Source organism: Streptomyces sp. NPDC107559 (assembly GCF_055657365.1).
In genome coordinates this window covers 475,935-532,436 of record NZ_JBVKBD010000003.1, presented here as the reverse complement: position 1 = coordinate 532,436, position 56,502 = coordinate 475,935, and the positions used below count along the sequence as shown (strand labels likewise).

Below are 56,502 nucleotides of genomic sequence, written 5' to 3'. Positions count from 1 at the left end.
CCGCCACGGCGATGGCGGCCGGGGTGACCCTCGGGGCGCTGGTCCTGGCGGGCTGCGGCGGCCCGGACTCCGGTGCCGCGGGCGCCTCGGGGGCCGAGCTGTCCGTCAGCTCCGCCTACATGCCGCAGCCGGTCTCCGCCTCGATGGCCGCGGGCTTCCTGACCATCGCCAACACGGGCTCCGCGAAGGACGAACTGACCTCCGTCAGCAGTGACATCGCGGGCAGCGTCACCGTCCACGAAACCGTCGGCACCTCGATGCAGGAGGTGACCTCCCTCGACGTACCCGCCCACGGCCGGCTCGTCTTCGAAAGCGGCGGGAACCACCTGATGTTCGAGAAGCTGAAGCGCAGGCCCACGCAGGGCCAAAAGGTGACCGTCGAGCTGCACTTTGCGCAATCCGGCCCTGTCACGGTCGAGATACCGGTGAAGTCGGCTACGTACAACCCCAAGACCGGGCACTGAGGGAGGGACCACCTTGACACAGACCATCGCCCCACGCGTGCGCACCCTGGTGCTGCTGTTCCTGGCCGTCATCGGCGCGAGCCTCGTCGCCGCCGGTCCGGCCTCCGCGCACGCCGCGCTGACCGGCAGCAACCCCGCGCAGGGGGTGGTGGTCGACAAGGCACCGACGCAGATCTCGCTCACCTTCTCCGAGCAGGTCGCCCTGTCCGACGACGCGCTGCGGGTACTCGACCCCAAGGGCAAGCGCGTCGACACCGGCAAGCCGGCCAACACCAGCGGCACCACGTACGCCGTGGGGCTGCACAGCGGACTGCCCGACGGCACCTACACCGTCACCTACCAGGTCGTCTCTGCGGACAGCCACCCCGTCGCCGGCGCCTACACCTTCTCCGTCGGCGCGCCCTCGCGGACCGCCGTCTCCGCGGACGGGCCGACCGTCGGCGGCGGGGTGGTCGGCTGGCTCTACGGCTTCGGGCGGTACCTGTCGTACGCCGGTTTCATCGTGCTGACCGGCGGGGCCGCCTTCGTCCTCGCCTGCTGGCAGCGCGGCAGCGGGGTGCGGGCCGTGCAGCGGCTCGTCATCTCCGGCTGGATCACGCTGACCGCGGCCACCCTCGCCCTGCTGCTCCTGCGCGGCTCCTACACCGGCTCCGGCAAGGTCGGCGACATCTTCGACCTGAACCTGCTCGGCACGGTCCTCCAGACCAAGACCGGCGCCGCGCTGGTCTCCCGGCTGCTGCTGCTCGCCGCGGCCGCGCTGTTCATCGCCGTGCTGTTCGGGGCCTACGACAAGCGCGAGGCCGACGAGAAGCGGGACCTGACCTTCGGGCTCGCGCTCGGCGGAACCGTGGTGGCCGCCGGGCTCGCCGCGAGCTGGGCGATGGCCGAGCACGCCTCGACCGGACTCCAGCCGGGCATCGCCATGCCGGTCGACGTCGTCCACCTGCTGGCCGTCGCCACCTGGCTCGGCGGGCTGGCGACCCTGCTCGTCGCGCTCTACCGGGCCCCCGCGCACACGCCCGTCGACAGCCAGGCCGTACGCCGCTTCTCGGCGGTCGCCTTCGGCAGCGTCCTCGCCCTCGTGGCGACCGGTGTCTACCAGTCGTGGCGTCAGCTGGGCTCCTGGTCGGCCTTCACCGACACCGCCTACGGCCGGCTGCTCCTCGTCAAGATCGGCCTGGTGGCGCTGCTCGTCGGCATCGCCTGGGTCTCGCGCCGGTGGACGGCACGGCTGTCCGACTCGCTGACGGCCCACGCCCTGGTGAAGCCGCGCGAGGACCGGGACGACACCTCGGACGAGGACGACGTCCAGAAGGCCAAGGAGCCCGCGGGGGCGCGGAAGGGTTCCGTGTCCGCGACCACGAAGACGGCCACCGGAGCAAAGGCGGCGAGCGTCCCGGAGGCCGGCGCGAAGGCGGCGACCGCAGGAGCCCCCGAACGCGCCGCCCAGCTCGCCCGGCAGCGTGCCGCGGTCGAGGCCGCCCGGCAGAAGCGGCTGCGCGACGCCGACCCCGAGCGCCACGGGCTGCGCCGGTCGGTGCTCGCCGAAGCGGGCGTCGCCGTCGTCCTGCTGGCCGTCACCACCGTGCTGACCCAGACCGAACCCGGCCGTACCGAGCAGGACGCCAAGGCCGCCACCGGGTCCTCGTCGTCCGCCTCCTCGGACCCGTCCACCTCGGGTGCGGTGACCCTCGACATGCCCTTCGACACCGGCGGCAAGGACGGCAAGGGCGTGGTGAGCGTCGACCTCGACCCCGCGCGGGTCGGCGCCAACGAGATGCATGTCTACGTGGAACGACCCAACGGCCGCGGCTTCGACGTCCCCGAGGTGAAGGTCGCCTTCACCCTCGCCGCCAAGAGCATCGGTCCGCTGCCCGTCGTCCCCGACCACATCACCACCGGACACTGGGCGGCGAGCGGGGTACAGCTCCCCATGGCCGGCGACTGGAAGATCGCCGTGACCGTGCGGACCTCCGACGTCGACCAGGTGACCGTCTCCAAGAACGCGCAGATCGGCTGAACCGCACCATGCCCGACCCGTCCATCCCGCACACCCGTACCCCCGAGGCCGCCCCCGGGGCTGACGGCTCCGCACCGGCTCCCGTCGCCGGGGGCCTCACCCGGCGCACGCTGCTCGGCACCGCCGGCGCCACCGGACTCGTCCTCGGCGCGGCGGGCGCGGCCGCGGGCTACGCCGCAGCGCCCACCGAGGCCACCCCGCTCACCGCACTCGGCACCGGCCGGGCGATGTTTCACGGGAAACATCAGCCCGGCATCACCGAGGGCCTCCAGGCCCGCGGCCATCTCGTCGCCTTCGACCTGACGGCCGGTGCGGGCCGCAGGGAGGCGGCCGCGCTGCTGCGCCGCTGGTCGGTCACCGCCGAGCGGCTGATGTCCGGCGCGGCCGCCGCACACGACGACACCGGCGTGGCCCGGGACGCCGGTCCGTCCTCGCTGACGCTGACCTTCGGGTTCGGCCACAGCTTCTTCACGCGGACCGGGCTGGAGAAGCAGCGCCCGGTCTCCCTCGACCCGCTGCCCGACTTCTCCTCCGACCACCTCGACAAGTCCCGCAGCGACGGCGACCTGTGGGTGCAGATCGGTGCCGACGACGCCCTGGTCGCCTTCCACGCCCTGCGCGCCGTCCAGAAGGACGCGGGCAGCGCGGCGCGGGTCCGCTGGCAGATGAACGGCTTCAACCGCTCGCCCGGCGCCACCGCCCACCCCATGACCGCCCGCAACCTCATGGGCCAGCTGGACGGCACCCGCAACCCCAAGCCCGCCGAGTCCGACTTCGACCGCCGGATCTTCGTGCCCGCGTCCGGCTCGAAGGACCCGGCCTGGATGTCCGGCGGCTCCTACGCCGTCGTACGCCGTATCCGCATGCTCCTCGACGACTGGGAGCGGCTCTCGGTCGCGGCCCAGGAGCAGGTGATCGGACGGCGCAAGGACACCGGTGCGCCATTGTCCGGGGGCGGCGAGACGACCGCGATGGACCTGGAGAAGCGGGACTCCGCGGGCGATCTGGTCGTCCCGCTCGACGCGCACGCCCGGATCACCCGGCCCGACACCAACGGCGGCGCGGCCATGCTCCGGCGCCCCTTCTCGTACCACGACGGCATCGACCCGGACGGCACGCCGGACGCGGGGCTGCTCTTCGTCTGCTGGCAGGCCGACCCGCTGCGCGGCTTCGTACCGGTGCAGCGCAAGCTCGACCGGGGCGACGCGCTGTCGAAGTACATCCGCCACGAGGCCAGCGCGCTGTTCGCGGTGCCGGGCGGCGCGGCCGAGGGGGAGTACGTGGGGCAGCAGCTGCTGGAGGGATGAGCCCCGGCCACCGGTCGAGACGGGAACGCCGGTTGCCTGCACGGGCCACTAGGGTGAGGCCATGCCAGCCAGTTATGCGTATCTCGGCCCCGAAGGCACCTTCACCGAAGTCGCCCTGCGGACCCTCCCGGAAGCGGCGACCCGGGAGCTGATCCCGTACGTGTCCGTGCAGTCCGCGCTGGACGCGGTACGCACCGGCGAGGCCGAGGCCGCGTTCGTGCCGATCGAGAACTCCGTCGAGGGCGGCATCACCACCACCCTGGACGAGCTGGTCGCGGGCGCGCCGCTGATGATCTACCGCGAGGTGCTGCTGTCCATCACCTTCGCGCTGCTGGTCAAGCCCGGCACCCGGTTGTCCGACATCAAGACGGTCACCGCGCATCCGGCCGCCCAGCCGCAGGTGCGCAACTGGCTGCGGGCCAACCTCCCGAACGCGGTCTGGGAGTCGGCCGCCTCGAACGCGGACGGTGCCCGCCTGGTCCAGGAGGGCCGCTACGACGCGGCTTTCGCGGGGGAGTTCGCGGCCGCCCGCTACGGTCTCGAACCGCTGGAGACCGGCATCCACGACGCCGAGAACGCCCAGACCCGGTTCGTGCTGGTCGGCCGGCCCGCCCGGCCCGCGGCTCCCACCGGCGCGGACAAGACGTCCGTCGTGCTCCGGCAGCGCGACGACCACCCGGGCGGACTGCGCGACCTGCTGGGCGAGTTCGCCACCCGGGGCATCAACCTCATGCTGCTCCAGTCCCGTCCGACCGGCGCCGGCATCGGCAACTACTGCTTCTGCGTCGACGCCGAGGGGCACATCTCCGACCGGCGGGTGGCGGAGGCGCTGATGGGGCTGAAGCGGATCTGCCTGGAGGTGCGGTTCCTCGGTTCCTACCCGCGCGCGGACATCGGCGTCGAGGACGTACGAGCGCTGCCCCGGGGGACGTCGGACGCGGAGTTCGTGGAGGCGGCGGACTGGGTGGCGCGTTGCCAGGACGGCCGTTTCTAGTCAGGTCGGTCCGTTCTCTGCCGCATTCTGGTTATCCACAGGCGTTATCCACAGGTCCTCATCTCGACCTGGGGACAAGTCGACAGTGAAACACCATTCAGTCGACAAATCGGCCCACAGGGCCCGAGTGCGCCCTCACCCTGATGGACCACCCTTCGTCCACCCTTTTCCTTCGATCAACCCTTTAGGGCGAACTCTTTCCACTCGAAAGTGTGGGGAAATGGGGTTTACGCCGAGAAACCAGAGCCCCGCCAGGCGAGCCGGAGTGATCAATTCCAACATCCACAGATCATCCTCACAGGCTGTGGATAACTCTTCGGGGGTGTGGACGCCTGTGGACAGCCGCGCTCCAAACTCCCGCCCTCCACAAGGCGATCCGGTCAACCGCACGCCCAGGACGTGCTCCGCCCGGACAGGCGGGTCACTATTTATTGACACGCAAGATATTTCGCCCATGAGTGAACGTAAGCGGCGAATCGCATCTGCCGGAATCTGAGTCGTAACCGGCAACCGCGCACCGGTAGCCTTGAGCGCGTGATTGACCTTCGCCTGCTCCGTGAGGACCCCGACCGTGTGCGCGCCTCCCAGCGTGCCCGTGGAGAGGATGTCGCGCTCGTCGACGCTCTCCTGTCTGCCGACGAGCGGCGCAGGTCGTCCGGCGTCCGCTTCGACGAGCTCCGCTCCGAGCAGAAGGTGCTCGGCAAGCTGATCCCCAAGGCCTCCGGCGACGAGAAGGCCGAGCTGCTGGCCAAGGCCGGCAAGCTGGCCGCCGACGTCAAGGCGGCGGACGCCGAACAGAACGAGGCGGACGAGCAGACCAAGAGCCTTCTGCTCCGGCTCGGCAACCTCGTGCACCCGGACGTCCCGGTCGGCGGCGAGGAGGACTTCGTCGTCCTGGAGACGCACGGCACGATCCGCGACTTCGGCGCCGAGGGCTTCGAGCCCAAGGACCACCTGGAGCTCGGCGAGGCGCTCGGCGCCATCGACGTCGAGCGCGGCGCCAAGGTGTCCGGCTCGCGCTTCTACTACCTGACCGGTGTCGGCGCGCTCCTGGAGCTCGCCCTCGTCAACGCGGCGATCGCGCAGGCCACCGAGGCCGGCTTCACCCCGATGCTGACCCCGGCGCTGGTCCGCCCGCGCGCCATGGAGGGCACCGGCTTCCTCGGCCAGGCCGCGGAGAACGTGTACCACCTGGAGAAGGACGACTACTACCTGGTCGGCACCTCCGAGGTCCCCCTCGCCGCCTACCACATGGACGAGATCCTCGACGCCGAGAAGCTTCCGCTGCGGTACGCGGGCTTCTCGCCGTGCTTCCGCCGCGAGGCCGGCACGTACGGCAAGGACACCCGCGGCATCTTCCGCGTGCACCAGTTCGACAAGGTCGAGATGTTCTCGTACGTGGCCCCCGAGGACGCCGAGAACGAGCACCGGCGGCTCCTGGAGTGGGAGAAGCAGTGGCTGACCGGCCTCGAACTGCCCTTCCAGGTCATCGACGTGGCCTCCGGCGACCTCGGTTCCTCCGCGTCGCGCAAGTTCGACTGCGAGGCGTGGATCCCGACCCAGGGCAAGTACCGCGAGCTGACCTCGGCCTCCAACTGCGACGGCTTCCAGGCCCGCCGGCTGTCCGTCCGCATGCGCGACGGCAAGAAGGTCCAGCCGCTCGCGACGCTCAACGGCACCTTGTGCGCCGTACCGCGCACGATCGTGGCGATCCTGGAGAACCACCAGCTGGCCGACGGCTCGGTGCGCGTGCCCGAGGTGCTCCGGCCCTACCTGGGCGGCCGTGAGGTCCTGGAGCCGGTCGCCAAGTGAGCACCACCCCGGACTTCCCGTACCGGCTGATCGCGACCGACCTCGACGGAACGCTTCTGCGTTCCGGCGAGTCGGTGTCGCCGCGCACGCGTGACGCACTCGCCGCGGCCACCGCGGCGGGTGCCGCGCACATCGTGGTGACCGGACGGGCGGCCCCCTGGACCCGGCACATCCTCGACGACCTCGGCTACCGGGGCCTCGCGGTCTGCGCCCAGGGCGCCCAGGTCTACGACGCCGGCGCGCACCGGCTGCTGACGTCTGTGACCCTGGACCGGCAGCTCGCGGCACTGGCCCTGGCCAAGATCGAGGCCGAGGTTGGCCCGCTGTTCCTGGCGGCGAGCCGCGACGGTCTGGACGGCGAGGTGCTGGTGGGCCCCGGTTACACGGTCACGGGCGCGCTTCCGGCCACCCCGTTCACGGACGTCTCCGACCTCTGGAGCGCCCCGCTGAACAAGATCTACATACAGCACCCGACGCTCACGGACGACGAGCTCGCCGAGGCGTCCCGTCAGGCCGCGGGCGGTTTCGTCACGGTGGCGATGGCGGGGCACGGCATCGTCGAGCTGCTGCCGCTGGGGCTGTCCAAGGCCACCGGCCTGTCCCTGGCGGCCCGCCGCCTGGGACTGAAGGCAGCGGACACGATCGCCTTCGGCGACATGCCCAACGACATCCCGATGTTCGGGTGGTCCGGTCACGGCGTCGCCATGGCCAACGCCCACGAGGAGCTGAAGGCGGTCGCCGACGAGGTGACGTCCTCCAACGAGGAGGACGGGATCGCGGTGGTGCTGGAGCGGTTGCTGGGCTGAGCCCTCGGGCTTCTCGGTTCTGCGGAGGATGCACGGATCGAACGTGCGCGGGGAGTTCCCCGACCTCGGCTTAGCAAGCCGGTGCCTTGCCTCTCGGCCAATCCTCCGGGTGGGCGGCCCACGCGAGTGCGATTCGCGTGCTCGAAGCGGCCGCCCCGGGCAGCTCACCAGCAGGGCGGAATCGACGGAGGTGACTACTCCGGAATCCGCCGCACGCTGCCCTGTCGGGAGCTGGACGTACTGTCGTGCATGGACATCGTCCCGCTCCTCTCCCAGATCGTGGCGCCGGCTCGGGTCCGGCCGCTCGGACATCACCACTGTGCCCGACCGCCGTACCCGACGCCACTGAATATCGGGGGCCGCGCGGCCGCTACCGGCGCCGCCATCTGCGGCGCCGGGCCTTGCTGAAGAACCATCCGGCGGGCGGTTCGTCGGAGCGCCAGGGCTGCGGCTCGGGCTGCTCCGCCCGCCAGCGGGCGGCGAGCATCCGGGCCCGCGCGGACGGCTCGGCCGTCTCGGCGGCCCGTATGAACCCCTCGTCCAGGACGAGATCGTCCCAGCCGTCCCCGTCCGGCGTGCCCGCTTCGCGACCGTCGTCCCGCGGTGTCTCCTCTGCCATGCCCGGCCCTCCCAGCCGTCCATCCGTTCTGCCCAGTGTGCGCCAGCCGGGATGAAGCCGCCGTCAGGGCCGGGGCCCGGCCGCTACTCCTCGCCGGCGAGGGTCAGCGTGCGCAGCTTGCGGCCCGCGTACCAGGTGGCCAGCACGGTGACCGCGACCAGCAGGGCCGTCGCCGTGGTCAGCCCGACGTCGGAGGTGACGAGGTCCCCGCCGGCCACCTTGTGGGCGACGGCCAGCGACCACTGCTGGACGCTGAGCGTGCGCGCGCCGGGCACCAGGGAGCCGAACAGCGCCTCCCAGACCAGGGCGTAGACGAGGCCGAAGACCACCGCGTGCCGGGACACCGTGCCCAGCAGCAGGAAGAGCGCCGCGTAGGCGATGGAGGCGACCAGCGCGGCCACCGTGTAGGCGACGGCGATCTGCTGCCCGTTGCCGTTGAGGATCAGTCCGGCGAGCAGGGTCGGCAGCGCCGAGAAGACCATCGTCACCGCGATCGCCACGATCAGCTTGGTGAAGATGATCGTGGGCCGCTTGAGCGGCTTGGACAGCAGGTACACCACCGAGCCGTCGTCGATCTCCGGGCCGATCGCTCCCGTGCCGGCGATGACGCCGATGATCGGCACCATCGTGGCGAGCGCCAGCCCGCCCAGCACGTCCGCCGCGGTCTGGTCGTCGGCTCCGGTGAGGGCCCGGACGGCAGTGGAGATCACGATCAGCAGCAGCGGCAGCGCGCCGAGGACGAGGGCCCGCTTGCGGCCGAGCAGGGCCCGGTAGGTGAGCCGGGCGACTGTGGGGTCGTACATGTTCGGCCTCCTACGCCGCGACGAGATACGAGAAGACGGACTCGAGGGACTCGTCGGACGGCGAGACCGTGAGCAGCCGGATGCCGTGCTCCCTGGCCACCCGGGGCAGCAGGGCCGTGAACCGGCCGAAGTCGACGGCCTGGACGCGCAGTGCGCCCTCGGCGAGATCGACCTCGATGCCGGACGTCGACGGGTCGGCGATCAGCGCGGCCGCGAGGGCGCGGTCGTCGCTGGAGCGCACCAGATAGCGGTGCGGGCGGTCGGTCATCAGGCGGCGGATGCGGCGGAAGTCGCCGCTCGCCGCGTGCCGGCCGGCCACGATCACCTCGATGTGCCGGGCGAGCTGCTCGACCTCCTCCAGGATGTGGGAGGAGAACAGCACGGTGCGTCCCTCGTCGCCCATGCGCCGCAGCAGGTCCATGAGCTGCATGCGCTGGCGCGGGTCCATGCCGTTGAACGGCTCGTCGAGCAGGAGCAGGGACGGCTCGTGGACCAGCGCGGAGGCCATCTTCACGCGCTGGCGCATGCCCTTGGAGTAGGTGGAGATCTTCCGGTCCTGGGCGTACTCCATCTCGACGGTGGCCAGCGCCTTGCGGGCCGCCTTGTCGCCCAGTCCGTGCAGTTCGGCGTTGGCGACGACGAACTCGCGCCCGGTGAGGAAGTCGTACATCGCCTCGCGTTCGGGGACGATGCCGATCTGCCGGTAGATCTGCTCGTTGCGCCACACCGGCCGGCCGTCGAGGGTGACGGACCCGGTGGAGGGGGCGAGGAAGCCGCCCATCATGTTGATGAGGGTGGACTTCCCGGCGCCGTTGGGGCCGAGCAGACCCGTGACGCCGGGACCGATGGTCATGGTGATGTCGTTGACGGCGACCACGTTGCCGAACCAGCGGGAGACGTGGTCGATGCTGAGCGTGGTCACAGTCCGGCCTTTCGGTAGCGGCGCATCAGAAGGCCGTAGCAGGCGGCGCTCAGGCCCAGGACGGCGAGGACGTACACCACGCCCTGTGCGTGCGAGGGGCCGACGCCGCCGGGGAACGACGAGGTCGCGCCGAGGAAGGCGGACTGCACTCCGTCGATGAGCGTGATGGGCGAGAACAGGCCGACCCAGGGGATGACGTTCGCGCTGTCCTGGACGTCGGCGATCGCCTGGAGCGTGGAGACCGCCCCGTAGGAGATGGTCAGTACGGCGATGACGGCGGCGATGCCGAACCCGCGGCGCGGGGTCAGGGCGGCGATGACCAGGCCGATACCGGCGAACAGCACCGACAGCAGGGCCACGGCGAGGAGTCCCTGCGCGAATCCCTGGGTCTGATCGCCGAAGTCGAGCTTGGCCAGCAGCGCGCCGACGTACAGCACGAGCAGCGGGGCGGCGGTGAGGGCGAACAGCGCCGAGGCCAGGGCCGCGTACTTCGCGAGGACGTAGTCGGAGGTCTCGATCGGCCGCGAGAAATACAGCGGGACGGTCCTGAAGCGCAGGTCGCGCGAGACGGACTGGGGAGCCTGCGAGGCGACGTACAGGCTGATGACGGCCTGCATGACGATCGCGTAGCGCGTGTAGTCCAGCGGCAGGTCCTTGGCCTTGGTGAAGACGGCGACGGCGACCATGATGGCGGCCGGCACGCACATCACCACGAACAGCAGCATCGGCAGCACCTTGGACTTGACCGAGCGGCCCAGTCCGTACGCGCCGCGCAGGGACTGCGAGTACAGGGAGCGGCGGGCGTAGGCGCGGCCCAGGCGCGGGCCGTCGTAGCCGCGGTAGCCGATGTCGTGGATACGGCTCTGGTCACCCGCCGGGACGGGTGCGACGGGGTGCTCAACCGTCATGGCCGACCGCCTCCTTGCGCTGTGTGTCGCTGTCCGTGTCGTTCTTGAAGACCTCGGAGATGTGGTGTCTGCGCTGTTCCATGCGCACCAGGCCGAGACCGAGGTCGGCGACGACGTCGCGGACCAGGTCGTACGTCTCCTCGCCCTGGGCGGTGAGCAGCAGGACGTGGCCCGCGCCGGGCAGTCCGCCGCTGCCGTCGACGACCTCCGCGCCGCGCGCGTGCAGCGCCTCGCGCACCGCGCGGGTGCCGTCGGGGTGCTCGTCGGTGTCGGTGACCTCGATGGCGAGCGTGGTGGTGGTCTGGGTGAAGTCGGTGGTGGAGCTGGAGCGCAGCAGTTTGCCGCCGTCGATGACGACGACGTGGTCGCAGGTGCGTTCCAGTTCGCCGAGGAGGTGCGAGGTGACCAGGACCGAGATGCCGAAGTCCGTGTGGATACGGCGGATCAGGCCGAGCATGTCGTCGCGGCCGACCGGGTCGAGACCGTTGGTCGGCTCGTCGAGGAAGACCAGCTGCGGGTCGTGGACCAGGGCCTGGGCGAGCTTCACCCGCTGCTTCATGCCGGTCGAGTAGCCGCCGATCGGACGGTAGCGCTCCTCGTACAGACCGACGTGGCGCAGGGTGTCCGCGGTGCGCTCGCGCGCGGCGGTGGGCGGCAGGCCGGACATGCGGGCCATGTGCACGACGAACTCGGTGGCCGAGACGTCGGGCGGCAGGCAGTCGTGCTCCGGCATGTACCCGACGCGTTCGCGGATGGCGGCGCCTTCGGTGGCGACGTCGAGGCCGAACACCTCGGCACGGCCCTCGGTCGCGGGGGACAGACCCAGCAGGATCTTGATCAATGTGGACTTGCCGGCTCCATTGGCTCCGACGAGCCCGGTCACACCGGGGCCGACGTCCACGGAGAGCCGGTCAAGCGCGGTCACCCGGGGGAACCGCTTGCTCAGGCTTTCGGTCGCGATCACAGTCACGTCGTCGACGGTAGTGACGCGTACCACGCGGGTCGTCACCCCGCAGAGCTGTCTTGATGTCGGTCTGGAGTCGTACGGGAGTCTCAGGGTCACCCTGAGGTCGCCCCCCGCCCGCCCGGCCGGATCCCTTCCCCGGGCGGGCCGGACCATCCGCCTCCCTCCCTATTGACGATTTCTCTAACAACTGCGAGATTCGCCGGTGCAGCACCTTCCGGCTGGACGACGATCTACCGCGCATGCGGCGCGGGGCGAAGGACAGGTGACGCGGGTGGCTCGGGCGACACGGGTGACGACGCTGAAGGACGCGCGGGAGCGCCGGGTGCGGACCGGCGGGGTCGAGTTGTGCGTGGCCGAGCTGGGCGACGCCGGGCGGCCGACGGTGGTCCTGGTGCACGGCTATCCGGACAGCAAGGAGGTCTGGTCGGAGGTCGCAGTGGGGCTCGCCGACCGCTTCCACGTGGTCCTGTACGACGTCCGGGGCCACGGCCGCTCCACGGCTCCGCGCCCGCTGCGCGGGGGCTTCACCCTGGAGAAGCTGACGGACGACTTCCTGGCGGTCGTGGACGCGGTCAGCCCGGACCGGCCGGTGCACCTGGTCGGGCACGACTGGGGGTCGGTGCAGGCCTGGGAGTTCGCCACGGTCGGCCGCACCGAGGGCCGGATCGCGTCCTTCACCTCGATGTCCGGGCCGTCGCTCGACCACTTCGGGCACTGGATCAGGTCGCGGGTGAAGCGGCCTACACCCCGCCGGCTGGGCCAGCTCCTCGGCCAGGGCGCCAGGTCCTGGTACGTGTACCTGCTGCACACACCCGTGCTGCCGGAGATGGCCTGGCGCGGACCGCTCGGCAGACGCTGGCCGGCGCTCCTGCGCCGCCTGGAGAAGGTCCCGGCGGGCGACTACCCGACCTCGTCACTGCCCTCGGACGCCGCACACGGCGCCTGGCTGTACCGGGACAACGTCCGGGCCAGGCTGCGCAGACCCCGCCCGGACGCCCGCGCGCACGCGCCCGTGCAACTCGTGACGCCGCTCGGGGACGTGTTCCTGTCGCAACGGCTCTACGACGAACTGGAGCAGTGGGCACCACGGCTGACCCGGCGCACCCTCCCCGCGGGGCACTGGATCCCCCGCACCCGGCCCGATCAGCTCGTCGCCTGGATCGCCGAGTTCGCGACCGATGCGGAGAGGGGCGCCCGGGACATTGCGGGTACGGGCCCGGGTCCGGGTGAAGCCGCCGGTCCGACCGCCGCGGGCTGACAGCCTGCGCGCCTGCCTGCGCGCCTGCCTGCCTGCCTGCCTGCCGGGTCCGGACACCTCGGGTCGGGTGGCCTCAAGTCGCCCCGCAGCAGTCGATCTTGACGAAACCGCCTGAATCGACAAGCAGTTGTCCACAGATCGCTCAATTCATCTGTGGATAACTAGAGTTGGCTGTGGACCAAACATCCACGGCAAAACAAAGTGCGTGATCCGCGTCTCTCCCGCCATGCTGTCGGGATGGACGAAAGACGCACCGTGAAGGTGTCCAAGTACCTCTCGAAACACTTGCGCCATCAGCCCGAGCGCATCGGCCTGACCCTCGACGACGGAGGCTGGGTCGAGATCGAGGCGCTGATGGCAGCGGCCTCCGCCCACGGATTCCGCTTCACCCGGGACGAGCTGGACCATGTGGTCGCCGAGAACGACAAGAAGCGCTTCGCGGTCGAGGGCACCCGGATCCGGGCCAGCCAGGGCCACAGCGTCGAGGTCGACCTCGGACTGCCGCCGACACCCCCGCCGCCGTACCTCTTCCACGGAACCGTGGCCGGCCGTCTGGACGCGATCCGCACCGAGGGTCTGCGGCCCATGAACCGGCACGACGTGCACCTCTCCGCCGACCGCGAGACGGCGACCCGCGTCGGCGCCCGCCACGGACGGCCCGTCGTGCTCTCCGTGGACGCCGCCGCGATGCACCGCGACGGCCATGTCTTCCAGGTCAGTGCGAACGGAGTGTGGCTCACGAAAGCCGTACCCCCGCAGTATCTGCGGTTTCCCCAGCCGCACTGAAGACGTGACCGCGCGCCAACGGCCCGGATGCGTGCGGTGACCGTTTCACGTGAAACGCAGACAGACGCTTACGCTCCATCCATGAGTCTGCGCCTGAGCACCGTGATCCTTCCGTACCTCCGCTGGCACGAAGGCGGCCGTACGGCATGGACCCGCGCCGAGGACCTCGGTTTCCACACCGCGTACACCTACGACCACCTGTCCTGGCGCACCTTCCGGGACGGCCCCTGGTTCGGTGCGATCCCGACGCTGACCGCTGCCGCGGCCGTGACCGAACGACTGCGTCTGGGCACCCTGGTGACCTCGCCGAACTTCCGGCACCCGGTGACCCTCGCGAAGGACCTCATCTCCCTGGACGACGTCTCCGGCGGCCGGGTCACCCTCGGCATCGGCGCGGGCGGCACCGGCTTCGACGCCACCGCCCTCGGGCAGGAGCCCTGGACCCCGCGTGAGCGTGCCGACCGGCTGGCCGAGTTCGTCCCCCTGCTCGACCGGCTCCTGACCGAGGACTCGGTGTCGTACGAGGGCGACTTCTACTCGGCGCACGAAGCGCGCAACATCCCCGGATGCGTACAGCGCCCGCGGCTGCCCTTCGCCGTGGCCGCCACGGGCCCGCGCGGACTGAAGCTCGCCGCGCAGTACGGGCAGGCGTGGGTGACCACCGGCGACCCCAAGCTGTACGAGAACGGCACCCCCGAGGAGTCGCTTCGCGCCCTCGGCGGCCAGGCCGGGAAGCTGGCCGACGCCTGCGCCGAGCTCGGCCGGGACGTGAACGAGCTGGACAAGATCCTGCTCACCGGCTTCACCCCGGACCGCGGCCGTCCGCTGGAGTCGCTCGACGCGTTCGTGGACTTCGCCGGCCGGCATCAGGAGCTGGGCTTCACCGAGCTGGTCTTCCACTGGCCCATCCCCGAATCGGACTTCGCCGCGGACATGAAGGTCTTCGAACGGATCGCCATGGAAGCCCCGGCTCAGTTGGGCTGACCTCCGGCACCGGGTCGTCCATGTCTCACCGGTACACACCGGCATGCCTGCGTGGGCATGCGCGAGAATGACCGGGTGACCTCAGCGACCAGAGCATCCGCGACCCAGGCCGCCGCCGTTCCCCCACGGCTGATCGCCACCGATCTCGACGGCACCCTGCTGCGCGACGACAAGTCGGTGTCGCCGCGCACGGTCGCCGCCCTCGCCGCCGCCGAGGAGGCGGGGATCGAGGTCTTCTTCGTCACCGGCCGCCCGGCCCGCTGGATGGACGTCGTCAGCGCCCACGTCCACGGGCACGGCCTGGCGATCTGCGGAAACGGCGCCGCCGTGGTCGACCTGCACGGCGGCCCCGGCGCGCACCGGTTCGTGAAGGTGCGGGAGCTGGCCCGGCAGAACGCGCTGGACGCCGTACAGCTCCTGCGCGACGCGGCCCCCGGCACGGTGGTCGCCGTCGAGCAGACCTACGGCTTCTTCCAGGAGCCCGCCTATCCGAAGCTGCACATGGAGATCCCCGACCATCTCGCCCCGGCCGAGGACCTGCTGGCGCCCGACGGCCCCTGTGCCGGCGAGCCGGTGCTGAAGATCCTCGCCTACCACCCCGACCTCGACCCCGACGACTTCCTCGACGTCGGCCGTCTCGCGATCGGCACCCGCGCCAGCGTCACCCGCTCCAGCCCGAGCGCCCTGCTGGAGATCAGCGGCCACGGCGTCTCCAAGGCCAGCACCCTCGCGTTGTGCTGTGCCGAGCGCGGTATCTCCCCCGAGGAGGTCGTCGCCTTCGGGGACATGCCCAACGACGTCGAGATGCTGACCTGGGCGGGCCGGTCGTACGCCATGGGCAACGCCCACCCGGACGTGGTCGCCGCGGCCTCCGGACGGACGGTCGCCAACAACGAAGACGGAGTGGCGGTCGTGATCGAACGGATTCTGGCGGAACGGTTCTAGGGCCGGTCCTCCGGCTGTCCCACCGGTACCCCGAGGCCAGCGAGCCAGGGCACGGGGTCCAGTGCCGAGTCCGGCTCCGCACCGGCCCGCACCTCGAAGTGCAGGTGCGGGCCGGTGGAGTTGCCGGTGGTGCCCGACTGACCGATCCACCGGCCGGCCGTCACCCGGTCGCCCGGTTCGACACAGACAGCGGCCAGATGGGCGTACAAGGTGCGGTAGCCGCCGTCGTGGCGGACGACGACCTGGATGCCGAAGGCACCCCCGCAGGCGACCTTCACCACCCGGCCCGCGCCGACGGCCCGGACCGGGGTGCCGATCGGCACGGCGAAGTCCTGCCCGGTGTGCCGGTGCGCCCATCGCTCGCCCCGGCTGCCGAAGCCCGCGGACAGCCCGTACTCCTCCACGGGCGCCACCCACGCGCTCGTGACGCTCTTCGACGGCCGGCCGAGCCGGACAGTGGCGCCACAGCTGCCCGCGGCGACCGAGGCGGCGGCCTGCGCCTGCAACCGCTCCCGGGCCTCGTCCAGCTTCGCCCCGATGCTCCTGCGCACCTCGGCCAGCACGCGGTTGCGCTTCTGCGCCAGCCGCCAGCGCGCGGTGGCCTTCGCCTGCTCGGCCACCAGCCGTGCCTCGGCCCGGCGGCTCCTTGCGATCCCGTCGTCGACGGCCCGCTCCGCCCCTGCGAGCCGCGCGGCCGCTCCCGGGACTGCGGCGCCCCGGGGGATTCCGCCGTCCCGGGAGCGGGCGGTCCGGCCCCGGTCCTGACGCAGGGCGGCACCTGACCGGCGTTCGCGGTCCAGGAGCCGCCCGGCCCGCCGCACCCCGGCCAGCAGCTCCTCGGCCTCGTGCCGCCCCGCCTCGTACTGCCGCGCCACCACCGCGTCCGCCTGGTACAGCCGCACCACCTCCGCGCCTGCACCCGAACCCTGGACGCCCTGTCCCTCCCCGGCGTCCCCGCCGGCTCCCGTGGAGTGCGCCACGAACACCGCCAGTGCGCACAGCAGCACCGGAACCAGCAGCGGGCGACGGCGAACTGAGTGCATGTCAGTGATCATCACCGGGTCGAGGGTGCCCGGTCCTGTTCAAGTCGTCCGCACGGGGGACCCGTCACCCCGGACGGCCCAGCACGGACGGCCCGGTACGGACAGCCCAGCACGGACAGCCCAGCACGGACGGCCCGGTACGGACAGCCCGGTACGGACAGCCCGGTACGGACGGCCCGGTACGGACGGCCCAGCGGGCTCAGTACGGTGCCTCCCACACCAGCGTCGTGCCACGGCCGCCGGGCCCGATGCCCGGCCCGTACCGGCTGCCGCCGCCGAGCGACTCGGCGCGCCGCGCGAGATTGCGCAGACCGCTGCGCCGGCCTCCCTCGGGGATTCCGACACCGTCGTCCGCGACCGTCAACCGCACGCCGGGCCGGCCGTCCGGCAGGATCGCCGTCGCGTCGACCACGACATCGATCCGGGCGGCCTCCGCGTGCCGGAAGGCGTTGGAGAGCGCCTCCCGCAGCGCGGCGACGAGGTTCGTCGCGGTGAGGTCGCCGACCAGACCGTCGACCTCACCGACGAATCGATGCGCAGGCCTGAAGCCGAGCGGTACGGCGGCCGTGTTGATCTCGCGCAGCATGCGCGTGCGCAGCGACGCGGCCGTGCCGAGGTCCTGCCGGAGCGCGAAGACCACGCTGCGGATCTCCTGGATGGTGACGTCGAGCTCGACGGCGGCCCTGTCGACCCGCTCCCGCACCTCGGGCACGACCGACCCGCGCCGCGCGCGCTCCAGCATCGTCCCCGCCGCGAACAGCCGCTGGACGACGACATCGTGCAGGCCGCGGGCGATGCGCTCACGGTCCTCGTACACCGCGAGCCGCTCCCGGTCGCGCTGTGCCTCCGCCATCATCAGGGCCAGCGCGGCCTGCGCGGCGAACTGCGCCGCGAGGGTGCGCTCGCTCCGCGTGAACGGCCGCTCCCCGCGGGGACGTGGTGTGACGAGGGCGCCCAGAACGCGCCCGTCGCTCTTCAGGGGCAGCATCATCGTCGGCCCGTAGCCGTGCATGAACCCGGTGGACAGACGTGGGTCGGTGGCCGCGTCGTCGGCGAAGACCGGCCGCCCGTCGAGAAGTTCGGCGACGACCCGGTTCTCCGGCGGGACGACCACCCCCAGCAGGGCAGACGGCGGACGGGAGGCCACGGCGACGATCTCCAGGCCGCCTTCGTCGGCGGGCAGCAGCACCGCGCCGACGGCCGATCCGGACAGCCGGCAGGCCTGTTCGGCGACGACCTGGAGGGCGTCGTCGGCGTCACCGCCGGACAGCAGGGCGGTGGTGACGGCGACCGAACCGTCGATCCAGCGCTCACGCTGCTGAGCGGCCTCGTACAGGCGGGCGTTGCCCACCGCGATGCCCGCCTCCATGGCCAGCACCCGGACCACGTCGAGGTCGTGGTCGTGGAAGGGGCCGCCATCGCGCTTCTCGGTCAGATAGAGATTGCCGAAGACGGCGTCGTGAACGCGGATGGGGACCCCGAGGAAGCTGCGCATCGACGGATGGTGCGCGGGAAAACCGCAGGACCGCGGGTCCTTGGCAAGGTCCGCGAGCCGGACCGGCTCCGGGTCGCGGATCAGCGCACCCAGCAGCCCCCTGCGCCCGTCGGGCCGCCGTCCGATCCGGCGGGCGGTCGCCTCGTCGATCCCGTGGTGCACGAAGTCGGAGAGTCCCTCACCGTCCTCGGCGATGACACCGATGGCCGCGTACCGGGCTCCGGTCAGGTCGGCCGCCGTCTCACAGATGCGGTCCAGGGTGGAGTGCAGCTCCAGGCCCCTGCCGACGGACCGCATGGCCTCCAGCAGCCGCAGGACCCGTCCCGCCGGTTCGGCCGACGGCTCCGACCGGGGTTCGCGGGACGAGACCGTGGACATGCCCCGAGCCTAATGAGTCCCGTTTTGCGCCGAAAGTCGAGAGCGTCGGCCGGTCATCGCGCGGCGGCCTGCGGTCAGCCGGTCACCCCGCCGCCACCAGGAGCTCCGACTCCGCCTCCCGCCGCACCATCCTGCGCAGCGGCCCGGCCGTGGCCGCCAGTTCCGCATAGGTCCCGCGCTGCACCACACGCCCCTCGTCCAGTACGAGCACCTCGTCCACGGCTTCGAGACCGGCCAGCCGATGAGTGATCAACAGGGTCGTACGGCCCTCGGTGGCGGCCAGCAGATCGGCGGTGAGCGCGTCGGCCGTCGCCAGGTCGAGGTGCTCGGCGGGCTCGTCGAGCACGAGCACGGGGAAGTCGGCGAGGAGCGCCCGGGCCAGCGCGAGCCGCTGCCGCTGCCCGCCGGACAGCCGGGCCCCGTGTTCGCCGATCAGCGTGTCCAGGCCGTCGGGCAGGCTGTCCGCCCAGTCCCACAGCCGGGCTCGCACGAGCGCGTCCCGCAGGTCGTCCTCGGTCGCATCCTTCTTGGCGAGGAGCAGGTTCTCGCGCACCGAGCTGTCGAAGAGGTGCGCGTCCTGAGCGCACAGTCCGACCTGCCGCCGTACGTCGTCGCCGTCCAGGGCCTGCGCGTCCACACCCGCCAGCGTGTACGAGCCCGCGTCCGCGTCCAGGAAGCGCAGCAGCACCTGCGCGAGCGTCGTCTTGCCGGATCCGGACGGCCCGACCACGGCGATCCGGCGCCCCTGCGCCAGCGTGAGGTCGACCCCGCGGACCGCGTCCCGGTCCTGTCCGGCGTGCCGGGCGCACAGTCCCTTCACGACGACCGGGAACGGCGACGCCGGTGCCTGCCGGGGCCGTTGCGGCTCGCGAACGGGCTCGGGGGCGTCGAGCACCTCGTACACACGCTGTGCGCTCCTGCGGACGCGCTGTCGGGACTGTGCCGCGAGCGGCAGTCCGAGGACGGCCTCGAAGGCGGCCAGCGGTGTCAGGACGACGACGGCCATCGCCACCCCGTCCAGCCGCCCGGCGGCGACGGCCTGGGCGCCCACGGCGGCGCCGGCGGTCACGGTCAGGCCGCAGAGCAGCGCGGTCAGTCCGTCGCCGAGCGCGGTGGCGGCCGCGGCCCGCGAGGCGATCCGGGTGAGTGTCCTGTCGGCCGCGCGGACCTCCTCGGCGCGCACGGGCAGGGCTCCGGCGACGGTGATCTCCGCGGTGCCGGTGAGCAGGTCGGCCACCCGGGTGGCGAGCACGCCGCGGGCGGGGGCGAGGCGGTGTTCCGCACGCCGGGCCACGGCAGCGGTCACCAGCGGCACCCCGGCCCCGGCCGCGAGCAGTCCGGCCGCGAGCACGGCGCCCGCCTCGGGCAGCAGCCAGGCCGTGAACGCGACGCACCCGGCGAAGACGAGCACGGCGGCTCCGGCCGGCAGCAGCCAGCGCAGCCAGTAGTCCTGAAGGGCGTCGACATCGGCCACGAGCCGCGCGAGCAGGTCGCCCCGGCGGGTCCGGCGCAGCCCGGCGGGCGCCAGCCGCTCCAGCCGCCGGTACACGGCGACCCGGGTGTCGGCCAGCATCCGCAGCACGGCATCGTGCGACACCAGCCGCTCGGCATAGCGGAAGACGGCCCGCCCGATCCCGAAAGCCCGGGTCGCCGTCACCGCCACCATCAGATACAGCACGGGCGGCTGCTGCGAGGCCCGCGAGATGAGCCACCCGGAGGTGGCCATCAGCCCGACGGCGCTGCCGAGCGCGAGACCGCCGAGCAACAGCGCCAGGACGAGCCGCCCCCGCCGGGCACCGGCCATGGCACGCACCCGGGCCAGGGTGCCCCGGGTGCTCGTCGTGGTGTGCGCCGAGGCGTCGTCGGCGGCGACGGACGTCTCCCCGGTCACCGTCTCGGCAGGACGGGCCGGAGCGCTCGCGGCCACGGCCGCCTCGGCAACGGCCGCCTCGGCCGGCTCCAGCCGCACCACCCGGTCCGCCACCGCCAGCAGTGCCGGCCGGTGCACCACGAGGAGCACGGTCCGCCCCACCGCCAGCCGCCGCACCGCCTCGACGACCTCGGCCTCCGTGGCGCCGTCGAGCGCCGCCGTCGGCTCGTCGAGCAGCAGCACGGGCCGGTCCGCGAGGAACGCGCGGGCCAGCGCGAGCCGCTGCCGCTGTCCGGCGGACAGACCCGCGCCGTCCTCACCGAGCACGGTGGCGGTCCCGGCCGGAAGGGCGTCGACGAATTCCAGGGCTCCCGCGTCCCGCAGCGCCCGGCGTACCGCCTCGTCGTCCGCTGCGGGGCGGGCCAGCCGTACGTTCTCCGCGATCGTCCCGGCGTACAGATGCGGCCGCTGCGGCACCCAGGCGATCCGGGACCGCCACTGTGCGAGGTCGAGGCCGGCCAGGTCGGCCCCACCGACCAGGATCCGTCCCTCGGCCGGGTCCGCGAAGCCCAGCAGGGCATGGAGCAGCGTCGACTTGCCCGCACCGCTCGGCCCCACGAGTGCGACCGTCTCCCCGGCCTGCACGGCGAAGGAGGCTCCGGTCACGGCGTCCACGGAGCGTCCGGGATACCTGACCGTCACTCCCTCGAAGGCCACACCTCCCGTCGGCACGGCGGCCGTTCCCGTCGCCGGCACAGGAGTCTCCAGCACGGCGAAGATCTCCTCGGCCGCCGCGAGCCCCTCCGCCGCCGCGTGGTACTGCGCCCCCACCTGGCGCAGCGGCAGATACGCCTCGGGGGCGAGCACGAGGATGACCAGACCGATGTACAGGTCCATCTCGCCGTGGACGAGCCGCATACCGATCGTCACGGCGACCAGGGCCACCGAGAGCGTCGAGAGCAGTTCCAGCGCGAACGAGGAGAGGAAGGCGATCCGCAGGGTGCGCATGGTCGCCTGGCGGTATTCGCCGGTGATACGCCGGATCGAGTCGGCCTGCGCCTTGGCACGCCCGAACACCTTCAGCGTCGGCAGCCCCGCGACCACGTCGAGGAAGTGCCCCGAGAGCCGGGACAGCAGCCGCCACTGCCGGTCCATCCGGGACTGGGTGGCCCAGCCGATCAGCATCATGAACAGGGGGATGAGCGGCAGCGTGCCGACGATGATGGCGGCGGAGACCCAGTCCTCGGTGACGATCCGCGCGAGCACGGCCACCGGTACGACGACGGCAAGACCCAGCTGCGGCAGACAGCGGGCGAAGTAGTCGTCGAGGGCGTCGACTCCCCGGGTGGCGAGGGCGACCAGCGATCCGGTGCGCTGACCGCTCAGCCATCCCGGACCGAGTGCTGCCGCCCGCTCCAGCAACCGCATCCGCAGTTCCGACTTCACGGCCGCGCTCGCACGGTGGGCCGCCAGTTCGGTGAGCCAGGCGACCAAGGCACGCCCGCCCGCGACGGCTGCCAACAGCATCAGGGGAGTGCCGAGTTCACCGATCGTCAGCCCGTGCTGGAACGCGCCGACCACCACCTCGGCGATGAGCATCGCCTGGGCGATGACCAGTCCCGCCCCGAGGGCTCCCAGGCCGACGACAGCCATCAGGAAGAGGCGTGTGGCACGGGCGTAACGCAGAAGGCGTGGATCGATCGGTTTCACGTGAAACATGCCCTTCGGACCAGAAGGGTGCGTTTCACGTGAAACACACCCCTGATCGGACTCAGTGCGCGGCTTCGGCGAGGTGCTGCGTGCCGATCCGCTTGCGGAACACCCAGTAGGTCCAACCCTGGTAGAGCAGGACGATCGGCGTGGCGATCGCCGCGCACCACGTCATGATCTTCAGGGTGTACGGGCTCGACGAGGCGTTGGTGACCGTGAGGCTCCAGTCCGCGTTGAGCGAGGACGGCATGACGTCCGGGAAGAGCGACAGGAACAGCATGGCCACGGCGGCCACGACGGTGAGACCGGAGAAGGCGAACGACCAGCCCTCACGCCCCATCTGGTTCGCCGCGAGAGCCGCCACGAGGGCCACCACGGCCACGACCAGGGCCACCAGGCTCTTGCCGTCCCCGCTGTCGACCTGCGTCCACAGCAGGAAGACCAGCGCCAGCACGGCGGTCACCAGACCGACCACGAGCGCGCGCTTCCGCGCCCGCTCCCGGATGTCCCCGACGGTCTTGAGCGCGGTGAACACCGCCCCGTGGAAGGTGAACAGCGTCAGCGTCACCAGGCCGCCGAGGATGGCGTACGGGTTGAGCAGATCCCAGAAGTTGCCGACGTACTCGAAGCTCTGGTCGATCTTCACACCCCGCACGATGTTGCCGAAGGCCACACCCCACAGGAACGCCGGGATCAGGGAGGTCCAGAAGATCGCCGTCTCCCAGTTGCGCTGCCAGTTCTCCTCCGGCCGCTTGGCCCGGTACTCGAAGGCGACACCCCGGACGATGAGACAGACCAGAATGATCAGCAGCGGCAGGTAGAAGCCGGAGAACAACGTGGCGTACCACTCGGGGAACGCGGCGAAGGTCGCGCCGCCCGCCGTCAGCAGCCACACCTCGTTGCCGTCCCAGACGGGCCCGATGGTGTTGATCAGCACCCGCCGCTCCGGGCGGTCCCGGGCGAGCAGCTTGGTGAGGATGCCCACTCCGAAGTCGAAGCCCTCCAGGAAGAAGTAGCCGGTCCACAGGACGGCGATCAGAACGAACCAGACGTCGTGCAGTTCCATGACTGTGCAGCTCCCTCGGCCTAGTAGGAGAAGGCCATCGGCTTGTCGGCGTCACGGGGGTCGCCGCCGATCTTCGTGGGCGGGTTGAGGTCGTCCTCGGTGAGCTCCGGCGGGCCTGCCTTGATGTACTTCACCAGCAACTTGACCTCGACGACGGCGAGGACGGCGTACAGCGCGGTGAAGACGATCATCGAGGTGAGGACCTCACCCTGGGAGACGCCGGGGGAGACCGCCTGCCGGGTCTGGAGCACGCCGTAGACGACCCACGGCTGACGGCCCATCTCGGTGAAGATCCAGCCCCAGGAGTTGGCGATCAGCGGGAAGCCCAGGGTCCAGATCGCCACGAGCCAGTAGAGCTTGCCGAGTTTCGGGCTGAGCGCCTTGTTCTTGAAGAGCACCAGGTGCGGCACCTCGTCCTCGCCGACCCTGAGGTGCTGGGCCAGCATGAACTTCTTGCGGGTCAGCCAGAGTCCGACCAGCCCGATGGCGAAGGACGCCATGCCGAAGCCGATCATCCAGCGGAACGCCCAGAAGGTGACGGGGATGATGGGCCGGTAGTCGCCGGGGCCGTACTTCTGCTGCTCGGCCTTGTTGGTGTCGTTGATGCCGGGGACGTACGAGCTGAAGTCGTCGTCGGCGAGGAAGGACAGTATCCCCGGGACGGACAACTCGACGGTGTTGTGGCCCTTGCTGACGTCGCCGTAGGCGAAGACCGAGAACGGCGCGGAGTCCTGGCCGTCCCAGAGCGCCTCGGCGGCGGCCATCTTCATCGGCTGCTGCTTGAACATGACCTTGCCGAGGGTGTCACCGCTGATCGCGGTGAGCAGGCCGGCGATGACCACGGTGACAAGACCCAGCCGCAGCGAGGTCTTCATCACGGGGATGTGCTTCTTGCGGAACAGGTGGAAGGCGGCGATGCCGACCATGAAAGCGCCGCCGGTCAGGAAGGAGGCGGCGAGCGTGTGGAACGCCTGGGCGAGTGCGGTGTTCTGGGTCAGCACGTGCCAGAAGTCGGTGAGTTCGGCACGTCCCTTCACCTTGTTGATCCGGTAGCCGACGGGGTGCTGCATCCACGAGTTGGCCGCGAGGATGAAGTACGCCGACAGGACCGTGCCGATGGAGACCATCCAGATGCAGGCCAGGTGGATCTTCTTGGGCAGTCTGTCCCAGCCGAAGATCCACAGACCGATGAAGGTGGACTCGAAGAAGAAGGCGATCAGCGCCTCGAAGGCCAGCGGAGCACCGAAGATGTCGCCGACGAAGCGCGAGTAGTCCGACCAGTTCATGCCGAACTGGAACTCCTGCACGATGCCGGTGACGACACCCATCGCGATGTTGATCAGGAAGAGCTTGCCCCAGAACTTCGTCGCCCTGAGGTACTTCTCGTTCTCGGTGCGCACCCAGGCGGTCTGAAGGCCGGCGACGAGGGCGGCGAGCGAGATCGTCAGGGGGACGAACAGGAAGTGGTAGACGGTGGTGATGCCGAACTGCCAGCGCGCCAGTGTCTCTGGCGCCAGAGCCAATTCCACGTCGTCAGTCTCCTTACCTCGCCGCAGCAACAGCGGCAGTTTGCCCCATTTATCACACAGATCAGCGGAGCAATCGGGACACGTTTGTGAACGCGTTCACATTCACAAGCAAGTATGGCGCATACCCGTTCGACGCCTGAGGGCCGGGGGTCCCTTAAGAAGGTTTGACCGGCCAGACCCTCCGGGGCCGTTCGACCCCACCAGGGAGCACTACGACGTGAGGGGCGTCTGTTCCACGTGGAACAGACGCCCCTCACTCAAGGCTGTCGCCGCTGGGCCGCTGGGCCGCTGGGCCGCTGGGCCGCTGGGCCGCTGGGCCGCTGGGCCGAGCCCTACAGGTCCCTGCGGAATCCTTCCGCCACCTTCAGGAAGATGTCGTTCGCCTCGTTCTCCCCGATCGTCACCCGCACGCCCTCGCCGGCGAACGGCCGCACCACGACGCCCGCCTGCTCGCACACCGCCGCGAAGTCGACCGTGCGCTCGCCCAGCCGCAGCCACACGAAGTTGGCCTGGGTCTCGGGCACCGTCCAGCCCTGGGCACGCAGCGCGTCGACCACACGCGTGCGCTCGCACACCAGGGAGCCGACCCGTCCGAGCAATTCGTCCTCGGCGTTCAACGAGGCGACCGCCGCGTCCTGCGCGAGCTGGCTCACCCCGAACGGGACCGCCGTCTTGCGCAGCGCCGCGGCGACCGGCTCATGGGCGATGGCGAAACCGACGCGCAGGCCGGCGAGGCCGTACGCCTTGGAGAACGTACGCAGCACACAGACGTTCGGACGGTCGCGGTACAGCTCCACCCCGTCCGGCACCTCGGTGTCGCGGATGAACTCCCGGTACGCCTCGTCGAGCACCACCAGCACATCGCCGGGCACCCGGTCCAGGAAGCGTTCCAGCTCGGCCCGGCGCACCACCGTGCCCGTCGGGTTGTTGGGGTTGCAGACGAAGATCAGCCGGGTGCGGTCGGTGATCGCGTCCGCCATCGCGTCCAGGTCGTGCACATCGCCCGGCGTCAGCGGGACCTGCACCGACGTGGCACCGCTGACCTGCGTGATGATCGGGTACGCCTCGAAGGACCGCCAGGCGTAGATCACCTCGTCGCCCGGTCCCGAGGTCGCCTGGATCAGCTGCTGGGCGACGCCGACGGAACCGGTACCGGTCGCCAGGTGGGAGACCGGGACGCCGAAGCGGTCGGCCAGCTCGTTCATCAGGGCCGTGCACGCCATGTCCGGGTAGCGGTTGAAGGCGGAGGCCGCGGCCGTCACGCTCTCCATCACACCGGGCAGCGGCGGGTACGGGTTCTCGTTGGAGGACAACTTGTACGCCACCGGGCCGTCGGCCACGGCGGGCTTGCCCGGCTTGTAGGTGGGGATCCCCTCCAGCTCGGCGCGCAGCTTGGGGCTCGTCTCGCTCACCGCAGTCCTCCTTGTGACCACCACCGCTTCCAATACTTCTCACCTTATGAGGATTCGGCGCGGCTGCGCACGGGTGAGGCCCGGCCTCTTCGCCGCCGGGGCTGTCGGACGGGGCGAGCTCCTGCGTCACGGCAGTATCAGAGGCATCACCGGACCGAGGTTCACACTCCAGGGGGGCGTGTCGTACATATATCTACGCGCCGGTGGCTCACGCCGTGGCGCGCATCCCTCGTGAAGGTGAGTTGAGACCTCTTCGAGACATCGGACACTTGGCAGGTCGACGCTCCCCGGCAAGTCACGTACAGGCACTGAATCGATCAACTGACTTGTTTTCTAAGGCAGTTACCTGCTTTTGACCATGCAGAAACGTGCCTGTCAACGCGTGCATATGCGCCCGCCCTACCCCACCGCATGAGCCCTACTATCGGCTCGCCATGACAGCAGCAGGGAAGCACCAGGTGAGCCGCGCGGAAACCTCACGCCGAGGCAGCCGGCCGGGCCGGGCGGGCATCAGGGATGTGGCCGCCGCCGCCGGGGTCTCCATCACGACCGTCTCCGATGCCCTCAACGGCAAGGGCAGGCTCCCCGACGCCACCCGACGCCATGTCCGCGAAGTCGCCGACCGACTGGGCTACCGCCCTTCGGCCGCGGCCCGAACCCTCCGTACCGGCAAGTCGGGTCTCATCGGTCTGACGGTGACGACGTACGGGGATGAACCTTTCACCTTCACGGAGTTCGCGTACTTCGCGGAGATGGCCAGAGCCGCGACCTCCGCCGCGCTCGCCCGCGGCTACGCCCTCGTCATCCTGCCGGCGACCTCGCGCCACGACGTGTGGTCGAACGTCGCCCTGGACGGCACGGTCGTCATCGACCCCTCGGACCAGGATCCGGTGGTCAGCGAACTGGTCCGCCAGGGGCTGCCGGTCGTCTCCGACGGCCGCCCGGCCGGCTCCCTGCCGGTCACCGCCTGGGTCGACAACGACCACGAAGCCGCCGTCCTCGGCATCCTCGACCACCTGGCCGAGGCCGGCGCCCGACGGATCGGCCTGCTCACGGGAACGACGACGGACACCTACACCCGTCTGTCCACCACCGCCTACCTGCGCTGGTGCGAGCGCGTCGGCCAGGACCCGGTGTACGAGGCGTACCCCGCGCACGATCCGTGCGCGGGAGCCGTCGCCGCCGACCGGCTGCTCGCCCGCCCGGACCGCCCCGACGCGGTCTACGGCCTGTTCGACCCCAACGGCACCGACCTGCTGGCCGCCGCCCGCCGCTACGGGCTGCGCGTCCCGGACGACCTGCTGCTGGTCTGTTGCAGCGAGTCCACCGTGTACGCCAACACCGAGCCGCCCATCACCACGCTCTCGCTGAAACCCCGCCGGATCGGCACCGCGGTGGTCCAGCTGCTCATCGACGCCATCGAGGGTGTGGAGTCGGACCTGCCGGTCGAACAGGTGATACCCACCGAGCTGATCGTGCGTACCTCCTCCCAGCGGCGCCCGCCACGCACCACGGTCAGTCCGCCGAGGACTCCCGACCGGAGATAGCGGGCGCCCACGGGGCGGGCCGGGGCCGTCGGGGCGCCCCGGCCGCACGACGCCGCCGTGCGGCCCGCACAGGGGACGGGCCGCGCAGGAGGCGGACCGCGCAGGGGAGCGGCCCGGACCCGGGACCGGCTGCGGCGGCAGGGCCGGCCGCGGTCGCCGCCCGGCCACGGCGCGGCGGGCGAAGGCACCGGCCCGCTCCCCCGGCGCGACGCGTGAACCCGTCCCCGTCCCCGGCCGGGGGAAGCGGAAGAAGAACCTGTTGACGGCTGTGCCCCGGCAACAGTCAGCCGGGAACGACCTCCCCCTGGTCGGCAGAGCCGTCCAGGGGGTGCCCGATCCTGGGACACACCTGTTACATCGGCGCCGGGCCGCCCTCGTGGACCGGCGGACGCTGTCACCGACCGGTGGCCGAATATCGGACGTATCGGTCGAAAAGCCGCCACGGACCGGAGTCCTGTTCTGATTCACCACCCCTGGGTCATCACACGGCACGATCCGCATTCCTATGATGGGCCCACGGCACCGCGGGCCGCTGCGACCAGGCAGTCCGAAACGGTGCAGATGCGGCGCGATGGTGGAGGGGTCTGATGACTCAGGGGGCCGGTCAGGGACCCGAGGTGGAGCGGACGGCGACGTTGCGCGACTTCCGGGTGCCCGCGTACGTGCACGAGACCGGTCCGTACGCCCATGACGTCCACCCCGGCGAGACCGTCGCGCCCATGGAGGAGCCGGTGGAGCATCCGGACGGGTACACGCCCACCCAGCGCGACCTGCCGGTGATCAACCGGGGTGACACCCTTCAGGTCGCCGTCGAACCGGCGTCCGCCACCGTCCCGCAGCCCGCCGTCGGGCCCGGCCCGCTGTACGTCGTGGGCGATGTGCACGGCTATCTCGACGAGCTGGTCGCCGCTCTCCAGGCCCAGGGCCTGATCGACGCGGCCGGCCAGTGGTGCGCGGGCACCACACGGCTGTGGTTCCTCGGTGACTTCACCGACCGCGGCCCGGACGGCATCGGCGTGATCGACCTCGTGATGCGGCTGTCCGCGGAGGCCGCCGCGGCCGGCGGCTACTGCAAGGCCCTCATGGGCAACCACGAACTGCTGCTGCTCGGCGCCAAGCGGTTCAACGACACCCCCGTCAACTCCGGCGCGGGCACGGCCACCTTCCAGGCGGCCTGGCTGCTCAACGGCGGCCAGAAGACCGACATGGACCGTCTCCAGGACCACCACCTCCAGTGGATGGCCCGCCTCGACGCCATCGAGGAGGTCGACGGCCATCTCCTCGTCCACTCCGACACCACCGCCTACCTCGACTACGGCGACTCGATCGAGGCGGTCAACGACACCATCCGCGAGGCCCTCACCCGCAACGACGCGGACGAGGTCTGGGACCTGTTCCGCAAGTTCACCAAGCGCTTCTCCTTCCGCGACGAGGGGGGCGCGGACGCCGTCCGCTCCCTGCTCGACATGTACGGCGGCTCCCGCATCGTCCACGGTCACAGCCCGATCCCCTATCTGCTGGGCGAGGTCGGCTCCGAGGACGACGAGGACGGCAGCCGCCCCGTGGTCGACGGACCTCACGTCTACGCCGAAGGTCTCGCGATCGCGATGGACGGCGGTGTGACCATGGCCGGAAAACTGCTGGTCCAACAACTTCCGCTGTCCGTCTGAGCGTTCACGGGGCTCACCTCCGGCAGACGGCGCCTCTGCAGGACAGCACCCAATTCTGGAAACACCCTGTCACCCCGAGCCGTAGCCGCTCTACTATCGGCTTATCCGTAGCAGGCTCCCCTCCGTTTCTGCCCGACGGCTCGTCGCCATGCGAGCCTCAAGCCCTACGGAGCATCGGGGGATGCACATGAACAGCGTTCCGCAGCACCTGCTGAGCGAGGACCGCCAGGAGTACGAGCGGGTCCTCGGCGAGGCGCTGCGCTCCGCACCACACCGCCCGGAACTGGCCGCTGTCGGACAGCGGCTCAACCCCGAACAACTGCGCACCATGGCACTCAACGCCACCGCGCTCATCACGGCCGCCGCGGCGACCGAATACCAGCACTACGTGAAGGTCCGCGAGGAACTGCGCCAGCCGGCGCCGTCCACCCCGTCGTCACCCATGTCCGCATCCGGTTCCGTGGAGCCGGGGGCAGGTGCGATGGGGCTCGCCACCACCATGGGGGAGGTCGCGGAGACCGCAGGCGCAGGCGCCGTCGCGGTCGTCGCGGTCCTCGCCCCCGTCCTCGCCGGAACCGCCGCGGCGATCTTCCTGCTCGTGGGCTACATACTCAAAATGCTCGACCCCGAGCCGACGATCGCCCAGACCATGATCACTGCCGGATGGGTGTTCGGCGCCATGACGGCGGCCGCGATCCTCGTGGCCACCGTCGGACTGCTGCTCACCGCGCTGCGCAACCGGCCCTCACTCGAAGCGGAGTCGCAGGCCGCGCTGCACGAGGAAGTGACCCGGGCCAGGGAGGCCTGGTGCGAGGCCCTCCTGGAGCGGGGCATCCTGCCGTTCCTGCGAGAGGCACTCGCCGAACCCGGCACGGCGGTCGCGGGACACCGCACCGCCCCGTCGGCACCGACCGGCCGCATGCCCCGCCTCGGCTACGACCGTCCGGGCTTCACCAGCCCCGACGACGGCCCCGCCGCGGGTACGCGCCCGAGCTACACGAGCCCGGACTTCACCAGCCCGGACTTCGGCGGCCCGGAGCACCAGCCGGAATAGCCCCTCGGCTTGCGCCCTCGCAGGGAAGGCGCAGGCCGAGCCACCGACGCAGGCACCGACACCGGCAGTCGGTCGGAGCACGGACGGCGCGTTCGGAGCACGGACGTCGTGTTCGGACCTCAGTCCGCGATCGGCAGGTACACCCGGTTCCCGCTCGCCGCGAACTCCTTCGATTTCTGGAGCATCCCCTCGGCGATCTCCGCGGACGACGCCCCCTCGGCCGCCGCCCCGCCGAACCGCTCCGTGATGCTCTGACTGATCTTCATCGAGCAGAACTTCGGCCCGCACATCGAGCAGAAGTGAGCCGTCTTGGCCGGCTCGGCCGGCAGTGTCTCGTCATGGAACTGCCGTGCCGTGTCCGGGTCGAGAGCGAGGTTGAACTGGTCCTCCCACCGGAACTCGAACCGGGCGTCGGAGAGCGCGTCGTCCCAGTCCTGGGCACCGGGATGGCCCTTGGCGAGATCGGCCGCATGGGCGGCGATCTTGTAGGTGATGACGCCGGTCTTCACGTCGTCACGGTTGGGCAGGCCCAGGTGCTCCTTGGGCGTGACGTAGCAGAGCATCGCCGTGCCCCACCAGGCGATCATCGCGGCGCCGATGCCGGAGGTGATGTGGTCGTACGCCGGTGCGACGTCCGTCGTCAGGGGGCCGAGCGTATAGAACGGAGCTTCATCGCAGATCTCCTGCTGAAGGTCGATGTTCTCCTTGATCTTGTGCATCGGGACATGACCCGGGCCCTCGATCATCGTCTGTACGTGGAAACGCTTCGCGATCCGGTTGAGTTCCCCGAGGGTCCGCAACTCGGCGAACTGCGCCTCGTCGTTGGCGTCGGCGATCGATCCCGGCCGCAGGCCGTCGCCCAGCGAGTACGTGACGTCGTAGGCGGCGAGGATCTCGCACAATTCCTCGAAGTTCTCGTACAGGAACGACTCCTTGTGGTGCGCGAGACACCAGGCCGCCATGATCGAGCCGCCGCGCGAGACGATGCCCGTCTTGCGGTTCGCCGTCAGCGGCACGTACGGCAGCCGGACGCCCGCGTGGACGGTCATGTAGTCCACGCCCTGCTCGGCCTGTTCGATGACGGTGTCCTTGTAGATCTCCCAGGTCAGCTCCTCGGCCCTGCCGTCGACCTTCTCCAGGGCCTGGTAGAGCGGCACCGTGCCGATGGGAACGGGGGAGTTGCGCAGCACCCACTCCCGGGTGGTGTGGATGTTGCGGCCGGTGGACAGGTCCATGACCGTGTCGGCGCCCCAACGGGTCGCCCAGGTCATCTTCTCCACCTCCTCCTCGATGGAGGAAGTGACGGCGGAATTGCCGATGTTGGCGTTGACCTTCACCAGGAATCGCTTGCCGATGATCATCGGCTCGATCTCCGGATGGTTGACGTTCGCGGGCAGCACCGCCCGGCCCGCCGCGATCTCCTCGCGGACCACCTCGGGTTCCACGTTCTCCCGGATGGCCACGAACTCCATCTCGGGCGTGATCTCGCCACGGCGCGCGTAGGCGAGCTGGGTGACCGCCTTGCCGTCGCGGCTGCGGCGGGGCTGGCGCGGCCGCCCGGGGAAGACCGCGTCGAGGTTGCGCAGCCCACCGCGCGGTGAGGTGTGCTTGATTCCGTCGTCCTCGGGACGGACGGGTCGGCCCGCGTACTCCTCGGTGTCTCCGCGTCCGACGATCCAGTTCTCCCGCAGGGGTTGCAGACCCCTGCGGACGTCCGTCGCGTGGAACGGATCGGTGTACGGGCCCGACGTGTCGTACAGCGTGACCGCCTGCCCGTTGGTGAGGTGCACCTGGCGAACCGGCACCCGCAGATCGGGGCGTGAGCCCTCGACATACGCCTTGTGCCAGCCGATCGACGTTCCGGCCTCCTCGGGCTGTTCGCCCTGATCGGAGGCAGGCGTGCGCGCGTCCTTGATGGTCATGAGACCTACTCCCTACGCCGGCATTACCCGGTAACAGGTTCAGCGGTCGACGCAGCGGCTTCCGTCAACGGATGTTTCGTGTGAGACATCGCTCGTTCCACGTGAAACATCGCAAAGACGGAGGTCAGCGCCCTCTCAGCCCGGTGCTCCGAGCTCCCGCGTGTGCAAAGGTGCCTCCACGCTAGCGTCATGTGTGGCGCGGTGAACAGTGGGCCTCCGCCGTTCTTGCGATGATCGGGCGGTGACCACGACCCAAGAGCCTCCGTACCCCTTCCCGGAACCGCCGCGCAGGCCCGGTGCCGGCCATGGCAACGGAAGTGATGGCAGCGTCGATCCAGGGCGCGCCCATGACTTCAGCGAGGGGCAGCACCACGGGCAGGGCCACGGGCACGGGTACGGGCAGAGCCACGGACAGGGGCAGGGTCCGGAACACGGTCCCGGTCACAACCACGGCCACAACCACGGCCACGGCCACGGCCACGGCCACGGCCACGGCGAGCGGAACACGGGTTCAGGCGGCGGCGGACATGGCCATACGCACAGCCATGGGCCGGCCGCCCCCGTCTCCAAGCACCTGCGCAAGGTCATCGCGGCGGTCCTCGTGCCGTTCGCGGCCGCGGTGGTGGTCGGGCTGATGGTGCTGTGGCCCGGTGGCGCCCCGGCGCACGAGCGCACCGGGGTCGGGTTCGACCGGCAGACCCAGCAGGCCACGGTCACCGAAGTGGTGAACGTGAGCTGCGCCTCGGTGAACGCCTCGGGCGGCGCCTCGGCCGGTGACGGTTCGGCCGCCGAGGGCTCGTCCGCCCAGCAGGAGTCGAACAGGACCTGCAAGAAGGCGACGATCCAGGTCGGTACCGGTTCGGACAAGGGCCGTACGTTCACCGAGATCATCCAGCCGGACCAGTCACGGCAGCTGCACGAGGGCGAGAAGGTCGTGGTCGCCTACGAGCCCTCCGCGCCGAAGGACCTCCAGTACTCGGTCACCGACGTCAACCGCCGGATCCCGGTCACACTGCTCGCGGGCGTCTTCGCCCTCGCCGTGGTGGTCGTGGGACGGCTTCGGGGCGTGATGGCGCTGGTGGCGCTGGCCATCAGCTTCCTGATCCTGAACTTCTTCATCCTGCCCGCCATCCTCCAGGGTTCGAACCCGCTGGTCGTGGCAGTGGTGGGGTCCAGCGCCATCATGCTGATCGCCCTGTACCTGTGCCACGGACTGTCGGCTCGTACCTCCGTGGCGGTGCTCGGCACGCTGATCTCGCTGGTTCTGATCGGAGTGCTCGGCTCGCTGTTCGTCGACTGGGCCTCGCTCACCGGCAACACCGACGACAACACCGGCCTGATCCACGGCCTGTATCCGTCGATCGACCTGAGCGGTCTGCTGCTCGCCGGCATCATCATCGGATCGCTCGGCGTCCTCGACGATGTGACGGTGACGCAGACCTCGGCGGTATGGGAGCTGCACGAGGCGAATCCGTCGATGGGCTGGCGGAGCCTGTACCGCGCGGCCATACGCATCGGACGCGATCACATCGCGTCCGTCGTGAACACCCTTGTCCTCGCCTACGCGGGCGCGGCGCTGCCGCTGCTGCTGCTGTTCTCGATCGCGCAGAGCAGCATCGGGACGGTCGCCAACAGCGAACTGGTCGCGGAGGAGATCGTGCGCACGCTGGTGGGCTCGATCGGCCTGGTCGCCTCGGTGCCGGTCACCACGGCGCTCGCGGCCCTGGTGGTCGCCGCGGACAAGCAAGGCTCGGAGACCGCCGCGGCACCGGCTCCGGCGGGTGACCAGCCGGCCGTTGCACGCGGCGGACGGGGGCGTCGGCGCAAGCGGTGACCCAGTCCGGGCTCAGCCGGACGGACGGCGGCCAGAGGCCTCATGAGCGCCCCGGCCCGACGGCATCACCGGCGCACCTCCCCGGACCCCACGGAAGCGTTCCTACGGGCCCTCACGCCCCACAGAAGCGTTCCTGCTGACCCCCCGGGCTCCGCCGAAGCACGTCCGGCGTGCCCCCGGCGCCTCGCGCCTCAGCCCGCGCTCTGCTCCTCCGCCAGGATGCGGTCCAGGGCCTCGTCGAGATGGGCGTCGAAGTCGGCGAGGGCCCCTTCCTGTCCCAACGGCACCAGCTTGTCGGTGCGGTCGAGGAAGGCCACGAGCGGGGCCGTCGACGAGCGGAACAACGCCTGGTCGACTCCGACCTGAAGCCGGATCAGGACCTCGCCCAACGAGTCCGGGTCGACGGGCGCGACCCGGACGTCCCCCTCACCGCAGGCCCGGCCCACTCCGTCGATCAGAAGCTCCCGCCCGAAGGCCCAGGTCACCGGTGCGTCGCCGGGAAGGTGGAAGGTCAACCGCACGGCGTACGGATCACTGGACTCGTAGCGCAGCTCCACCGGAATGCGGAACGAGAGCTCCTCGGACACGAGAAAGCTCATCATGACCTCTGCCTGTACCGACTCGCGCATCGCCTACCCCGTCATATGCCGTCGAATGGCCTGGAATGAACCCCTGCATTTGATGGCATCTTGCTGAACGTGCACGGCAGATCACAAGGAGTGATTTTTCAGATGCTGATAGAGAGCCCCAATGACCCGGTAAGACGCCCGATCTCGGCCTGCAACTGCTGTACGGCGGGGAGCAGCCGGTCGGCCTGATGGGCGGGCAGCGAGATGGCCATCGCCGCGGCGGTGGTACCGAGCGTGATCGGAATGGCCGCGCACACCGCCCCCAGCGCGTACTCCTGGCGCTCTGTCACCGGCCCCAGCCGCCGCAGCCGCTCCAGCCTTCGCAGCAGGGTGCGGTTGTCGTGCACCGTGTACGGGGTGAGGGACTGCACGGGGTAGCGGTCCAGGTGGTCGCGACGGGCCTCGTCGTCCAGCTGGGCCAGCAGGCACTGGCCGATGGCGTGCGCGTGCCCGGTCTCACGGAAGTCCGCCCACTCCTCGACCGCCGGATTGCCGGGGGTGTCGGAGACGCACAGCATCTCGATCTCGCCCCCGCGGTACACGGCGTAGTAGACGGGGGCACCGATGGCATCGCGCCACTGCGCGAGCAGGTCGGCGACCGTGCTGCGACGTTTCTGCGTCGCTCCGCTGCCGCCCAGCCGCTCGGCGGCCTCACCCAGGAAGAACAATCCTTTGTCGCGGCGCAGATAGCCCTCGTGCACGAGGGTGCGCAGCAGGTGGTAGGCCGTGGGAAGGGCGAGGCCGGTCTCACGGGCCAGTTGTTTGGCCGGGGCCCCGTGCTCGTGCGCGGCGACGCACTCCAGCAGACGCATCGCGCGCTGTACCGATCCGATCAGGGTGGTCGTCGCGGAGTGCGGCTGCTCGGGGACCGAGGCGGAGGGCGGGCGCGGCACCAGGGGGATGGTGGAACACGACCGTGTGGGGGGTGAACAGGTGTCTGCCGATGCGGTGTCGACCGTGGCCAAGGGGGCACTCCCGTTGCGCGAGGGGGCGGCCCGTGCGGGGAACACGGGTGGGGATGTACGCCGCTCGCGGGGGTCTTCCCCGCGTCGAGTTCCGGACTTTATCCGTCTGCCACCGCTCGCCGACGGGCTGTCCGGAAAACTTCCCTCGCCCGAGGGAACCGGTGATTCCTGTTACCGGTCACCGGTTGCCCCTCGACCTCACCAGTCGCTGCGCGACGAGGAGCTCGACATGAACTTCCGTACGACGTAGATCAGTCCGCCGACCAGGGCGACGAAGATCAGCACCTTGAACAGCAGGCCGATCACGATGGTGACGACCGTGGCTATGAGACTGCCGAACACGAACAGCGCGATGACCGGCACCGCGATCCACTTCACCCACCACGGCAGTCCCGCGAAGATCTCCTGCATCGCCCTCGTCCTTTGCTGTTCCGCCCGGCCGCCCGGGACCCGATTGTCGTCCTGCTCAGAATGCTAGGGCCGAGACGGGGTCGGATGGGGGCCCCGCATCCCTTGCCCTCCCCTGACCGTTCCCCTAGGGAACCCCGAGACCGCCGCTCAGGCTTCGGGCGGAGAGAAGACCACCAGAACCCTGAGGTCCTCGCTGATGTGATGGAACTTGTGCGCGACCCCGGCCGGCACGTACACCACGCTGCCCCGCGCCACCTGGGTCGTCTCCATGCCGACCGTGATGGAGGCGCGGCCGCTCACCACGAAGTACACCTCGTCCTGGTTGTGCGGACTCTGGCCGTCACGATCACCGGCGTCGAGTGCGTACAGGCCGACCGACATGTTCCGTTCGCGCAGAAACTGCAGGTAGGCGCCGTCGTTGGCGGCGCGCTCCGCCTCCAGTTCATCCAGCCGGAATGCCTTCATCGCTCTTGTCCGCTCCACACCTCTGCTCGAATCCGATCTCTTCTGCCACGATCAGACACATGAAGAATTTCGTAGTCAAGACGATCGCCAACGCGGGAGCCCTGGCGATCGCCGTGCTGCTGCTCGACAAGATCACCCTGACCGGTGACAGCACGGGCAAGAAGGTCGGCACCCTGATCCTGGTCGCCCTGGTCTTCGGCCTGGTGAACTTCCTGGTGAAGCCGATCCTGAAGGTGCTCACCTTCCCGCTGTTCATCCTGACGCTCGGCCTGATCACCCTGGTCGTCAACGCGCTGATGCTGATGCTGACCTCATGGGTGTGCGGGAAGCTCGACCTGAGCTTCCACGTCGACGGCTTCTGGACCGCCGTCCTCGGCGGCCTGATCATCTCGATCGTCTCCTGGGCCCTCAACGTCGTGCTGCCCGACGGCAAGGACTGAGCACTCGATGACCTACCGCGTCTGCTTCGTGTGCACGGGGAACATCTGCCGCTCGCCGATGGCCGAGTCCGTCTTCCGCGCCCACGTGGCGCGGGCCGGGCTCGACGACCGGGTCGAGGTCGACAGCGCCGGCACCGGAGGCTGGCACGAGGGCGCGGGCGCGGACCCGCGCACCGTCGCCGTCCTCGAGGACGGCGGCTACGGCAGCGATCACACGGCCCGCCGGTTCCGGGCCTCCTGGTTCTCCCGCCTCGACCTCGTGATCGCTCTCGACCAGGGCCATCTCCAGGAGCTGCGCCGGCTCGCGCCGACCGAGGAGGACGCACGGAAGGTGCGGCTGCTGCGCTCGTACGACCCCGCCGCAGGGGACGACCTCGACGTTCCGGACCCTTACTACGGGGGCCTGGACGATTTCGAAGCGTGTCTTGAGATGGTGGAGGCGGCTAGCACCGGGCTGCTCGCCGCGGTACGTGAACAGGTGGAAGGACGGGCGGCATGAGCGACTCAGCCGGCAACGACGGAAACGGTACGGCGGTTCCCCCCGTCGCGGGCGACGGAACGCGCGCGGTGCGGGCGGGGCTTCCGGAGCCGGTCAAGCACGAACCGACGCTGCCGGGACCGGTGTTCGCCGCTCACTTCCATCTGCCGGGCGAACCCACCGGCCCGTACGCCTACGGACGGGACGAGAACCCGACCTGGACCCATCTGGAGCGGGCCATCGGCGAGCTGGAGGCGCCCGGTGGGGAGGGCGTGGAGACGCTCGTCTTCGCCTCCGGCATGGCCGCCATCTCGTCGGTGCTCTTCTCCCAGCTGCGCGCGGGCGACGCGGTCGTCCTGCCCAGCGACGGATACCAGGCGCTGCCCCTGGTCCGGGCCCAGCTGGAGGCGTACGGCGTCGAGGTGCGCACCGCCCCCACCGGCGGCGACGCCCAGCTCGACGTCCTCGACGGCGCCAGGCTGCTGTGGATCGAGTCCCCGTCGAACCCGGGCCTCGACGTCTGCGACATCCGGCGGCTCGTCGAGGCGGCACACGCGCGTGGTGCCCTGGTGGCCGTCGACAACACCCTCGCGACGCCGCTCGGGCAGCGCCCCCTCGAACTCGGCGCCGACTTCTCCGTGGCCAGCGGGACCAAGCAGCTCACCGGGCACGGCGATGTCCTCCTGGGCTATGTCGCGGGCCGCGACGCGGAGGCCATGGCGGCCGTACGCCGCTGGCGCAAGATCGTCGGGGCGATCTCCGGGCCCATGGAGGCCTGGCTCGCACACCGCTCGATCGCCACGCTCCAGCTGCGGGTCGACCGGCAGAACGCGTCCGCTCTCACCGTCGCCCAAGCGCTGCGACAGCGGCCCGAGGTGAGCGGACTGCGCTATCCGGGACTGCCCGACGACCCGGCGCACAAGATCGCCTCGGAGCAGATGCAGCGCTTCGGATGCGTGGTCTCCTTCACCCTGCCCACGCGGGCACGGGCCGACCGCTTCCTCGACGCGCTGCGGCTCGTGGACGACGCGACGAGCTTCGGCGGCGTGCGCTCCACCGCCGAACGGCGCGGACGCTGGGGCGGCGACGCGGTGCCGGAAGGCTTCATCCGTCTTTCGGTCGGTGCGGAGGACCCCGCGGACCTGGTCGCGGATCTGCTGCGCGCACTGGACGAGTCGGCGGACTGACCGGCGGGTGGACACCCCGGTGGTGTCCCGCTCCGCACGACGGACGGTCCGAGCCTCCCCCCTCGTGGCTCGGACCGTCCCCGGTTCCGCGCGCTGAGAACCGCGCGACCAAGGCTAGTTGACTGAGTGTCAGTGTCCAATCACAGTAGCGACAGAGACCTATCGACATATTTATAGTTGGGTGCGGCAGGGGGCCGGCCGGAAGGATCTGGAGCGGGGCGGCGAGAGGGGAGGGCACTGCGTGGATCTCGCCTTGCTGCGTACCTTCGTGACGGTGCACCGAGCCGGTTCCTTCACTCGTGCCGCGGCTCTCCTCGGGCTCTCCCAGCCTGCCGTCACCTCCCAGATCCGCACACTGGAGCGGCAGGTGGGCCGCCCCCTGTTCTTACGGCAGGCCCGCGGGGTGACCCCGACGACCATCGGCGACGAACTCGCCCACAAGGCCGCGCCTCATCTGGACGCCCTGGTGGAGATCGCCGAGACCGGCCTGGACGACGACTCCTCGTTGCGCACCCTGCATCTTGCGGGGCCGCCCGAGTTCACCGCCGAACGGGCCCTGCCCGCGCTCACCGAGCTGGCCGGCCACGGCGGCCAGGGGCTCGCCCTGCGCGCCTCCTTCGGCACGGCCGAGGAGGCCCTCGAAGGGCTGGCGGCGGGACACCACGATCTGGCCATCAGCACGGCCCGTCCACGCGGCGCCCTGCTCACTGCGACTCCCCTGTGCGACGAGGAGCATGTCCTGGTGGCCGCCCCCAGCTGGGCCGAGCGGATCGAGCCCTGGAGGCGCCGCAAGGGCGCGCCGGTCCTGGAGAACCTCCCCGTCGTCGAGGTGCACGAGTCGCTGCCGTTCATGTCCCGTTACTGGGCTTCCGTCTTCGACTCCCGGCCTGCCGCCTCGGGTGCCGTCATCGTCCCCGATCTGCGCGCCGTCCTCGCGTGCGCGTGCGCGGGCGCCGGTCTCGCGGTACTGCCGCGCTATCTGTGTGCCTCCGCCCTGGACCGTGGTGACGTGGTCGCGCTGCACGAACCGGCGGTACCGCCGCTGCGGACCTACTTCCTCGTGGTGCGCACCGGCACCCTGGTGATGCCGCACATAGCGCGGGCCCACGAGTGGCTCCAGCGGGCCGCCATCGACTGGTGCTGAGCGGGTTTCCCCGCAATGTCACGGGAAATTCGCCTGCAATGATGTTTCGCAATGTTTCACGTGGAACCAGCCGGGCCACATTTCTCCCATGACCGTCCGACCCGTGGTCAAGCGCACCGCCCGAGCCGTTCTCCTGGACGGCGACCATCTGATCCTGATCAAGCGCACCAAGCCCGGCGTGGATCCCTACTGGGTGACGCCCGGTGGCGGGGTGGAGCCCGAGGACACGACTGTCGTCGATGCCCTGCACCGTGAGGTGTACGAGGAGCTCGGCGCCAAGATCACCGATGTCGTGCCCTGCTTCGTCGACACCGTCGAACACATCGGCGCGGACGGCGGCGCGACCGGGGTGAAGGTGCAGCACTTCTTCGTGTGCCGCCTGGGGTCCATGGACCCGTCCCTGCGGCACGGCCCCGAGATCGACGAGCCTGCCGGCGAGTACGAGATCGTCAGGGTGCCGTTCACCCGGGTCGGCATCGCCTCCGTGCACCTGGTGCCCCTGTCTCTGCGGCACTACCTCGACGGGAACATCGAGGGTGTACGCGCCATGCACGCCCCCGATCTGGGCTGAAAGCCGCAACCGGCGACGAGGAAGCTGCGCCCTGCCTCCAAGCCCAACGGCAGGCTCGCCCCGTGCGGGGCGGGAGCATAGGACGCCTGCCGTTTGCCGGTGTTTCACGTGAAACTCCCTCGTCCTCTGCGCGCCCGGCCGGCCCTGCCGCCGCATGGCCAAAAGCATGTATGTCTCGCTCGAAACGGGTGGACGCCGAGGCCGCCAGTCGGACAGCCTGACCTGCGTGCGCACTCCTTCCCTCGCTGCTCTCCCCGTCCGCTGTCTGACGCTTCGCGATCTCCCCGCCTGCGCCGACCTCTCGGAGGACCGGGGGTGGCCCCGGGAGGAACACAAATGGAGCTTCCTGCTCACGGCAGGAACGGGATACGGCATCGACGATCCTGACGGCGGCCTCGTCGCCGCCTGCACGGTCACCGAGTACGGTCCGCGGGAGCGTCCCGGCCTGGGAGCCATCGGCATGGTCCTGGTCGCCGAGCGGCACGCCCGTCAGGGGGTCGGGCGCCGGCTGATGCGCCGCATCGTGTCCACGATGGGCACCACGCCGCTGACGCTGCACGCGACGCCGAACGGCCTTCCGCTGTACGAGGAACTGGGCTTCAAGGTCACCGCGCGAGCCGAGATGGTGCGCGGGAACTTCACCCCCGACGGGGCGCAGCCCGACATCGCCACCCGCGCGGCCACGGCCGCGGACCTGGCGGAGATCCTTCTGCTCGACGGGGAGGTCTTCGGCCTTGACCGCACCCACATCGTCACGCGCCTGCCCGCTTTCGCCGACCGACTGTGCGTGGCCGTGGAGAACGGCCGGATCATCGGCTACGCGGCCATCTGGCCCAACATGGACACCCATGTGGTGGGCCCGCTGATCGCCCGTGACACGGAGACGGCCAAAGCCCTTGTCACCGCCCTCGCCGCCCACACCGACCGCCCGCTGCGGACCGATGTCGATGTGCGGCACGAAGAACTGCTGACGTGGCTGAAGGAGCGCGGCCTGGTGTCCGTCGCCTTCAACGCGGTCATGACGTACGGCATCCCGGAGCTCCCGGGCGACTGGAGCCGACGGTTCGCTCCCGTGACGGTGGCGGCGGGCTGACCTCAACGAGCAAGCCCCCGCTCACCCACCTCAATTATTGCAGCCGCTGATTATCGGCAACCGCGCACTATTGCATCTGTGCTCTATCCTGGATTCGACTGCCCGGGACGGAGGAAACGCCATGACAGCGACGGACCCCGCACTCACCGCCCTCGCCCAGGGCTGGTGCGCCCTGTCCCTGCTCCACGACCGGATCGAGGCCCGTGTCGAGCGCGCGCTTCAGGCGCGGCACGACCTGAGCGTGCGCGAGTACTCCCTGCTCGACGTGCTGAGCCGACAGCACAACGGCACCGGCGGACATCTGCAGATGAAGCAGGTCGCCGACGCCGTCGTACTCAGTCAGAGCGCCACCACCCGGCTGGTCACCCGACTGGAGGACCGCGGCCTCCTCAAGCGCTATCTGTGCCCCACCGATCGCCGCGGCATCTACGCCGACGTCACCGAGGACGGTCTCGAACTGCTGGCGCAAGCCCGGCCCACCAACGACGCCGCCCTGCGCGAGGCACTCGACGAGGCGTCGAAGAACGCCGAGCTCGCACCGCTGGTCCAGGCCGTGGAGGCGCTCAACGCACCCGCATAGAGTGCGGCCATGGGAGATATCGATATTCGGCCCGCCACGGCAGACGACATACCGGCGATCGTCGCGATGCTCGCCGACGATCCGTTGGGCGCACAGCGCGAGTCACCTGACGACCTGACCCCCTACCGGGCGGCTCTGGAGCGTCTGTCCGCCGATCCGAACCAGCATCTGATGGTGGCGGTGCGCGAGGGTCGAGTGATCGGCACACTCCAGCTGACGATCGTTCCCGGGCTCTCCCACAAGGGCGCCACCCGCTCGATCATCGAGGGCGTACGCATCCACAACGACGAGCGCGGCAGCGGCCTGGGAACCCGATTCATCCAGTGGGCGGTCGACGAGTCCCGGCTTCTGGGCTGCCGGATGGTACAGCTGACCTCCGACTCGTCCCGCACAGACGCACATCGCTTCTACGAGCGGCTCGGTTTCACCGCGTCGCATGTCGGCTTCAAGCTCCACCTCTGACGCAACGAGCGGTCTGTCTAACGAGCGGTCTGTTTCACGTGAAACAGACCGCTCTCCCGTCTTCGGCGGATTCCCGACGCTCTACCGGCGCGGCTTGAGTCCCCGCCATCCGTCCGGGTCCACTCCACCGGGCACCGAAGCCGTCCTGTCGTAGGGCTGACGCGTGAACACGAACGACCCGAGATCCAGGTGGTCCACGGACCCGTCCGGGCGTCGTACGGCCTTCAGGAGCTCTCCGGCGTAGTAGCCCTCCAGCCCCGTCCAGGTGCCGTCCCCGTTCGCCCGGAAGCGTGAGCGTCGGCCGATGCCGGACAGCGGCTCCAGCGAGGCCGCCCCGTCGGCTGTGAGGCGCAACGCAAAGGCCTGGGTCCCCCAGTACCACTGCCCCGTCAACTCCAGCTCCGCCGGAGAGACTTCGGGCAACGGCCGCCAGGGCGCGGGAATCCGCGGCTCTGCCTCCGCGACGATGCGGACGAGATCGGCGCCCACGGCACCCAGCATCGGCCCGGAGGTGCAGTTGGCCAGCACCACCGCGGCGACGTCGTCCTCCACGCTGATGGTCAGGTTCGCGAGAAAGCCGGGCAGCGAACCGGAGTGACCGACGAGGAGCCGTCCATCACGCTGCTGGATCTGCATGCCGAGGCCGTAGCTGACGCCGTCCGCCACGTCCGGGGTCTCGGCAGGAGCAGCCGGCGTCCGCATCTCCCGCACGGAGTCGGCACTCAGCACACGGTCGTCCCCCCGGGCCAGGAAGACGGCGAAACGGGCCAGGTCACCGGTCGTGGACCAGAGCTGTCCGGCCGGCGCCATGATCCCCAGATCCTGCACGGGCTCGGGGAGCAGCGCGTCGGCCCACGGATGCACCGCCCATCCCCCCGCATGGGGCTCCTGAGGCTGGGCACTCGTCCGCTCCAGCCCCAGGGGTTGCAGCACTTCACGCCGAAGGACGTCCTCCCATGGGGCGCCGTGCAGCTTCTCCACCAGCGCTCCCAGCAAGGTGTATCCGGGATTCGAGTAGTGGAACCGGCGGCCGACAGGGTGCAGAAGAGGCTGCTCACCGAGCACATCGGCGAGTTCCGGCCGCAGCGATCCCGGAGTGCGCTCCCACCAGGGAGCAGGCGACTCGGCCGCGAGCCCGCCGGTGTGGGCGAGCAGATCGGCGATGGTGACCTCGCCCACGCCGGTCCCCGGCAGATGCTTCTCCAGCGGATCGCCCAGATCCAGCAGGCCCGCGTCACGCAGTCGCAGGACGAGCACAGCGGTGAAGGTCTTGGTGATCGAGCCGATCCGGTACTGCACATGCTCGTCCGGCCCGTGCCCGTCCACGGAGGTCCGGGCGCCGTGCCAGACGGCCTGCCCGTCCCGTACGACGGTCGCGACCAGCGACGGCGCCCGCCCCTCCGCCTGGGCCACGGCAATGCGGTGGAGCAGCGCACGGCACGTGCCGGGCAGCAGTTGTTCCTGAGAAGACGTCATGGCCCCAGTCCACCCGGCACGGCAACCCACGTCGAATCCATTTCGCCGGAGCCGCCCTGGATCAGGTCTGTGCCATGTCCACGAATCGCGAGTAGTGGCCCTGGAAAGCCACGGTGATCGTCGCCGTCGGGCCGTTACGGTGCTTGCCCACGATGATGTCCGCCTCGCCCGCGCGCGGCGACTCCTTCTCGTAGGCGTCCTCGCGGTGCAGCAGGATCACCATGTCGGCGTCCTGCTCGATGGAGCCGGACTCACGCAGGTCGGACACCATCGGCTTCTTGTCCGTGCGCTGCTCGGGACCACGGTTGAGCTGGGAGAGCGCGATCACCGGCACCTCCAGCTCCTTGGCGAGGAGCTTGAGGTTTCGGGACATGTCCGAGACCTCCTGCTGACGACTCTCGGAGCGCTTGGACCCGCCGGCCTGCATCAGCTGGAGATAGTCGATGATCACCAGCTTGATGTCGTTGCGCTGCTTGAGCCGACGGCACTTCGCGCGGATCTCCATCATCGAGAGGTTCGGGGAGTCGTCGATGAAGAGCGGCGCGGACGACACCTCGGGCATCCGTCGTGCCAGCCGGGTCCAGTCCTCGTCCGTCATGGTGCCGGAGCGCATGTGGTGCAGCGCGACACGGGCTTCCGCGGACAGCAGACGCATCGCGATCTCGTTGCGGCCCATTTCGAGGGAGAAGATGACGCTCGGCAGGTTGTGCTTGATCGACGCGGCTCGGGCGAAGTCCAGGGCGAGGGTCGACTTACCCATGGCGGGCCGGGCGGCGATGACGATCATCTGGCCGGGGTGCAGGCCGTTGGTGAGCGAGTCGAGGTCGGTGAAGCCGGTGGGCACACCGGTCATCTCCCCGCTGCGCGAGCCGATCGCCTCGATCTCGTCGAGCGCGCCCTCCATGATGTCGCCCAGCGGCAGATAGTCCTCGCTGGTGCGCTGCTCGGTGACCGCGTAGATCTCGGCCTGGGCCCGGTTGACGATCTCGTCCACATCGTCGTCGGCCGCGTAGCCCATCTGGGTGATGCGGGTGCCGGCCTCGACGAGACGGCGCAGTACCGCCCGCTCGTGAACGATCTCCGCGTAGTACTCGGCGTTGGCCGCCGTCGGCACGGTCTGGACGAGCGTGTGCAGATACGAGGCGCCGCCGACCTTGTTGATCTCACCGCGCTTGGTGAGCTCCGCGGCGATGGTGATCGGGTCGGCCGGCTCGCCCTTGGCGTAGACGTCGAGGATCGCCTGAAAGATCGTTTCATGGGCGGGCTTGTAGAAGTCGTGGCCCTTGAGGACCTCGACGACGTCGGCGATGGCGTCCTTGGACAGCAGCATGCCGCCGAGGACGGACTGCTCGGCGTCGAGGTCCTGCGGGGGGACGCGCTCGAAGGCGGTGCCCCCGCCCTCCCACACGCCGTCGTCCCGGCCTCGGTCGTGCTGCTCGCCGCGGCCGCGACCGCCGTCGGCGCGGCGGCGGGACGTGGGCAGACGATCACTGGGACCACTGTCGGCCCACGGATCGTCCAAGGGCTCGGAAATGCTCACCGAGCCACCTCCTCCCGTCCGCGGAGCGGACCTCGCCGCGCTACTCATTTCTACGGCACGGCACTGACAGATGAGAGGCCCAGACTCCGGTTCCGGCGCGTCTGTTTTGCGATGGTTTTCTGGCCGACGAGCGGAGCGGGCGCCGGACCACGGTAGGCCTGCGGGCACCGTCAGCCAATCTGGTTATCCACAGGCCATGTGGACGACGGGCCCGATGCTGTGGAGAACTTCGCAAAACCTGTGTACGACCCGGTGGACAGGCCTGTGAACAAGCTCCCATCCTCAACAGAACAGGCGCCTTGACCAGCCACTTTCCCATCCACGGGCTGTGCAGAAGAAAAACTTTCCCGGTCGGGCCAAGATCTCCTCGAACGCTGCGCGAAAGTCCACACCACCTGAAGCATGGTAAGGGTCACTAATGCTTTGCATCTCTTACCTGTGGACGGTTAGATTAGTGCTCATGACACAGGCTCCCGCGCCCGCCAGGGCCGCCCGGCGACAGCACGACCGCGAGATCGTCGCGCTGGCCGTTCCGGCCTTCGGCGCACTCGTCGCCGAGCCTCTCTTCGTCCTGGCCGACAGCGCCATCGTGGGCCATCTCGGCACCTCGCAACTGGCCGGACTCGGCATCGCCTCGGCTCTTCTCACCACAGCCGTCAGCGTCTTCGTCTTCCTCGCCTACGCCACCACGGCAGCCGTGGCACGCCGCGTCGGCGCAGGCGATCTCCAGGCGGCCATCCGTCAGGGCATGGACGGCATCTGGCTGGCGCTGTTGCTCGGGGCCGCCGTCATCGTCACCGTGCTTCCCTCTGCTCCAGCCCTCGTGAACCTCTTCGGCGCATCGAACACGGCGGCTCCGTACGCGACCACCTATCTGCGCATCTCCTCGCTCGGCATCCCGGCCATGCTGGTCGTGCTCGCCGCCACCGGGGTGCTGCGCGGCCTGCAGAACACCAGAACACCGCTCTATGTCGCCATCGGTGGCTTCATCGCCAACGCGGTGCTGAACACGGGTCTCGTCTATGGCGTCGGACTCGGCATCGCCGGTTCGGCCTGGGGCACCGTCATCGCGCAGTACGGCATGGCCGCCGTCTATCTCGTGGTGGTCGTCCGTGGAGCCCACAAGCACGGAGCCTCACTGCGCCCCGATGCCAAGGGGATAAGAGCTTGTGCACAGGCCGGCGTGCCTCTGCTGGTCCGTACTCTCTCGCTGCGGGCGATCCTGATGATCGCCACGGCCGTAGCCGCCCGGCTCGGCGACGCCGACATCGCGGCACACCAGATCATCCTGTCCCTGTGGAGCCTGCTGGCCTTCGCTCTCGACGCCATCGCGATCGCGGGGCAGGCCATCATCGGACGGTACCTCGGCGCCGACGACGCCCTGGGCGCCCGTGAAGCCTGTCGTCGCATGGTGGAGTGGGGCATCGCCGCAGGCTTCGCACTCGGCCTGCTCGTGGTACTCGCCCGCCCTCTGTTCCTGCCCCTGTTCACCAGCGACGCACTGGTGAAGGACACCGCCCTGCCGGCACTGCTCATGGTGGCGCTCTCGCAGCCCGTCTGCGGCATCGTCTTCGTTCTGGACGGTGTCCTGATGGGAGCGGGCGACGGCCCTTATCTGGCCCGGGCGATGGTGGTGACGCTGGCGGTCTTCGCTCCGACAGCGTTGCTGATCCCGCTTCTAGGCGGCGGTCTCACCGCATTGTGGGGAGCCATGACGCTGATGATGACGGTGCGCATGCTGACGCTGTGGCTGCGTACCCGCTCCGGACACTGGATCGTCACGGGCGCTACGCGCTGACTGTTTCACGTGAAACCGACGTTTCGCGTGAAACATGCCCACTGCCGCACCGGCCGCAAAACCGATGCGGTACCCGCAGACTCCCATGCTCCTGCCGACCTCACTCGCTCCAGCCATGCGGAAGGGGCCGCACCCTGACGGGTGCGGCCCCTTCCCGGCTGTTCAAGCCAAGCGCGGAGATCAGGCCGCGACGACCTCGATGTTGACCTTGGCGGCAACCTCGGGGTGCAGACGCACGGACGTCTCGTGGGCGCCCAGCGTCTTGATCGGCGAGCCCAGCTCGATGCGGCGCTTGTCGACCTCGGGGCCACCGGAAGCCTTGATCGCCGAGGCGATGTCGGCCGGGGTGACGGAACCGAAGAGACGACCGGCGTCGCCGGAGCGAACGGCCAGACGGACCTTGACGCCCTCGAGCTGAGCCTTCACGGAGTTGGCCTGCTCGATGGTCTGGATCTCGTGGATCTTGCGAGCGCGACGGATCTGCTCGACGTCCTTCTCGCCACCCTTGGTCCAGCGGATAGCGAACTTCCGCGGGATCAGGTAGTTGCGAGCGTAACCGTCCTTGACGTCCACGACGTCGCCCGCGGCACCGAGGCCGGAGACCTCGTGGGTGAGGATGATCTTCATGAGTCGGTCACCCTTCCCTTATCGCGCGGTGGAGGTGTAGGGCAGCAGCGCCATCTCACGGCTGTTCTTGACGGCCGTGGCGACGTCACGCTGGTGCTGCGTGCAGTTGCCGGTCACGCGGCGGGCACGGATCTTGCCGCGGTCGGAAATGAACTTCCGCAGCATGTTCGTGTCCTTGTAGTCCACGTACGTGACCTTGTCCTTGCAGAAAGCGCAGACCTTCTTCTTAGGCTTGCGCACAGGCGGCTTCGCCATGGTGTTTCTCCTGTGTGATCAAGAAGTGGGGATACGACCCGCCTCCGACCCGGTCCGGACCGAGAGGCCCGGCCCGTGGGCCTAGAAGGGGGGTTCGTCCGAGTAGCCGCCGCCGCTGCCGCCGGAGTTTCCGCCCCAGCCGCCGCCACCCTGGTTGCCGCCGGCGGGAGCGCCGGAAGCCCACGGGTCGGCGGCAGGAGCGCCGCCACCCTGCTGGCCGCCGCCGGAGCTTCCGCCCCAGCCGCCGCCACCCTGGTTGCCACCGCCGCCGTAACCACCCTGGCCGCCCTGGCCACCGCGACCGGTGGTCTTGGCGACCTTGGCCGTGGCGTTGCGCAGGCTGGGGCCGACTTCCTCGACGTCCAGCTCGTAGACCGTGCGATTGACGCCGTCACGGTCCTCGTAGGACCGCTGCTTCAGCCGGCCCTGCACGATGACGCGCATGCCCTTCTGAAGCGACTCGGCGACGTTCTCCGCCGCCTGACGCCAGACCGAGCAGGTCAGAAAGAGGCTTTCGCCGTCCTTCCACTCGTTCGTCTGACGGTCGAAGGTGCGGGGAGTGGACGCGACGCGGAACTTCGCGACCGCCGCACCGGACGGCGTGAAGCGCAGCTCGGGGTCATCGACAAGATTGCCGACGACCGTGATGACGGTCTCGCCTGCCATGGGGGAACCTCTCGGCGGGTTTGCTGCTGGCTGCTGGTGCTGCTACTCGAATCCCGAGATCAGCTGAGCGGGAGAGCTCAGTGGGTCTCGGGGCGGAGGACCTTGGTCCGGAGGACCGACTCGTTCAGGTTCATCTGGCGGTCGAGCTCCTTGACGACCGCAGGCTCGGCCTGCAGGTCGATGACCGAGTAGATGCCCTCGGGCTTCTTCTTGATCTCGTACGAGAGACGACGACGGCCCCAGGTGTCGACCTTCTCGACCTTTCCGTTGCCCTCGCGGACGACGGAGAGGAAGTTCTCGATCAGGGGGGCGACAGCGCGCTCCTCCAGATCGGGGTCGAGGATGACCATCACCTCGTAGTGACGCATGTGTAACCCACCTCCTTTGGACTCAGCGGCCACGGTCGTTCCGTGGCAGGAGGGTTGTGATGCGTACGCAACGGTATCGGCCGCCACTGACAATCGGGGGCCGTCCGAGGACGTCCCCGCTCTCGCCTGGGCGTATCCCTGGCTGAGCCTGGGCAGACACCGGTGCAGACGCTACAGACTACCCGCACACCCGCTTCCGGTTGAAATCCGAGGGTGGAGACCGTCAATCTGTACACATCGGGTGTGTACGGCGCTACGATGCGCCGCCTTCCGCAGGAGGTGCCCTATGGCACAGGCATTGCGACCCAACACCGTCGGCGGTCTCTTCGCCACGGACGGAAAGCCCCACGTTCTCCAGGACACCCTGCTCGCGGTGACCCTGTTGCTGGGCATCACGGCTCTCGTCTCATCCGCTTTCCACGGCCTGCACCTGCTCACCTCCTGGGCCGGTCTGGTGGGAATCATCACCGGCGCCTACGGCCAGTGGATCTCCGAGACGACCCGCGAGCGCTTCGGGCTGATCCTGGGCCTCGGTGCCTCGGCCCTCGGCTTCTATCTCGGCATGGCACACGGCGGACTCTTCGGCGGGCTTTTCTGAGTCCGCCGAACCACACGAAGTCACCACACAAGACACAGTGGGGACTGCCACGGATACCCCGGCCGGTCACCGTGCCGGGGCATCCCCCCATACGCCCATTCGAGCCGCGCGCACGGCGCAGTAGGCTTCGCGCGAGAGCCGGAGCCCCTGTACCCATGGGGACAGCCCAGCCCGAGGAGCCCCCCGAATGAGCCTGACCCTGAGGACCATCAGTCGCGAACAGCATCTGGCGTACATCCAGAGCCTGCCGGCGGCGAGTCACATGCAGGTTCCGGCCTGGGCCGATGTGAAGGCGGAGTGGCGCTCCGAGAGCCTCGGCTGGTTCGACGAGCGCACCGGCGAAATGGTCGGCGCAGGCCTGGTCCTCTACCGTCAGCTGCCCAAGATCAAGCGCTATCTGGCCTATCTGCCCGAGGGCCCGGTCATCAACTGGTACGCGCCGAACCTGGTCGAGTGGCTCGAGCCGATGCTCGCGCACCTCAAGCAGCAGGGCGCCTTCTCCGTGAAGATGGGCCCGCCGGTGATCATCCGGCGCTGGGAGGCCACCTCCATCAAGGCCGGGATCCAGAACCCGGACGTGAAGCGGCTGCGGGACATCGAGGCCGACTTCATCGAGCCGCGCGCGTTCGAGGTGGCCGACAAGCTGCGCCGCATGGGCTGGCAGCAGGGCGAGGACGGCGGCGCCGGCTTCGGCGACGTCCAGCCCCGCTACGTCTACCAGGTGCCGCTGGCCAACCGTTCCCTGGAAGAGGTCCACAAGAACTTCAACCAGCTGTGGCGCCGCAACATCAAGAAGGCCGAGAAGGCCGGTGTCGAGGTCGTCCAGGGCGGTTCCCACGACCTGGAGGAGTGGCAGCGCCTGTACGAGATCACGGCCGTGCGCGACCACTTCAGGCCCCGCCCGCTGTCGTACTTCCAGCGCATGTGGACGGCCCTCAACACCGAGGACCCCAACCGCATGCGGCTGTACTTCGCCCGGCACAACGGCGTGAACCTCTCGGCGGCGACGATGCTGATCGTCGGCGGCCACGTCTGGTACTCCTACGGCGCCTCCGACAACATCGGCCGCGAGTTCCGCCCCTCGAACGCGATGCAGTGGCGGATGCTGCGCGACGCCTACGCGCTCGGCGCCACGGTCTACGACCTGCGTGGAATCTCCGACTCCCTGGACGAGACCGACCACCTCTTCGGCCTGATCCAGTTCAAGGTGGGCACAGGCGGACAGGCCGCCGAATATCTCGGCGAATGGGACTTCCCGCTGAACAAACTGCTCCACAAGGCTCTCGACATCTACATGTCGCGACGCTGACCTCACGTTCAGTGCTTCCATACCTCTGACACACCGCTGCCACCAGAAAGGTTCCAGGTCCGGCCATGGCGCTCACCCTCTACGTCGACACCGCGCGCTGGCGGGCGCACCACAAGCACGTGCAGGAGCAGTTCCCGGGACTCGTCCCGGTCTGCAAGGGCAACGGCTACGGCTTCGGTCACGAGCGGCTGGCGGAGGAGGCCACGCGGCTGGGCACGGACGTGCTGGCCGTCGGCACGACGTACGAGGCCGCACGCATCAAGGACTGGTTCGGCGGCGATCTGCTGGTGCTGACGCCGTACCGGCGCGGGGAAGAGCCCGTGCCGCTGCCGGACCGGGTGATCCGCTCGGTGTCGTCCATCGACGGTGTGTACGGCCTGGTCGGCGCCCGGGTGGTCATCGAGGTGATGTCCTCGATGAAGCGGCACGGCATCAGTGAGCAGGACCTGCCCCTGCTGCACTCCGCCATCGAGAACGTCCGTCTCGAGGGCTTCGCGATCCATCTGCCGCTGGACCGGACCGACGGCTCGGACGCCGTCGAGGAGGTCATCGGCTGGATGGACCGGCTGCGCGCGGCCCGTCTGCCGCTGCACACCATGTTCGTCAGCCACCTCAAGGCGCAGGAACTCGCCAGGCTGCAACAGCAGTTCCCGCAGACCCACTTCCGTGCCCGCATCGGCACGCGGCTGTGGCTGGGGGACCACGAGGCCACCGAGTACCGGGGCGCCGTCCTGGACGTCACGCACGTGGCCAAGGGCGACCGGTTCGGCTACCGGCAGCAGAAGGCGGCCTCCGAGGGCTATCTGGTGGTCGTGGCGGGCGGTACGTCGCACGGGGTGGGGCTGGAGGCCCCCAAGGCCCTGCACGGCGTCATGCCGCGTGCCAAGGGCGTCGCCCGTGCCGGCCTGGCCACGGTGAACCGGAACCTCTCGCCGTTCGTCTGGGACGGCAAGCAGCGCTGGTTCGCCGAGCCGCCGCACATGCAGGTCTCCATCCTGTTCGTCCCCGCGGACTCCGCGGAGCCGAAGGTCGGCGAGGAGCTGGTGGCCCATCTGCGGCACACCACCACCCAGTTCGACCGCATCGTCGACCGCTGAGCGGTACGGGTCCGGCCCCGAGCCGCGCACAGACACCGAAGGCCGTACACGGACTCTCCGTGTACGGCCTTTCGTGTGACCTGCCCGCGCTCTGTTCGCTCAGAGCGAACCGTCGGTCGGCTCCTGCTTGCCCCACTCCACCTGAGGGCCGTCGAACGGGACGGCGTGCCTGGGCGGATGGGCCGCCGAGCCGAGCACGAACACGTCCTCCGCGCCGTCGAGCACCCCGCCCGAGGGGTCGTCGTCGCCCGCCCTGCGGACCACGTCCCGCTCCGGCATGAGGATGTCCCGCACGACGACGGCGCACAGGTACAGCGTCCCCAGCAGGTGCACGCCGATGGCCCAGTGATAGCCGTCGGTCGGCAGACCCTTGTGGGCGTCCCCGCTGGTCGTGTACGCGAGGTACAGCCAGATCCCCAGGAAGTACGCCACCTCGCAGGCCTGCCAGATCAGGAAGTCCCGCCACTTCGGCCGGGCCAGCACGGCCAGCGGCACCAGCCACAGCACGTACTGCGGGGAGTACACCTTGTTGGTGAGGATGAACGCCGCGACGATCAGAAAGGCCAGCTGCGCGAAGCGCGGCCGGCGCGGAGCGGTGAAGGTCAGGGCCGCGATGCCCACGCAGCAGAGCAGCACCAGGATCGTGGCCACGGTGTTGACCGTGTCGGTGCTGAGCGGCTGGGTCGAGTTCTGCGCCATGATCAGCCAGAAGGATCCGAAGTCGACGCCCCGCTCCTGGCTGAACGTGTAGAACTTCGACCAGCCCTCGAAGGCGAAGAGCATCACCGGCAGGTTCACCACGATCCAGGAGACCGCCGCGCCGCCCAGGGCCTTGCCGAAGTCCCGCCACTTGCCCGCACGCCAGCACAGCAGGAACAGCGGGCCGAGCAGGAAGACGGGATAGAGCTTGGCGGCCGTGGCGAGGCCCAGGAGGACGCCGAAGGCGAGGGAACGGCCCCGCGACCACATCAGCATCGCGGCGGCGGTCAGAGCGACCGCCAGGAGGTCCCAGTTGATGGTGGCGGTCAGCGCGAAGGCCGGCGCCAGCGCGACCAGCAGGCCGTCCCAGGGGCGACGGGCGTGCGTGCGGGAGACACAGACGACGATGACGGCCGCACAGGCCATCAGCATCCCCGCGTTGACCATCCAGTACCACTGCTCCTGGTGCTGGATGGTGCCGCTTCCGGGCGTCAGCCAGGCAGCCACCTCCATGAACACACCCGTCAGCACCGGGTATTCGAGGTACTGCATGTCGCCGGGGAGCTTGTCGAAGTACGGCACGAGCCCGTCGGCGAACCCGCGTCCCTGATAGAGGTGCGGGATGTCCGAGTAGCACGCGTGCGTGTACTGGGAGCTGGCACCGAAGAACCAGCCGCTGTCGTAGCACGGCATCTTCTGGACAAGACCGAGGGCGAACATCCCGATCGCCACAAGCGCGACGACCCGTACCGGAGTCCACCAGGACGTCCCCAGCAGGGCACGCCGCCCGATGGGACCGCCGATCAGCTCGCTGGCGGCCGCCGCGACCTCGTCGTCCCTGGTCGGCCGCACCGGACCGGGCTCGTGCACGCTCGTCGATGTCGATTCTGCACTGGGCATGGGGCACATCCTGCCGTACGCACCTAGGAATAGGCCGAGGGCCGCCACACCTGAATCGGTGCGACGGCCCTCGTTTCACGTGAAACATTCGGGCGTTTCACGTGAAACACCCATGCCGGGGGGCGGGAGCGGTTATCCGGACGACCCGAAGATGGTTCCGCTGCCGTTTCCGTTGCCGTTGCCTCTGGAGGTGTCGGCGGTGTCCGTGGCCGTCGGCGAGGATGTCACGCCGCCGTCCGTGGTACCGCCGTCCGTGGTGCCGGCGTCGGTGGTGCCGCCGTTGTTGCCACCGTTGCTGCTGTTGCAGAACCGGGTGAACCGGCAGGTCTCGCTCGCCGAGGGAGACGGGCTGGTCAGCGTCTCCGAAGGCGTCGGGCTCGGGCTCGCCTCTTCGCTCTCGGTGGCCGAGGGCGTCGGGGACGGCGAGGGCGCCGCGTTGACAACCTCACCGATGGGCTCGGGGGTCGGGAACTTCTCCGCCTCCTCGCCCTTCAGGGCCTCCGCCATGTAGTCGTGCCAGATCTGGGCCGGGAACGACGCACCGTGGATCTTCTTCTGGCCGCCCGTTCCGTACATCTCGAGGAACGTGCGGTTCTTCTTGGTCTCGTCGTCGTCGTACCGGAACATCGTGATCGACGTGGACAGCTGCGGGGTGTAGCCGACGAACCAGGCCGACTTGTTGCCGTCGGTGGTACCGGTCTTGCCCGCCACATCACGGCCGGGCAGCTGGGCGTTGGTACCCGTGCCCTTCTCGACCACGGTCTTCAGGACATCGGTGACGTTGTCGGCGACCGCCGGGGTGAAGGCCTCTTCGGACTTGACCTTGTGCGTGTAGACCGGGCCGTCCTTGCTGGTCACCGACTGGACGGAGTACGGGCTCCGCTGCTGGCCGCTGGCCGCGAAGGTGGCGTACGCGCCCGCCATCCGGATGGCGCTGGGGTCGGAGATGCCGATGGAGAAGGACGGGAAGCCGGTGCCGGTCAGGCTGGACTCCAGCAGACCCGCGTCAATGGCCGACTCCTTCACCTTGTCCAGGCCGACATCCATGCCGAGCTGGACGAAGGCGGAGTTGACCGACTCCCGCATCGCCTCACGAAGATCGATCTGGTACTTGGGCGCGGCGCCGTACGAGGCGTTGCCGTCGTTGGTCTGCAGCCACTCCTCGCCCTTCTCGTTCTTCCAGACCTCTCCGTTGTACTCCTTGATCTTGAGCTTGTTCTGACCGCTGAACAGGCTCTTCGGAGAGGCGATGGTGCGCTCGTCCTGTGCCTGCGACGACAGACCCTTGGGATCCTTGACGCCCCACTTCATCGCTGCGGCGAGCACGAACGGCTTGAACGTGGAGCCGACCTGGGCACCGGTGGTGTCGGCGTTGTCGGTGAAGTGCTTGGTCGCGTCCTCACCGCCGTAGATGGCCTTGATGGCACCGGTCGCCGGATCCACGGACGCCCCGCCGAACTGGACGTGGGTGTCGGTCTCCGGGCGCTCCTTGGGCTTGATGTTCGCCTTCTGCACGTTGGAGACGGCAGCTTCGAGTTCCTTGACCTTCTTCTTGTCGAAGGTCGTGCGGATCGTGTAGCCGCCCTGCGTCAGCTTCTTCTGAGTGATCCCGGTCTCGTCGCTGTGGGACACCAGGTATCCGTTGGCAAGGTCGACGAGATAGCCGATCTGGCCGCCGAGCTGGGTGTTCGAGCGCGGATTCTTCCAGTCCGGCATCCTGGTGTACTGGGCCCGGACCGTGGCGTCCAAGTGGCCGTACTCGACCATCTTGTCCAGGGTGTCCTGCATCTGGCGCAGGGCTCGCGCGCTGTTCGCCTCCGGAGTGGCGGTCGTGTCGTAGGTCGTTCCGCCGGCAGGGTCGTAATACGTGGCGCCCTTCAGCATCGCCGCCAGGAAGGCACACTCGCCCGGGTTCAGCTTGATGGCGTCCTTGTTGAAGTACGCACGGGCTGCGGCCTGTATTCCGTAGGCGTTACGACCGTAGTAGGCGGAATTCAGGTAGCCCGCCATGATGTCGTCCTTCTTGACCGTGGCGCCCACCTTTATGGAGATGAAGATCTCCTTGAACTTGCGCGTGACGGTCTGCGACTGGTCGTCGAGGCGCGCGTTCTTCACGTACTGCTGGGTGATGGTGGATCCACCCTGCGTCTGACCGCCGCTCGCCATGTTCAGCACGGCGCGGGCGATGCCCTTGGGGTCGATGCCGCTGTCGGTGTAGAAGGTCTTGTTCTCCTGCGAGATCACGGCGTACTGCATCGCCTTGGGGATCTGCGACAGGTTGATGATCTGGCGGTTGGTCTCACCGCCCGTGGCGACCATCTGGGAGCCGTCGGACCAGTAGTAGACGTTGTTCTGCGCATTCGCGGTGTCCGCGACGTTCGGCACGCTCACCATGGCGTACCCGACGCCCGCGACGACCACCAAGCTGCCCACGAAGCCGATGCACAGGCCGGAGACGAGCTTCCAGGACGGCATCCAACGGCGCCATCCGTCCTTGCCGAAGCGCGGATAGTCGATGAGGCGTTTCCTGCCGGGCGCGGTAGCACGCCCCCTGCCTCGTCCAGGGCCGCCGGGGCCGCCTTGGCGACCTCCGGGACCGTTGTCGGCCACTCTGCGGCG

General features: G+C 69.7%; 49 protein-coding genes, 1 tRNA gene and 1 pseudogene (1 of these 51 cut by a window edge). 26 read left to right on the top strand and 25 right to left on the bottom strand.

Features of this window, described 5'->3' with window-relative positions; all coding sequences use genetic code 11:
* Positions 1 to 11: 11 nt before the first annotated feature.
* From ACZ7OY_RS13810 to ACZ7OY_RS13785, 6 genes are all read left to right on the top strand, one after another.
* Positions 12 to 464, top strand: a complete 453-nt coding sequence (locus ACZ7OY_RS13810) for a copper chaperone PCu(A)C (protein WP_471911685.1) — start codon at positions 12 to 14, stop codon at positions 462 to 464.
* Positions 465 to 477: 13 nt separating this feature from the next.
* Positions 478 to 2,484, top strand: coding sequence for a copper resistance CopC/CopD family protein (locus ACZ7OY_RS13805; protein ID WP_471911572.1), 2,007 nt, complete (start codon positions 478 to 480; stop codon positions 2,482 to 2,484).
* Between the two features lie 8 nt (positions 2,485 to 2,492).
* Positions 2,493 to 3,791, top strand: a complete 1,299-nt coding sequence (gene efeB / locus ACZ7OY_RS13800; RefSeq protein ID WP_471911571.1) for an iron uptake transporter deferrochelatase/peroxidase subunit — start codon at positions 2,493 to 2,495, stop codon at positions 3,789 to 3,791.
* 61 nt (positions 3,792 to 3,852) lie between these two features.
* Positions 3,853 to 4,785, top strand: coding sequence for a prephenate dehydratase (gene pheA, locus ACZ7OY_RS13795; protein WP_471911570.1), 933 nt, complete (start codon positions 3,853 to 3,855; stop codon positions 4,783 to 4,785).
* Positions 4,786 to 5,319: 534 nt separating this feature from the next.
* Positions 5,320 to 6,597, top strand: coding sequence for a serine--tRNA ligase (gene serS / locus ACZ7OY_RS13790; RefSeq protein ID WP_471911569.1), 1,278 nt, complete (start codon positions 5,320 to 5,322; stop codon positions 6,595 to 6,597).
* A complete protein-coding gene (locus ACZ7OY_RS13785; RefSeq protein WP_471911568.1) occupies positions 6,594 to 7,403 on the top strand; it encodes an HAD family hydrolase in 810 nt (269 codons plus the stop codon). The genes serS and ACZ7OY_RS13785 overlap by 4 nt, the downstream gene beginning before the upstream one ends.
* A gap of 22 nt (positions 7,404 to 7,425) precedes the next feature.
* Here the strand turns inward: ACZ7OY_RS13785 and ACZ7OY_RS13780 are convergent.
* The 6 genes from ACZ7OY_RS13780 to ACZ7OY_RS13755 all read right to left on the bottom strand — a co-directional run bounded on the left by ACZ7OY_RS13780 (position 7,426) and on the right by ACZ7OY_RS13755 (position 11,619).
* A tRNA-Ser gene (locus tag ACZ7OY_RS13780) sits at positions 7,426 to 7,510 on the bottom strand.
* 263 nt (positions 7,511 to 7,773) lie between these two features.
* Positions 7,774 to 8,022 carry an SGM_3592 family protein gene (locus tag ACZ7OY_RS13775; RefSeq protein WP_471911567.1) on the bottom strand — a complete coding sequence of 83 codons (249 nt, stop codon included), beginning with the start codon at positions 8,020 to 8,022 and terminating at the stop codon, positions 7,774 to 7,776.
* An 83-nt stretch (positions 8,023 to 8,105) separates the two neighbouring features.
* A complete protein-coding gene (locus ACZ7OY_RS13770) occupies positions 8,106 to 8,825 on the bottom strand; it encodes an ABC transporter permease subunit (RefSeq protein ID WP_471911566.1) in 720 nt (239 codons plus the stop codon).
* Positions 8,826 to 8,835: 10 nt separating this feature from the next.
* Positions 8,836 to 9,747: an ABC transporter ATP-binding protein gene (locus ACZ7OY_RS13765; RefSeq protein ID WP_351604071.1), complete on the bottom strand. Its 912-nt coding sequence runs from the start codon at positions 9,745 to 9,747 to the stop codon at positions 8,836 to 8,838.
* Complete coding sequence (locus tag ACZ7OY_RS13760) at positions 9,744 to 10,655, bottom strand: ABC transporter permease subunit (protein ID WP_384725505.1); 912 nt, start codon at positions 10,653 to 10,655, stop codon at positions 9,744 to 9,746. The genes ACZ7OY_RS13765 and ACZ7OY_RS13760 overlap by 4 nt, the downstream gene beginning before the upstream one ends.
* Positions 10,645 to 11,619 (bottom strand): ABC transporter ATP-binding protein, encoded by a 975-nt coding sequence (locus ACZ7OY_RS13755; RefSeq protein ID WP_471911684.1) that lies wholly within the window; start codon positions 11,617 to 11,619, stop codon positions 10,645 to 10,647. Before ACZ7OY_RS13755 ends, ACZ7OY_RS13760 begins: the two co-directional genes overlap by 11 nt.
* A 292-nt stretch (positions 11,620 to 11,911) precedes the next feature.
* On the opposite strand from ACZ7OY_RS13755, the pseudogene ACZ7OY_RS13750 reads away from it, so the two are divergent.
* The 4 genes and pseudogenes from ACZ7OY_RS13750 to ACZ7OY_RS13735 form a co-directional block, all read left to right on the top strand.
* Positions 11,912 to 12,838 (top strand): annotated as a pseudogene (locus tag ACZ7OY_RS13750) (alpha/beta fold hydrolase); the annotation flags it as partial.
* 279 nt (positions 12,839 to 13,117) lie between these two features.
* Complete coding sequence (locus tag ACZ7OY_RS13745; protein WP_471911565.1) at positions 13,118 to 13,666, top strand: RNA 2'-phosphotransferase; 549 nt, start codon at positions 13,118 to 13,120, stop codon at positions 13,664 to 13,666.
* A gap of 81 nt (positions 13,667 to 13,747) precedes the next feature.
* The gene (locus ACZ7OY_RS13740) at positions 13,748 to 14,650 is read left to right on the top strand and encodes an LLM class flavin-dependent oxidoreductase (protein WP_471911564.1); all 903 of its coding nucleotides are present in this window, start codon (positions 13,748 to 13,750) and stop codon (positions 14,648 to 14,650) included.
* Between the two features lie 57 nt (positions 14,651 to 14,707).
* Positions 14,708 to 15,595 carry an HAD family hydrolase gene (locus tag ACZ7OY_RS13735; protein ID WP_471911563.1) on the top strand — a complete coding sequence of 296 codons (888 nt, stop codon included), beginning with the start codon at positions 14,708 to 14,710 and terminating at the stop codon, positions 15,593 to 15,595.
* Here ACZ7OY_RS13735 and ACZ7OY_RS13730 read toward each other — a convergent pair.
* From ACZ7OY_RS13730 to hisC, 6 genes are all read right to left on the bottom strand, one after another.
* Entirely contained in the window at positions 15,592 to 16,638 is a 1,047-nt protein-coding gene (locus ACZ7OY_RS13730; RefSeq protein ID WP_471911562.1) for a M23 family metallopeptidase, read from the bottom strand. The genes ACZ7OY_RS13735 and ACZ7OY_RS13730 overlap by 4 nt on opposite strands.
* A gap of 199 nt (positions 16,639 to 16,837) precedes the next feature.
* A complete protein-coding gene (locus tag ACZ7OY_RS13725; RefSeq protein ID WP_471911561.1) occupies positions 16,838 to 18,511 on the bottom strand; it encodes a sensor histidine kinase in 1,674 nt (557 codons plus the stop codon).
* An 82-nt stretch (positions 18,512 to 18,593) separates the two neighbouring features.
* Complete coding sequence (cydD, locus tag ACZ7OY_RS13720; protein WP_471911560.1) at positions 18,594 to 22,100, bottom strand: thiol reductant ABC exporter subunit CydD; 3,507 nt, start codon at positions 22,098 to 22,100, stop codon at positions 18,594 to 18,596.
* A gap of 52 nt (positions 22,101 to 22,152) precedes the next feature.
* Positions 22,153 to 23,157 carry a cytochrome d ubiquinol oxidase subunit II gene (gene cydB, locus ACZ7OY_RS13715; protein WP_471911559.1) on the bottom strand — a complete coding sequence of 335 codons (1,005 nt, stop codon included), beginning with the start codon at positions 23,155 to 23,157 and terminating at the stop codon, positions 22,153 to 22,155.
* Between the two features lie 20 nt (positions 23,158 to 23,177).
* On the bottom strand, positions 23,178 to 24,686 hold the full coding sequence (locus ACZ7OY_RS13710) for a cytochrome ubiquinol oxidase subunit I (RefSeq protein ID WP_471911558.1): 1,509 nt from the start codon (positions 24,684 to 24,686) through the stop codon (positions 23,178 to 23,180).
* Between the two features lie 332 nt (positions 24,687 to 25,018).
* Positions 25,019 to 26,098 (bottom strand): histidinol-phosphate transaminase, encoded by a 1,080-nt coding sequence (gene hisC, locus ACZ7OY_RS13705; RefSeq protein ID WP_384727121.1) that lies wholly within the window; start codon positions 26,096 to 26,098, stop codon positions 25,019 to 25,021.
* Positions 26,099 to 26,532: 434 nt separating this feature from the next.
* Here hisC and ACZ7OY_RS13700 point away from each other — a divergent pair, with 434 nt between their 5' ends.
* The 3 genes from ACZ7OY_RS13700 to ACZ7OY_RS13690 all read left to right on the top strand — a co-directional run bounded on the left by ACZ7OY_RS13700 (position 26,533) and on the right by ACZ7OY_RS13690 (position 30,369).
* Complete coding sequence (locus ACZ7OY_RS13700; RefSeq protein WP_351622842.1) at positions 26,533 to 27,645, top strand: LacI family DNA-binding transcriptional regulator; 1,113 nt, start codon at positions 26,533 to 26,535, stop codon at positions 27,643 to 27,645.
* A 587-nt stretch (positions 27,646 to 28,232) separates the two neighbouring features.
* Positions 28,233 to 29,315, top strand: a complete 1,083-nt coding sequence (locus tag ACZ7OY_RS13695) for a metallophosphoesterase (protein WP_471911557.1) — start codon at positions 28,233 to 28,235, stop codon at positions 29,313 to 29,315.
* 181 nt (positions 29,316 to 29,496) lie between these two features.
* On the top strand, positions 29,497 to 30,369 hold the full coding sequence (locus ACZ7OY_RS13690) for a hypothetical protein (RefSeq protein WP_471911556.1): 873 nt from the start codon (positions 29,497 to 29,499) through the stop codon (positions 30,367 to 30,369).
* Positions 30,370 to 30,488: 119 nt separating this feature from the next.
* Here ACZ7OY_RS13690 and thiC read toward each other — a convergent pair whose 3' ends face one another.
* Positions 30,489 to 32,291: a phosphomethylpyrimidine synthase ThiC gene (gene thiC / locus ACZ7OY_RS13685; protein ID WP_471911555.1), complete on the bottom strand. Its 1,803-nt coding sequence runs from the start codon at positions 32,289 to 32,291 to the stop codon at positions 30,489 to 30,491.
* Between the two features lie 241 nt (positions 32,292 to 32,532).
* Between thiC and ACZ7OY_RS13680 the strand changes: the two genes are divergently transcribed.
* Entirely contained in the window at positions 32,533 to 34,125 is a 1,593-nt protein-coding gene (locus ACZ7OY_RS13680) for a YibE/F family protein (protein ID WP_471911554.1), read from the top strand.
* Between the two features lie 191 nt (positions 34,126 to 34,316).
* Here ACZ7OY_RS13680 and ACZ7OY_RS13675 read toward each other — a convergent pair whose 3' ends face one another.
* From ACZ7OY_RS13675 to ACZ7OY_RS13660, 4 genes are all read right to left on the bottom strand, one after another.
* The gene (locus tag ACZ7OY_RS13675; protein ID WP_152888358.1) at positions 34,317 to 34,754 is read right to left on the bottom strand and encodes an SsgA family sporulation/cell division regulator; all 438 of its coding nucleotides are present in this window, start codon (positions 34,752 to 34,754) and stop codon (positions 34,317 to 34,319) included.
* Positions 34,755 to 34,852: 98 nt separating this feature from the next.
* Entirely contained in the window at positions 34,853 to 35,650 is a 798-nt protein-coding gene (locus ACZ7OY_RS13670; protein ID WP_471911683.1) for an IclR family transcriptional regulator, read from the bottom strand.
* A gap of 267 nt (positions 35,651 to 35,917) precedes the next feature.
* Entirely contained in the window at positions 35,918 to 36,130 is a 213-nt protein-coding gene (locus ACZ7OY_RS13665; protein WP_471911553.1) for a DUF5326 family protein, read from the bottom strand.
* Between the two features lie 147 nt (positions 36,131 to 36,277).
* Complete coding sequence (locus ACZ7OY_RS13660) at positions 36,278 to 36,595, bottom strand: cupin domain-containing protein (protein ID WP_351616301.1); 318 nt, start codon at positions 36,593 to 36,595, stop codon at positions 36,278 to 36,280.
* A 59-nt stretch (positions 36,596 to 36,654) separates the two neighbouring features.
* Here ACZ7OY_RS13660 and ACZ7OY_RS13655 point away from each other — a divergent pair, with 59 nt between their 5' ends.
* The 8 genes from ACZ7OY_RS13655 to ACZ7OY_RS13620 all read left to right on the top strand — a co-directional run bounded on the left by ACZ7OY_RS13655 (position 36,655) and on the right by ACZ7OY_RS13620 (position 42,550).
* Complete coding sequence (locus tag ACZ7OY_RS13655) at positions 36,655 to 37,035, top strand: phage holin family protein (RefSeq protein ID WP_471911552.1); 381 nt, start codon at positions 36,655 to 36,657, stop codon at positions 37,033 to 37,035.
* A 7-nt stretch (positions 37,036 to 37,042) separates the two neighbouring features.
* A complete protein-coding gene (locus ACZ7OY_RS13650) occupies positions 37,043 to 37,534 on the top strand; it encodes a low molecular weight protein-tyrosine-phosphatase (RefSeq protein WP_471911551.1) in 492 nt (163 codons plus the stop codon).
* Complete coding sequence (locus ACZ7OY_RS13645; RefSeq protein WP_351616306.1) at positions 37,531 to 38,700, top strand: cystathionine gamma-lyase; 1,170 nt, start codon at positions 37,531 to 37,533, stop codon at positions 38,698 to 38,700. The genes ACZ7OY_RS13650 and ACZ7OY_RS13645 overlap by 4 nt, the downstream gene beginning before the upstream one ends.
* 241 nt (positions 38,701 to 38,941) lie before the next feature.
* On the top strand, positions 38,942 to 39,844 hold the full coding sequence (locus ACZ7OY_RS13640) for a LysR family transcriptional regulator (RefSeq protein ID WP_471911550.1): 903 nt from the start codon (positions 38,942 to 38,944) through the stop codon (positions 39,842 to 39,844).
* A gap of 88 nt (positions 39,845 to 39,932) precedes the next feature.
* A complete protein-coding gene (locus tag ACZ7OY_RS13635) occupies positions 39,933 to 40,415 on the top strand; it encodes an NUDIX hydrolase (protein ID WP_351616310.1) in 483 nt (160 codons plus the stop codon).
* 226 nt (positions 40,416 to 40,641) lie between these two features.
* Positions 40,642 to 41,508: a GNAT family N-acetyltransferase gene (locus ACZ7OY_RS13630; protein WP_471911549.1), complete on the top strand. Its 867-nt coding sequence runs from the start codon at positions 40,642 to 40,644 to the stop codon at positions 41,506 to 41,508.
* Between the two features lie 121 nt (positions 41,509 to 41,629).
* Entirely contained in the window at positions 41,630 to 42,088 is a 459-nt protein-coding gene (locus ACZ7OY_RS13625; protein ID WP_471911548.1) for a MarR family winged helix-turn-helix transcriptional regulator, read from the top strand.
* A gap of 9 nt (positions 42,089 to 42,097) precedes the next feature.
* Complete coding sequence (locus ACZ7OY_RS13620; RefSeq protein WP_471911547.1) at positions 42,098 to 42,550, top strand: GNAT family N-acetyltransferase; 453 nt, start codon at positions 42,098 to 42,100, stop codon at positions 42,548 to 42,550.
* Between the two features lie 81 nt (positions 42,551 to 42,631).
* Here ACZ7OY_RS13620 and ACZ7OY_RS13615 read toward each other — a convergent pair whose 3' ends face one another.
* Together ACZ7OY_RS13615 and dnaB are read right to left on the bottom strand one after the other, a co-directional pair.
* Positions 42,632 to 44,026 carry a serine hydrolase domain-containing protein gene (locus ACZ7OY_RS13615; protein WP_471911546.1) on the bottom strand — a complete coding sequence of 465 codons (1,395 nt, stop codon included), beginning with the start codon at positions 44,024 to 44,026 and terminating at the stop codon, positions 42,632 to 42,634.
* Positions 44,027 to 44,087: 61 nt separating this feature from the next.
* The gene (dnaB, locus tag ACZ7OY_RS13610) at positions 44,088 to 45,566 is read right to left on the bottom strand and encodes a replicative DNA helicase (protein WP_471911545.1); all 1,479 of its coding nucleotides are present in this window, start codon (positions 45,564 to 45,566) and stop codon (positions 44,088 to 44,090) included.
* 460 nt (positions 45,567 to 46,026) lie between these two features.
* On the opposite strand from dnaB, the gene ACZ7OY_RS13605 reads away from it, so the two are divergent.
* Positions 46,027 to 47,364, top strand: a complete 1,338-nt coding sequence (locus tag ACZ7OY_RS13605; protein WP_471911544.1) for an MATE family efflux transporter — start codon at positions 46,027 to 46,029, stop codon at positions 47,362 to 47,364.
* A gap of 180 nt (positions 47,365 to 47,544) precedes the next feature.
* Here ACZ7OY_RS13605 and rplI read toward each other — a convergent pair whose 3' ends face one another.
* The 4 genes from rplI to rpsF all read right to left on the bottom strand — a co-directional run bounded on the left by rplI (position 47,545) and on the right by rpsF (position 49,280).
* The gene (gene rplI, locus ACZ7OY_RS13600; RefSeq protein WP_062927880.1) at positions 47,545 to 47,991 is read right to left on the bottom strand and encodes a 50S ribosomal protein L9; all 447 of its coding nucleotides are present in this window, start codon (positions 47,989 to 47,991) and stop codon (positions 47,545 to 47,547) included.
* An 18-nt stretch (positions 47,992 to 48,009) separates the two neighbouring features.
* Positions 48,010 to 48,246, bottom strand: coding sequence for a 30S ribosomal protein S18 (gene rpsR / locus ACZ7OY_RS13595; protein ID WP_003949403.1), 237 nt, complete (start codon positions 48,244 to 48,246; stop codon positions 48,010 to 48,012).
* A gap of 81 nt (positions 48,247 to 48,327) precedes the next feature.
* Entirely contained in the window at positions 48,328 to 48,912 is a 585-nt protein-coding gene (locus ACZ7OY_RS13590) for a single-stranded DNA-binding protein (protein WP_471911543.1), read from the bottom strand.
* 77 nt (positions 48,913 to 48,989) lie between these two features.
* Positions 48,990 to 49,280, bottom strand: coding sequence for a 30S ribosomal protein S6 (gene rpsF / locus ACZ7OY_RS13585; RefSeq protein ID WP_005482942.1), 291 nt, complete (start codon positions 49,278 to 49,280; stop codon positions 48,990 to 48,992).
* Between the two features lie 286 nt (positions 49,281 to 49,566).
* Here rpsF and ACZ7OY_RS13580 point away from each other — a divergent pair, with 286 nt between their 5' ends.
* The 3 genes from ACZ7OY_RS13580 (at position 49,567) to ACZ7OY_RS13570 (ending at position 52,284) form a co-directional block, all read left to right on the top strand.
* Positions 49,567 to 49,878 (top strand): hypothetical protein, encoded by a 312-nt coding sequence (locus ACZ7OY_RS13580; RefSeq protein ID WP_471911542.1) that lies wholly within the window; start codon positions 49,567 to 49,569, stop codon positions 49,876 to 49,878.
* Positions 49,879 to 50,065: 187 nt separating this feature from the next.
* On the top strand, positions 50,066 to 51,187 hold the full coding sequence (gene femX, locus ACZ7OY_RS13575; protein ID WP_471911541.1) for a peptidoglycan bridge formation glycyltransferase FemX: 1,122 nt from the start codon (positions 50,066 to 50,068) through the stop codon (positions 51,185 to 51,187).
* Positions 51,188 to 51,252: 65 nt separating this feature from the next.
* Complete coding sequence (locus ACZ7OY_RS13570) at positions 51,253 to 52,284, top strand: alanine racemase (protein ID WP_471911540.1); 1,032 nt, start codon at positions 51,253 to 51,255, stop codon at positions 52,282 to 52,284.
* Between the two features lie 99 nt (positions 52,285 to 52,383).
* Here ACZ7OY_RS13570 and ACZ7OY_RS13565 read toward each other — a convergent pair whose 3' ends face one another.
* Positions 52,384 to 53,883: a glycosyltransferase family 87 protein gene (locus ACZ7OY_RS13565; protein WP_471911539.1), complete on the bottom strand. Its 1,500-nt coding sequence runs from the start codon at positions 53,881 to 53,883 to the stop codon at positions 52,384 to 52,386.
* A gap of 132 nt (positions 53,884 to 54,015) precedes the next feature.
* A protein-coding gene (locus tag ACZ7OY_RS13560; protein ID WP_471911538.1) for a transglycosylase domain-containing protein crosses the window boundary here: on the bottom strand, positions 54,016 to 56,502 show its 3' portion. The gene runs 222 nt beyond the window's last position; 2,487 of the gene's 2,709 nt are visible here — the last part of the coding sequence; its start codon lies beyond the right edge, outside the window; it ends in the stop codon at positions 54,016 to 54,018.

What these genes read in the sequence shown, in the direction of transcription:
- ACZ7OY_RS13740 (WP_471911564.1), top strand. Translation starts at nt 13,748, where the DNA reads ATGAGTCTGCGCCTGAGCACCGTGATCCTTCCGTACCTCCGCTGGCAC.
- ACZ7OY_RS13735 (WP_471911563.1), top strand. Translation starts at nt 14,708, where the DNA reads ATGCGCGAGAATGACCGGGTGACCTCAGCGACCAGAGCATCCGCGACC.
- ACZ7OY_RS13650 (WP_471911551.1), top strand. Translation starts at nt 37,043, where the DNA reads ATGACCTACCGCGTCTGCTTCGTGTGCACGGGGAACATCTGCCGCTCG.
- ACZ7OY_RS13770 (WP_471911566.1), bottom strand. Translation starts at nt 8,825, where the DNA reads ATGTACGACCCCACAGTCGCCCGGCTCACCTACCGGGCCCTGCTCGGC.
- ACZ7OY_RS13615 (WP_471911546.1), bottom strand. Translation starts at nt 44,026, where the DNA reads ATGACGTCTTCTCAGGAACAACTGCTGCCCGGCACGTGCCGTGCGCTG.
- ACZ7OY_RS13635 (WP_351616310.1), top strand. Translation starts at nt 39,933, where the DNA reads ATGACCGTCCGACCCGTGGTCAAGCGCACCGCCCGAGCCGTTCTCCTG.
- ACZ7OY_RS13660 (WP_351616301.1), bottom strand. Translation starts at nt 36,595, where the DNA reads ATGAAGGCATTCCGGCTGGATGAACTGGAGGCGGAGCGCGCCGCCAAC.
- thiC (WP_471911555.1), bottom strand. Translation starts at nt 32,291, where the DNA reads ATGACCATCAAGGACGCGCGCACGCCTGCCTCCGATCAGGGCGAACAG.
- ACZ7OY_RS13565 (WP_471911539.1), bottom strand. Translation starts at nt 53,883, where the DNA reads ATGCCCAGTGCAGAATCGACATCGACGAGCGTGCACGAGCCCGGTCCG.
- ACZ7OY_RS13605 (WP_471911544.1), top strand. Translation starts at nt 46,027, where the DNA reads ATGACACAGGCTCCCGCGCCCGCCAGGGCCGCCCGGCGACAGCACGAC.
- rpsR (WP_003949403.1), bottom strand. Translation starts at nt 48,246, where the DNA reads ATGGCGAAGCCGCCTGTGCGCAAGCCTAAGAAGAAGGTCTGCGCTTTC.
- ACZ7OY_RS13730 (WP_471911562.1), bottom strand. Translation starts at nt 16,638, where the DNA reads ATGCACTCAGTTCGCCGTCGCCCGCTGCTGGTTCCGGTGCTGCTGTGC.
- ACZ7OY_RS13655 (WP_471911552.1), top strand. Translation starts at nt 36,655, where the DNA reads ATGAAGAATTTCGTAGTCAAGACGATCGCCAACGCGGGAGCCCTGGCG.
- ACZ7OY_RS13745 (WP_471911565.1), top strand. Translation starts at nt 13,118, where the DNA reads ATGGACGAAAGACGCACCGTGAAGGTGTCCAAGTACCTCTCGAAACAC.
- ACZ7OY_RS13625 (WP_471911548.1), top strand. Translation starts at nt 41,630, where the DNA reads ATGACAGCGACGGACCCCGCACTCACCGCCCTCGCCCAGGGCTGGTGC.
- rplI (WP_062927880.1), bottom strand. Translation starts at nt 47,991, where the DNA reads ATGAAGATCATCCTCACCCACGAGGTCTCCGGCCTCGGTGCCGCGGGC.
- ACZ7OY_RS13775 (WP_471911567.1), bottom strand. Translation starts at nt 8,022, where the DNA reads ATGGCAGAGGAGACACCGCGGGACGACGGTCGCGAAGCGGGCACGCCG.
- ACZ7OY_RS13675 (WP_152888358.1), bottom strand. Translation starts at nt 34,754, where the DNA reads ATGCGCGAGTCGGTACAGGCAGAGGTCATGATGAGCTTTCTCGTGTCC.
- femX (WP_471911541.1), top strand. Translation starts at nt 50,066, where the DNA reads ATGAGCCTGACCCTGAGGACCATCAGTCGCGAACAGCATCTGGCGTAC.
- ACZ7OY_RS13590 (WP_471911543.1), bottom strand. Translation starts at nt 48,912, where the DNA reads ATGGCAGGCGAGACCGTCATCACGGTCGTCGGCAATCTTGTCGATGAC.
- ACZ7OY_RS13760 (WP_384725505.1), bottom strand. Translation starts at nt 10,655, where the DNA reads ATGACGGTTGAGCACCCCGTCGCACCCGTCCCGGCGGGTGACCAGAGC.
- cydB (WP_471911559.1), bottom strand. Translation starts at nt 23,157, where the DNA reads ATGGAACTGCACGACGTCTGGTTCGTTCTGATCGCCGTCCTGTGGACC.
- efeB (WP_471911571.1), top strand. Translation starts at nt 2,493, where the DNA reads ATGCCCGACCCGTCCATCCCGCACACCCGTACCCCCGAGGCCGCCCCC.
- ACZ7OY_RS13810 (WP_471911685.1), top strand. Translation starts at nt 12, where the DNA reads ATGGCGGCCGGGGTGACCCTCGGGGCGCTGGTCCTGGCGGGCTGCGGC.
- cydD (WP_471911560.1), bottom strand. Translation starts at nt 22,100, where the DNA reads ATGTTTCACGTGAAACCGATCGATCCACGCCTTCTGCGTTACGCCCGT.
- ACZ7OY_RS13645 (WP_351616306.1), top strand. Translation starts at nt 37,531, where the DNA reads ATGAGCGACTCAGCCGGCAACGACGGAAACGGTACGGCGGTTCCCCCC.
- ACZ7OY_RS13620 (WP_471911547.1), top strand. Translation starts at nt 42,098, where the DNA reads ATGGGAGATATCGATATTCGGCCCGCCACGGCAGACGACATACCGGCG.
- ACZ7OY_RS13570 (WP_471911540.1), top strand. Translation starts at nt 51,253, where the DNA reads ATGGCGCTCACCCTCTACGTCGACACCGCGCGCTGGCGGGCGCACCAC.
- ACZ7OY_RS13695 (WP_471911557.1), top strand. Translation starts at nt 28,233, where the DNA reads ATGACTCAGGGGGCCGGTCAGGGACCCGAGGTGGAGCGGACGGCGACG.
- pheA (WP_471911570.1), top strand. Translation starts at nt 3,853, where the DNA reads ATGCCAGCCAGTTATGCGTATCTCGGCCCCGAAGGCACCTTCACCGAA.
- ACZ7OY_RS13580 (WP_471911542.1), top strand. Translation starts at nt 49,567, where the DNA reads ATGGCACAGGCATTGCGACCCAACACCGTCGGCGGTCTCTTCGCCACG.
- rpsF (WP_005482942.1), bottom strand. Translation starts at nt 49,280, where the DNA reads ATGCGTCACTACGAGGTGATGGTCATCCTCGACCCCGATCTGGAGGAG.
- ACZ7OY_RS13665 (WP_471911553.1), bottom strand. Translation starts at nt 36,130, where the DNA reads ATGCAGGAGATCTTCGCGGGACTGCCGTGGTGGGTGAAGTGGATCGCG.
- ACZ7OY_RS13725 (WP_471911561.1), bottom strand. Translation starts at nt 18,511, where the DNA reads ATGTCCACGGTCTCGTCCCGCGAACCCCGGTCGGAGCCGTCGGCCGAA.
- ACZ7OY_RS13700 (WP_351622842.1), top strand. Translation starts at nt 26,533, where the DNA reads ATGACAGCAGCAGGGAAGCACCAGGTGAGCCGCGCGGAAACCTCACGC.
- ACZ7OY_RS13690 (WP_471911556.1), top strand. Translation starts at nt 29,497, where the DNA reads ATGCACATGAACAGCGTTCCGCAGCACCTGCTGAGCGAGGACCGCCAG.